The following is a 57,671-nucleotide window of genomic DNA, read 5'->3' as shown; positions in this document are numbered from 1 at the left end:
CGATGATCTTGTCGTACTGGGCCACGGACAGCGCCAGGTCGGCATCGAAGCGGGCGAAGGCATCCAGCGCGTCGCGGACCATGTTGCGCACCTGGTCACCAATGTGGCGCACCTCGACGTAGCCACGCGGAGCCTCGCCTTCTTCGCACAACTGGATGGCCCGGCGGGCAATCTTGGTGGCTTCGTCGCCGATGCGCTCGAGGTCGATCACCGACTTGGAGATGCTGATGATCAAACGCAGGTCGGACGCCGCCGGCTGACGACGGGCCAGGATGCGCAGGCATTCTTCGTCGATGTTGCGTTCCATCTGGTTGATCTGGTCGTCGATCTCGCGCACTTGCTGGGCCAGGCCGGAGTCGGCCTCGATCAGCGCCGTGACCGCGTCGTTGACCTGCTTCTCGACCAACCCGCCCATGGCCAGGAGGTGGCTGCGCACTTCCTCCAGCTCAGCGTTGAACTGCGCGGAAATGTGATGCGTGAGGCCTTCTTTGGAAATCATGCGTTCGCTCCGAAAAAGCGTTTAACCAAGAGCTGCAAGCTACAAGCTGCAAGCTGTTATGTGGTGATCCATGCCGCTTCGCTTCTAACTTGCCGCTTGAAGCTGCTTCAACTAGCCGTACCGTCCGGTGATGTAGTCTTCGGTCTGCTTTTTCGCCGGATTGGTGAACAGGGTGTCGGTGTCGCCGAATTCCACCAGCTTGCCCATGTACATGAACGCGGTGTAGTCGGAAACCCGGGCGGCCTGTTGCATGTTGTGGGTCACGATGACGATGGTGAACTTGGATTTCAACTCGTAGATCAGCTCTTCAACCTTCAGCGTCGAGATCGGGTCGAGTGCCGAGCAGGGTTCGTCGAGCAGCAGCACTTCCGGCTCCACGGCGATGGTCCGCGCAATCACCAGACGCTGCTGTTGACCACCGGACAGGCCCAGTGCCGACTCGTGCAGGCGGTCCTTGACCTCATCCCACAGCGCCGCGCCTTTCAACGCCCACTCAACCGCCTCGTCGAGCACGCGTTTTTTGTTGATGCCCTGGATCCGCAGGCCGTAGACCACGTTTTCATAGATGGTCTTGGGGAACGGGTTGGGCTTCTGGAACACCATGCCGACCCGGCGACGCAGCTCGGCCACGTCTTCACCCTTGCGGTAGATGTTGTTGCCGTACAGGTTGATCGCGCCTTCGACACGGCAACCGTCGACCAGATCGTTCATCCGGTTGAAGGTACGCAGCAGGGTCGACTTGCCACAGCCGGACGGGCCGATGAAGGCGGTCACGCGCTGCTTGGGAATGTTCATGCTGACGTCGAACAGAGCTTGTTTGTCGCCGTAGAACAGGCTCAGGCCCGGCACTTCGATGGCTACGGTTTCCTGCTCGAGGTTCAGGCTCTGTTTGTCGCGACCCAGGGCCGACATGTTGATGCCGTGGGTATGTGCTTCGTGCTGCATGGGAGGCTCCCTGTGCTAACAAATTCGGTTTTATGAGCCACTGGCCTAGCCAATGAAATACTCAAAATCTGTGGCTTGCGTCGATCCTTGTGGGAGCTGGCTTGCCAGCGATGCAGACGACTCGGTCTGGCAGCAACACCGCAGTGCTGCCATCGCTGGCAAGCCAGCTCCCACAGGACTTGTATTAGCTATCCAGTGCTTTGTATTTTTCGCGCAGGTGGTTACGGATCCACACTGCCGACAGGTTGAGCGTGGCGATCACCATTACCAGCAGCAGCGCCGTGGCGTACACCAGTGGGCGTGCGGCCTCGACGTTCGGGCTCTGGAAGCCGACGTCATAAATGTGGAAGCCCAGGTGCATGATCTTCTGGTCCAGGTGCAGGTACGGGTAGTTACCGTCCAGCGGCAACGACGGCGCCAGTTTCACCACGCCCACCAGCATCAACGGTGCTACCTCGCCGGCCGCTCGGGCCACCGCGAGAATCATGCCGGTCATCATCGCCGGACTGGCCATCGGCAGCACGATCTTCCACAGGGTTTCCGCCTTGGTCGCACCGAGGGCCAACGAGCCCTCACGCACGGTGCGGGGAATCCGCGCCAGGCCTTCTTCGGTGGCCACGATCACCACCGGCACCGCCAGCAGTGCCAGGGTCAGCGAGGCCCAGAGCAGTCCTGGCGTACCGAAGGTCGGTGCCGGCAAGGCTTGCGGGAAGAACAGGCGGTCAACCGAGCCACCCAGGACATAGACGAAGAAGCCCAGGCCGAACACCCCGTAGACAATCGCCGGCACACCCGCCAGGTTGTTCACCGCGATGCGGATCAACCGGGTCATGGTGCCCTGGCGTGCATATTCACGCAGGTAAACCGCCGCCAGTACACCAAACGGGGTGACGATCATCGCCATGATCAGGGTCATCATCACGGTGCCGAAGATCGCCGGGAAGATCCCGCCTTCGGTGTTGGCTTCACGTGGGTCGTCGCTGAGGAATTCCCAGACCTTGCTGAAGTAGAAGCCGACCTTGGTCAAGGTGCTCATCGCGTTCGGCTGGAAGGCGTGAACCACCTTGCCCAGTTCGATTTCGACTTCCTTGCCGTTGCCATCGCGGGCCGTCAGGCTGTCGCGATTGACCTGCGCATGCAGATCGCCCAAGCGCTTTTCAATGTCCTGGTAGCGGGCATTGAGCTCGGCGCGATCCGACTCCATGTCGGCCTGGGCCGCGGCGTCCAACTTGCCGTCCAGTTCCAGCTTGCGACCGTGCAGGCGGATACGCTCCAGGCCGGCGTTGATCGCACCAATGTCGGATTTTTCCAGGGTCTTGAGTTCAGCCGCCAGTTTGCTGACTCGCTCGATCCGCGCTTGCAGCTCAGGCCAGGCGGCCTCGCCTTCAGCGATGACCTTGCCGTCTTGCTTGACGTTGACCAGGTAGCCGTAGAAGTTGCCCCATTCACGACGCTCGATTGCCATCAGTTCCGGCGGCGTGGTCTGGTTGGTCAGCCATTCACCGACGATCCAGGTGAAGTCGTTGCCGTTGAGATCACGGTTGCCGACCTTGATCAGCTCCCGGGTCATGAACTCAGGGCCCTGGTCCGGGACCGGCAGGCCCGCGCTTTTCAGGCGCTCACGTGGCACTTGTTCCTTCTGCACCACTTCGCCGATGACCACATGGTTGGCCTGGCCCGGCACATCGTACTGGGCATGCACCAGGTCGGCGGGCCAGAAGTGGCCCAGGCCGCGCACGGCAATCACTGCCAGCAAACCAATGGTCATGATGACGGCGATGGCCACCGCGCCACCGCTGATCCAGACGCCGGGGGCGCCGCTCTTGAACCATCCTTTCAGGGAGTTCTGTTTCACAGACTTCTACCTTTCTTAAAGCGACGAGTATTTCTTGCGCAGACGCTGACGAATCAGTTCCGCGAGGGTATTCATGACGAAGGTGAACAGCAGCAGCACCAAGGCCGAGAGGAACAGCACGCGGTAGTGGCTACCGCCGACTTCCGACTCCGGCATTTCCACCGCAACGTTGGCCGCCAGGGTCCGCAGGCCTTCGAACAGGTTCATCTCCATCACCGGGGTGTTGCCGGTGGCCATCAGCACGATCATGGTTTCGCCGACTGCGCGCCCCATGCCGATCATCAGGGCCGAGAAAATGCCCGGGCTGGCGGTCAGGATCACCACCCGCGTCATGGTCTGCCATGGCGTGGCACCCAGGGCCAGCGAGCCCAGGGTCAGGCCGCGCGGCACACTGAACACGGCGTCTTCGGCGATCGAGTAGATGTTCGGGATCACCGCAAAACCCATGGCCAGGCCGACTACCAGGGCGTTGCGCTGGTCGTAGGTAATGCCCAGGTCGTGGGAAATCCACATGCGCATGTCGCCACCGAAGAACCAGGTCTCCAGGTACGGGCTCATGTACAGCGAGAGCCAGCCGACGAAGATAATCACCGGGATCAGGATCGCGCTTTCCCAGCCGTCCGGCACTTTCAGGCGGATCGACTCAGGCAGGCGGCTGAAGGTGAATCCCGCCACCAGGATGCCGACTGGCATCAACAGCAGCAGGCTGAAGATGCCCGGCAAGTGCCCTTCCACATAGGGAGCGAGGAACAGGCCGGCGAAGAAGCCGAGGATCACCGTCGGCATCGCCTCCATCAGCTCGATCACCGGCTTGACCTTGCGGCGCATGCCAGGCGCCATGAAGTAGGCGGTATAGATCGCCGCTGCAATGGCCAGTGGCGCGGCCAGCAGCATGGCGTAGAACGCCGCTTTCAAGGTACCGAAGGTCAACGGCGACAAGCTCAGCTTGGGCTCGAAGTCGGTGTTGGCCGCGGTCGATTGCCAGACGTATTTAGGCTCGTCGTAGTTTTCGTACCAGACCTTGCTCCACAGTGCGCTCCAGGAAACTTCCGGGTGCGGGTTGTCGAGCAGCAACGGTTGCAGCTTGCCGCCCTGCTCCACGATCACCCGGTTGGCACGCGGCGACAGGCCGAAGATGCCCTGGCCGTCGACCACCTGGTCCACCAGCAAGGTGCGGTGGGCGGTGCTGTGGAACACGCCGAGCTTGCCGGACGCGTCCAGGGCAACAAAGCCTTTGCGACGCTCTTCGGCGGTGATTTCAACGATAGGCGCGATGCCCATCTGGAAGGTCCGGATCTGCTTCAGGCGTTGCTCGCCATCCGGATCACGGGCCATGAACCATTGGGCCAGGCCACCCTTGGAGTCACCGATGATCAGCGAGATACCGCCCACCAGTTGGGTGCTGGCAGTGACTTGGGTTTCGCCATCTTCCAGTAGCTTGTAGCGACCGTTGAGGTTTTTTTCCCGCAGGCTGAACACATCGGCCTGGGCACGGCCGTTAAGCACGTACAGCCACTGCTGGCGCGGGTCGATGAAGATGTTCTTCACCGGCTCGGTCATTTGCGGCAAATCGATGCGCTGCTGATCACTGGTGACTTCACCGGTCATCATGTTTTCTTCTTTAGTCAGCGCCAGGACGTGCAACTGCGCACCGCTGGAACCGGCGACCACCAGGGTCGTGTCGGTGGCATTGAGGCTGACGTGCTCCAGCGCGGCGCCCTGCTCGTTCAGCGCAATCGGCGCCTCACCGTAGGGGTACTCGATGGCCGGCGAGATGGTCTTCTTGCCATCCGGGTAGCTGACTTTATAGGTGTGACGGAACACCAGGGCCTGGCCGTTGGACAGGCCAACGATCACCAGCGGGCTGCCGGGCTGGTCTTCACCGATCGAGGCAACGCTGGTACCGGCCGGGATCGGCAGGTCGACGCGACGCAGTTCGGCGCCACTGTCGAGGTCAAAGAACAGCGCCTGCCCCTTGTCGGAAACCCGCATGGCGACCTGGTTCTGCTCTTCGAGGGAAATCATCAGCGGCTTGCCGGCGTCTTGCATCCAGGCAGGCGTGATCGAGTCTTTGGCGGTCAGCTCGGCACCCTGGAACAGCGGGGCGACGACATAGGCCAGGAAGAAGAAAATCAAGGTGATCGCGCCGAGCACGGCGAGGCCGCCGATCAGCACGTACCAGCGGGTCAGGCGATCCTTGAGCGCACGAATGCGCCGCTTGCGTTGCAGCTCAGGCGTATTGAAATCAATGCGCTTGGGAGGGGAAGTCGTAGTCATTGGGGAATTGGCCAGATCATTCATGCGCACACCCTAGCGATCCTGTATGACAGAAAGATGACAATGCAGTGACGCAACAAATCCGCCGCCTGTGGAAACTGGCAGCGGATAGAAAATTGAGGGCCGGTAAACACCGGCATGTGTAGGAGCGAGGCTTGCCCGCTCCTACATTGATCCGGGGCGAGCCCGGATCAGGGTTTTACTTTTTTGCGACTTCAGCGCCACCTTCGTGCAGACCCAGGTCAGCCAGTGCCTTGGCGGCTACCTTGGCTGGCAGTGGGATGTAACCGTCCTTGACGACCACTTCCTGGCCCTGTTTCGACAGGATCAGTTTCACGAACTCGGCTTCCAGCGGGGCCAGAGGCTTGTTCGGGGCCTTGTTGACGTACACGTAGAGGAAACGCGACAGTGGGTACTTGCCGTTCAGGGCGTTTTCTTCGGTGTCTTCGATGAAGTCAGTGCTGCCTTTCTTGGCCAGGGCCACGGTCTTCACGCTAGCGGTCTTGTAGCCGATACCCGAGTAACCGATGCCGTTCAGCGAGGAGCTGATCGATTGCACCACCGAGGCCGAGCCCGGTTGTTCGTTGACGTTTGGCTTGAAGTCGCCTTTGCACAGGGCTTCTTCCTTGAAGTAGCCATAAGTGCCGGATACCGAGTTGCGACCGAACAGCTGTACCGGCTTGTTGGCCAGGTCGCCGGTCACACCCAGGTCACCCCAGGTTTTCACGTCGGCCTTGGCGCCGCACAGGCGAGTCGAGGAGAACACGGCATCGACCTGTTCCATGGTCAGGTGCTTGATCGGGTTGTCTTTGTGCACGAACACGGCCAGAGCATCCACGGCGACCGGGATGGCGGTCGGCTTGTAGCCGTACTTGGTTTCGAAGGCCTGCAGCTCGTTGTCCTTCATCTTGCGGCTCATCGGGCCCAGGTTAGCGGTGCCTTCAGTCAGCGCAGGTGGTGCGGTCGAGGAACCGGCAGCCTGAATCTGGATATTGACGTTCGGGTATTCTTTTTTGTAGTTCTCAGCCCACAGGGTCATGAGGTTAGCCAGGGTATCGGAGCCGACGCTGGACAGGTTGCCCGACACACCAGTGGTCTTGGTGTAGCTCGGGATAGCAGGGTCAACAGCGGCAACTGCGTTGGCAGTCGCAACGCCAGCAGCGACAAAAGTCATTGCCGCCATCAAACGCTTCAGTTTCATGCCTTACTCCTGGTAATAGGGTGTTTTAGGTCGGGGCCAAGTATCGGCAGGCCGTGTGAACACTCTATGACTTGAATATGACAATTAGATGAAAGGCCAGCATGGGCTGTTACGCGCTGATTCGTGGTGTCTCCAATCGCCAGCAGACGCAGAGCCGGGCGGCGCTCCGTCTGCTTGCAATGATGTCAGTACTAACGATGCAAGAAGTCGGGCCTAGCGCCCCTTCTTCCACAGATACCCACCCACGACGATCCCCACGCCGCAGATGATCGCCACGTAGTAGGCCGGCCCCATCGGGCTTTCCTTGAGCAGCAGAGTGACGACCATCGGTGTCAGGCCACCGAAGATGGCGTAGGCCAGGTTGTAGGAGAACGACAGGCCGCTGAAGCGCACCACGGCCGGGAAGGCCTTGACCATGACGTAGGGCACCGCACCGATGGTGCCGACCAGCAGGCCAGTCAGGGAATACATCGGGAACAGCCAGTCCGGGTGATTGAACAGGCTGTGATAGAAGGTCCACGAACTCACCAGCAGCAAGCCGCTGCCGAACACAAACACCCGGCCTGCACCGAAGCGGTCAGCCAGGGCGCCGGACGCCACGCAGCCCAGGCTCAGGAACACGATCGCCAGGCTGTTGGCCTGCAATGCGGTGGTGGCCGAGAAGTGGTAGACGGTTTGCAGCACGGTCGGGGTCATCAGGATGACCACGATGATCCCGGCCGACAGCAGCCAGGTCAGCAGCATCGAGATGGCGATCGCCCCGCGATGGTCGCGCAGTACCGCACGCAGCGGCACTTCTTCGGCCAGGGCCTTGCGCAGCTGCAACTCGGCGAACACCGGGGTTTCGTGCAGCCAGCGACGCAGGTAGACCGAGAACAGGCCAAACACGCCACCCAGCAGGAACGGGATCCGCCAGGCGTAGTCGGCGACTTGCTCAGGGGTATAGATGCTGTTGATCGCCGTGGCTACCAGCGAGCCCAGGAGGATGCCGGCGGTCAGGCCTGACGTCAGCGTGCCGCAGGCATAGCCAATGTGCCGCCCAGGCACGTGCTCGGAAACGAACACCCAGGCCCCCGGCACTTCCCCGCCAATGGCGGCGCCCTGGATCACCCGCATCAGCAGCAGCAGGATCGGTGCCCACATGCCGATCTGCGCGTAGGTCGGCAGCAGGCCCATGATCAACGTCGGCACCGCCATCATGAAGATGCTCAGGGTGAACATCTTCTTGCGACCCAGCAGGTCACCGAAGTGGGCCATGACGATGCCGCCCAGTGGCCGTGCCAGGTACCCGGCGGCAAAGATCCCGAAGGTCTGCATCAGGCGTAGCCACTCGGGCATGTCCGCCGGGAAGAACAGCTTGCCGACCACCGTGGCGAAAAACACGAAGATGATGAAGTCGTAGAACTCCAGCGCACCGCCCAGGGCGGAAAGCGACAGGGTCTTGTAGTCGTTGCGGGTCAAGGGACGTGCGGGCTGCGCGGGTGACGCTATGCTCGATGGCGCTGTGGTCATGGCAAGGGCTTCTCTTATAGTCAGATCTGCAACCCCAACAACGCTGGCTGGGGCTTGGGCAGGTTCGGCACGATAGCAAATTGTTCGAAAAAGCACAGGGATGCGCGTAATTGACAGTCAAAATGAGAACCGGACGGTCGTCGCGCGGTCTACCGCTCGATATACTCGCAGCCTGCAACACGCTGCAAGGGTTGCTGTGCGAAGACGCTGCTGGTGCGACCAGTCGATTTCGCAGAGTTTCCCTTTAGCACGCCTTATGGAAAACGCGACGAACGTAGTATGTTCGGGCTGAATCGTTTTTCTCAAGACGGCTATTCACCTGAAGTACCAATGAGAGTCACGGGTTAGAGGCACCCCCGGCATGATAGAACTCGAACAAGACGATCCGATCCCGCAAGGCGACCTGGCCCTGCAAATCACCGCACTTCCTCGCGAGACCAACGGCTTTGGCGATATTTTCGGCGGCTGGCTGGTGTCCCAGATGGACTTGGCCGGCACGGCGATGGCCAGCAAGATCGCCGGTGGGCGCGTTGCCACCGTGGCCATCGATCGCATGGCTTTCCTGGTACCGGTCGCCGTCGGCGCACAGCTCTCGTTCTATACCCAGGCCCAGGAAATCGGTCGTACGTCGATCAAGATGCTGGTCGAGGTCTGGAGCGACGATCCGCTGTCCAGCGAGTGGCGTAAGGTCACCGAAGCGGCGTTCGTGTTTGTTGCCATCGACGGCAGCGGTCGTACCCGCTCGGTACCCCCGCGAGCCTGTTGAATCCCCCCTGTTGCCGATCGAGAGCTGTCCCATGAACACGCCCAATGTTGAAGCGGTAAAACTGGATCAACTGAACTGCTGGCGGATTCGCCAGGGTCAGGCCGAATTGTTGGTAGCCCAGCAAGGCGCGCATATCCTCAGCTATCAACTGGCCGGGCAGCCGCCCCTGATCTGGCTCAACGACGAGGCGGTGTTCCAGACCGGCAAAAGCATCCGCGCCGGGGTGCCCGTGTGCTGGCCGTGGTTCGGCAACTTCGAACGCAACCCACCGAGCGTGCAGGCCATGCGCGTCAGCGATCAGCCCGCCAGCGCCCACGGCCTGGTGCGGGCGCTGGACTGGGAACTGGAAGGCATCGAAACCGAGGGCGACAGCCTGAACGTAGTGTTTGCCCTGCCCGTCCCGGAAAACGGCCTGCCCGGCTGGCCCCATCAGGTCGACCTGAAGCTGAACATTCGTCTGGATGAGCAACTGCAGATCGATCTGACCAGCCACAACCGGGGCACTGACAGCGTCACCATCAGCCAGGCGCTGCACAGCTACTTCGCGGTCAGCGACGTGCGCAACGTGCACGTCGAAGGCGTGGACGGGCTGGAGTACATCGAAACCCTGGACAACTGGAACACCGTCACTCAGCACGGCGATCTGCGGTTCAGTGGCGAAACCGACCGGATTTACCTCAATACCCCGGACAAACTGAGCATTGTCGACCCGGCCTGGGAGCGACGTATCGAATTGACCGCCCGCGGTTCACGCTCGGCTGTGATCTGGAATCCCTGGATCGAACGCGCAGCAGCGTTCAGCGACATGGCCGACGATGGCTGGCAGCGCATGCTGTGCATCGAGACGGCCAATGTGCTGGGTGATGTGGTCACGTTGGCGCCCGGGGAGAGTCATACGCTGGGTGTGAGCATCGCGAGTTTGGCGGTTTAGCTCAAGAAGACCGCAGCCTGCGGCAGTTCCTACAGGTCGGATTCTTGTACCACCCGCACCTGGGCGGCATCGAGGGCGTAGGCGGCATCGGCCAGGTCGTTGTTGACCGTCTCGATCTTCAACGTGCCGCTGACCCACAAGGGCGTGTAGATGTCGTCCAGCTTCAAGCCCTTGGGGTAGCGCACCAGCACCAGTTGATTGGGCGGTGGTGGTGGCACATGAATGCAGGCGCCCGGGTATGGCACCAGGAAGAACAGCGTGCTGCGGCCCTTGCCGTCGGTTTCCAGTGGCACCGGGTAACCACCGATGCGCACCTGCTTGTGGTTCATCGCGGCCACAGTCTTGGTCGAATACATCACCGCCGGCAAGCCCTTGCTCTGCTTCAAGCCACCCTTGTCGGTAAAAGTGCCATTGGCTTCCGGAGAGTTGTGGTCGATTTCCGGCATGGCTTCCAACGCCTTCTGATCCGACTTGGGCATCAGTTCGAGCCAGTCGGTTTCCGGCAGGTCGCCAGCATGGGCCAGGCCAGTGCCCAGCAATACAAGAGTCAGCAGAAGACGGCGCATGAAGGTGCTCGGCAAAGAAGGGAAGTCAGGTCGCCGGGCATTCTAGCCCGCTGCGCGTGAACTGCGCAGCGGGCTTGATCGCTTGAATCAGTTCTTTTTGACCAGACCGTAGATCACCAGCAGCACCACCGCGCCCACCAGGGCACCGAGGAAGCCCGCGCCTTGACCGGCCTGGTAGATGCCCAGTGCCTGGCCGCCGTAGGTCGCGGCCAGTGAGCCGGCGATACCGAGCAGGATGGTCATGATCCAGCCCATGCTGTCATCACCCGGTTTCAGGAAACGAGCCAGCAGGCCCACGATCAATCCGATGAAGATGGTTCCGATAATTCCCATGGCGCTTCCCTCTGAGTGAAATAGCTATGCCAAAGCCTAGACAGACTTTGGCATCCTGCCATCAGAGAACACTGGGCACCGAAGGTTCCCAGCGTGCCATGGGTTTATTGCTCGGCGATCAGCGCCTGGACCTTGAGGATCTGCTGCTCGAGCGTGACCTTGTCGGCGCAGCGCAGGTTGGCGTGGCCGACCTTGCGCCCGACCTTGAACGCCTTCCCGTAGTGGTGCAGATGGCAATCGTCGATGGCGATGACCTTATCCACCGGCGGAACCACGCCAATGAAGTTGAGCATGGCGCTTTCGCCGACTTTCGCCGTCGAGCCCAGCGGCAGGCCGGCAACGGCGCGCAGGTGGTTTTCGAACTGACTGCACTCGGCGCCTTCGGTGGTCCAGTGCCCGGAGTTGTGGACCCGCGGAGCGATTTCGTTGGCCTTGAGGCCACCGTCGACTTCAAAGAACTCGAACGCCATCACGCCGACGTAGTCCAGTTGCTTGAGCACACGGCTCGAGTAGTCCTCGGCCAGGGCTTGCAGCGGGTGCTCGGTGCTGGCCACGGACAACTTGAGGATGCCGCTGTCGTGGGTGTTGTGCACCAGTGGGTAGAATTTCGTCTCCCCATCACGGGCACGCACGGCAATCAGCGAGACTTCGCCGGTGAACGGCACGAAGCCTTCCAGCAGGCAGGCCACGCTGCCCAGCTCGGCGAAGGTACCCTCCACGTCTTGCGCGGTGCGCAGGACTTTCTGGCCCTTGCCGTCATAACCCAGGGTGCGGGTTTTCAGCACGGCGGGCAGGCCGATGGCAGCCACAGCGGCGTCCAGGTCAGCTTGCGACTGGATGTCAGCGAACGCCGGGGTAGGAATCCCCAGGTCCTTGAACATGCTTTTTTCGAACCAGCGGTCGCGAGCAATGCGCAGCGCTTCGGCGCTCGGGTAGACCGGGACGAACTGCGACAGGAAGGCCACGGTTTCAGCCGGGACGCTTTCGAACTCGAAGGTCACCAGGTCGACTTCGTCGGCCAGTTGACGCAAGTGATCCTGATCGCCGTAATCGGCCCGCAGATGCTCACCCAGCGCGGCGGCACAAGCATCCGGCGCCGGATCCAGGAAAGCGAAGTTCATGCCCAGCGGAGTTCCCGCCAGGGCCAGCATGCGGCCCAACTGGCCGCCACCGATTACACCGATCTTCATCGTCAACAACCTCAGGCGATGCGTGGGTCTGGATTTTCCAGGACGCTGTCTGTCTGCTCAGCACGGAAGGTTTTGAGCACCGCGTGGAACTGCGGGTGCTTGGCGCCAAGGATACTCGCCGACAGCAGGGCTGCGTTGATCGCGCCCGCTTTGCCGATGGCCAGGGTGGCGACCGGAATGCCCGCAGGCATCTGCACTATAGAGAGCAGCGAATCAACGCCCGAGAGCATCGACGACTGCACCGGCACGCCCAGGACCGGCAGGTGGGTCTTGGCCGCACACATGCCAGGCAAGTGGGCCGCGCCGCCAGCACCGGCGATAATCACCTCGATGCCACGCGACTCAGCCTCCTCGGCGTACTGGAACAGCAGGTCCGGGGTGCGGTGGGCAGAGACCACTTTCACCTCGTAAGGGATGCCGAGCTTTTCCAGCATATCGGCGGTGTGGCTAAGGGTGGACCAATCGGACTTGGAGCCCATGATCACGCCAACCAGTGCACTCATCGTCGCGCCTCTTCTCTCTGGGCGCCCGCAGGCGCATCAAAAAACAACAAGCCACGCAGGATGCGTGGCTTGTTTGTACGAATTATGGCCAGTCGTAACCGGCCGAAGGCCGCGCAGTATACCTCAAAGAAGCGGATAAACAGCCCCTGTGGCGACCATCTGTCACGCGCTCGAAAAATAGGTATTTCTTGACTATCAAGTCAGTCAATTGACTGCCTGAATGTGTTCGGATCTCGAGATCGCTAGTTTATTAAAACGCTTACTCGAAACAATTAAACCCACTAAAAAATTGCGGACACCGCCAGACAACGTAAATATAAAACGGCAAAAAAATCATAATTGAACAGGGAGTACAAATATGAAAAAGCCTATTACCATAATAGTTGTCCTTCACAATGACCTTCAGGAATATCAAAAAAATGATTTATACACTGATTACTTTTCCTGGCTGAAAACAGAACTTGAATCAATCTCGGAACGGGACGTCAGAATTGTAATGCACTCTCATCATGTAGTTCCGCACTTATCAGGATACAACTACATAAACGAAGATGGTGTAGCTGCGCTGCGAGGGTGGAGAAACCTGATACAGGACTGGTATACAAAGATATTAAAATACGAAGAACATGAACCGGGCCTGACGAAAGTCCTCTTGTTGACCCGAAACAATATCTACGCAAAGGCAGGGGGGCTCTTCGGAGGGATAGCCGGATACGGCCTTGTCAAAGGTCATTGCGCAATTGCGGCGATCACCTCCAAACAAATTCCAGCACATGAAATAGGCCACATGTTGGGCGCGACACATGAAGACAGCGAAGTCATCTATAACGGCTGGTGGCACGACACGATCATGCTCTCGGACGAATTCTCCAGCGCACGTGGAAACGCTTATCGATACAGTGATAAGAACAGGGAAAACATTCGCAAACACCTTAGTACTTTTGCGTAAGTTCGATTCGCATCGCGCGACCGGAAATCCGAGCATGGCGTGTTTGCGCTATTAACACGCTGACGCCGAATTAACAGCAATTCATGGCCACAGCAGTGGCCATGAATTCTTGGCACTCAAACAGTAGCACCCGCTACGCCGCTCTCGAGCTTGCGCCACAACAACCGGACATTCGCTTTGCGCACCAGCGCACAGCGATACAAACGGATCTCCAGCGGCACATGCCATTGCGGTCCACCACACACTACCAATTCGCCACGCGTCAGCTCGGCACGCACGCTCAGCTGCGGCACCCAGGCGATGCCCAGCCCCTCCAGGGCCATGCTTTTCAGGCTGTCGGCCATGGCGGTTTCGTAGATCGTGGTGAAACGCAGTGCCCTTTGGCGCAGCAGCATATTCACCGAACGGCCGAGAAACGCACCGGCGCTGTAGGCCAGTAACGGCACACTGCCCTCGCCTTCCAGATCGAACAGCGGTTTTCCATCGGCATCGGCCGCGCACACCGGCAGCATTTCGGTGTGGCCCAAGTGCAGCGAAGGAAAGATCTCCGGGTCCATTTGCATGGCGGCATCCGGGTCGTAGAACGCCAGCATCAGGTCACAACCGCCCTCGCGCAGCGCATGCACCGCATCGCCGACGTTGGTCGCCACCAGGCGCGTGGCGATGTTCAGGCCTTCGTTGCGCAATTGTGCGATCCAGCGCGGGAAGAACCCCAGGGCCAGGGAGTGCGCGGCCGCCACCTGCATGACCTCGCCCTGGCCGCCTTCAAGGTGGTGCAAATGCCGCAGCACTTCGCCCAGTTGTTCGACCACGGTGCGTGCGGTTACCAGGAACAACTGGCCGGCCGCCGTCAGCTCGATCGGCGTGCGCGAGCGATTGACCAGTTGCAGGCCCAGTGCGGCCTCCAGGCTGCGGATTCGCCGGCTGAACGCCGGCTGGGTGACGAAACGTCGCTCAGCCGCCTGGGAGAAGCTGCGGGTGGCAGCCAGGGCACTAAAGTCCTCCAGCCATTTGCTTTCCAGATTCATCAGGTCCTCCCGGACACGCACCATTTTAGGTCGCACGCTCGCCGCTCGGGCGGCGTCACATCGGCATTATGCCGAATACGCATAGGCCAGTGTTTAACAGCATTGGCCCAAAATTCTCTACAAGCCTAGCATTCACAGCGTTCCGGCACAGACCGGGTCCATATCGAGATGATTTCTATCATGTCCTCCGCTGCATCTTTCCGCACCGAAAAAGACCTGCTTGGCGTACTCGAAGTACCGGCTCAAGCGTATTACGGCATCCAGACCCTGCGAGCGGTGAACAACTTCCGTCTCTCCGGCGTTCCGATTTCGCATTACCCGAAGCTGGTTGTGGGTCTGGCAATGGTCAAGCAGGCCGCTGCTGACGCCAACCGCGAGCTGGGTCACCTCAGCGAAGCCAAGCACGCTGCCATCAGCGAAGCCTGTGCTCGCCTGATCCGCGGCGACTTCCACGAAGAGTTCGTGGTGGACATGATTCAAGGCGGCGCTGGCACTTCGACCAACATGAATGCCAACGAAGTGATCGCCAACATCGCGCTGGAGGCCATGGGCCACCAGAAAGGCGAATACCAGTACCTGCACCCTAACAACGACGTGAACATGGCGCAGTCGACCAACGACGCTTACCCAACGGCCATCCGCCTGGGTCTGCTGTTGGGTCATGACGCCCTGCTCGCCAGCCTCGACAGCCTGATCCAGTCGTTCGCCGCCAAAGGTGAAGAATTCGGCCACGTCTTGAAGATGGGTCGTACCCAGCTGCAAGACGCCGTGCCGATGACCCTTGGCCAGGAATTCCGTGCCTTCGCCACCACCCTGGGTGAAGACCTGGCACGCCTGAAGACTCTGGCTCCGGAGCTGCTGACCGAAGTCAACCTGGGCGGCACCGCGATCGGTACCGGCATCAACGCCGACCCGCGTTACCAGCACCTGGCCGTTGAACGCCTGGCCTTGATCAGCGGTCAACCGCTGGTCCCGGCTGCCGACCTGATCGAAGCGACCTCCGACATGGGTGCCTTCGTGTTGTTCTCCGGCATGCTCAAGCGCACCGCGGTCAAGCTGTCGAAGATCTGCAACGACCTGCGCCTGCTGTCCAGCGGCCCACGCACCGGCATCAACGAAATCAACCTGCCAGCGCGTCAGCCAGGCAGCTCGATCATGCCAGGCAAGGTCAACCCGGTTATTCCGGAAGCCGTCAACCAGGTAGCGTTCCAGATCATCGGCAACGACCTGGCCCTGACCATCGCGGCCGAAGGCGGCCAGCTGCAACTGAACGTGATGGAGCCGCTGATCGCCTTCAAGATCTTCGACTCGATCCGCCTGCTGCAACGCGCCATGGACATGCTGCGCGAGCACTGCATCGTCGGCATCACCGCCAACGAAGCCCGCTGCCGCGAACTGGTCGAGCACTCGATCGGCCTGGTCACCGCGCTGAACCCGTACATCGGCTATGAAAACGCCACCCGTATCGCCCGCATCGCTCTGGAAAGCGGCCGCGGCGTACTGGAACTGGTGCGCGAAGAAGGCTTGCTCGACGAAGAAATGCTCGCCGACATCCTGCGCCCGGAAAACATGATTGCCCCGCGTCTGGTGCCTCTGAAGGCCTGATGCTGTAGCACCGCTCACCAGGTCGAGGGACTAGACACCTCTCACCTTTTGAGGGCTTGGAGATCATTCTCCAAGCCCTTTTTTTTACCTGCAAAACCCTCGGTACGGGGGCTATAGCTGAATCCTTTAATCAGCTGTTGCAGACGTGTGCTCCATGGATAGGTATAGTGCCGCCCCTCTTCGCAGGAGCGGTCGTCGGTAGCGAGATCCAACCCGTGCGAAACCCGAACTAATAACAAACCCGCGATATGAAGCCGGGACAAATACCGCTTGGCCTGTAGTGCTGTGCACAAACGGGTGTAACGGAATGTGTCTGCCTGGTCAGCATTTGCCAACACAAAAAACAGCGAGGAATACTCCATGCTCGAAGTCATTAACGACTTCCTCTCAGGGAAAGTACTGATCGTGCTCATTGTCGGGCTCGGTGGTTACTTCACGATCCGCTCGCGTTTCGTTCAATTGCGGCACTTTTTCCACATGTTCGCGGTGTTCCGCGACAGCCTCAAAAGCAGCGCTGGCCAGCTCAGTTCATTCCAGGCCCTGATGCTCAGCCTCGCCGGCCGTGTCGGTGCGGGCAACATTGCTGGCGTCGGCATTGCCGTGACCCTCGGCGGCCCAGGCGCGGTGTTCTGGATGTGGGTGACCGCGCTGGTCGGCATGTCCAGCAGCTTCTTCGAATGCTCCCTCGGCCAACTCTACAAGCGCTGCGACTCTGAAGGGCAGTACCGTGGCGGTCCGTCCTATTACATCCAGCACGGCCTGCAGAAACGCTGGCTGGGGATGATCATGGCGTTCCTGCTGCTGATCACCTTCGGCTTCGCCTTCAACGGCCTGCAAGCCCACGCCGTGACCCACTCGCTGAACAACGCCTTCGGCCTCGACACCACCTACACCGGCCTCGGCCTGGCGGTGCTGCTGGGCCTGGTGTTCGTCGGCGGGATCAAGCGCATCGCGGCCATCGCCGACCTGCTGGTGCCGGTCAAGACCCTAGTCTACATCGCGGTGACCATCTACGTGATCGTGCTGCAGTTCGACCAGGTGCCGGGCATGCTGATGACCATCGTCAAGAGCGCCTTCGGCCTGGACCAGGCCTTCGGTGGCCTGGTGGGCAGCGCCATCATCATGGGGGTGAAACGCGGAGTGTTTGCCAACGAAGCCGGCCTGGGCAGTGCGCCCAACGTCGCCGCCGTGGCGTCGGTCGAGCACCCGGTCGCGCAAGGCGTGGTCCAGGCGTTCAGCGTATTCCTCGACACCTTCATCATCTGCACCTGCACTGCGTTGCTGATCCTGCTGTCGGGTTTCTACACCCCGGGCTTCGAAGGTGACGGCATCGCCCTGACCCAGAACTCCCTGGCCGCAGTCGTCGGCGAGTGGGGCCGAATGTTCATCTCCGTGGCACTGGCGTTGTTCGTGTTCACCTCGATCCTCTACAACTACTACCTGGGCGAGAGCAACCTGCGCTACTTGATCGGCGAGAACCGCAAGGCGCTGATCGGCTATCGCGCCCTGGTGCTGGTGCTGATCTTCTGGGGTGCCATCGAGAACCTCAGCACGGTGTTCGCGTTCGCCGACATCACCATGACCATGCTCGCGTTCGTCAACCTGATCGCGCTGTTCCTGCTGTTCAAGGTCGGTATGCGCATCCTGCGCGACTACGATGACCAGCGTGCCGCCGGCATCAAAACCCCGGTGTTCGACTCCAGCAAGTTCCCCGACCTGGACCTGGACCTCAAGGCCTGGCCAGCCAACCCTCCCGCCGCGCCCCAGGCTCAGGAGCAACTGCAAGGCGTGACCGCAGCGCAACGCTGATCGGTAAAAAACCGGGCGCATCCCCTGCGCCCGACGTGACACAAGGTACGACCGGGGTCATGCTCGGTCGTACGCCGTCATCGTTCTCGGAGAATGACCATGAACTCATCTACCTATCCCGCCGCCCAACACGTCATGGTGCTCTACACCGGTGGCACCATTGGCATGCAAGCCAGTGCCCATGGCCTGGCGCCGGCGTCCGGCTTTGAAACACGGATGCGCGACTACCTGCACAGCCAGCCCGAGCTGGTGCTGGCGCAGTGGCGGTTTCGCGAAATGGCGCCGCTGATCGACAGCGCCAACATGACCCCGGCCTACTGGCAGCGCCTGCGCGAGGCCGTAGTCGAGGCGGTCGAGATCGACGGCTGTGACAGCGTGCTGGTCCTGCACGGTACCGACACCCTGGCCTACAGCGCAGCGGCCATGAGTTTCCAACTGCTGGGCCTGCACGCCCGCGTGGTGTTCACCGGTTCCATGCTGCCGGCCGGCGTGACCGACAGCGATGCCTGGGAAAACCTCAGCGGTGCCCTGGTCGCCCTCGGCCAGGGGCTGGCACCGGGCGTGCACCTGTACTTCCACGGCGAACTACTGGACCCGACCCGCTGCGCGAAAGTGCGCAGCTTCGGCCGGCACCCGTTCAAGCGACTGGAGCGCCAGGGTGGCGGCGAAAAGGCTGCTGGCATACCGACGGCGCTTGGCTATAAACAGCCCAGACAACTGGCTAACGTCGCGGTACTCCCACTGTTTCCCGGCATCGGTGCCGAGATCCTCGATGGCTTGCTCAACAGCGGCATCCAGGGCCTGGTGCTCGAATGCTATGGCAGCGGCACGGGGCCCAGCGATAACCCAGGGTTTCTTGCCAGCCTGGAACGGGCGCGCGATAAAGGCGTAGTGGTCGTTGCGGTCACGCAGTGCCATGAAGGGGGTGTCGAGCTGGATGTGTACGAAGCCGGCAGCCGCTTGCGCGACGCCGGCGTACTCTCGGGTGGTGGCATGACCCGCGAGGCGGCATTCGGCAAGCTGCATGCGCTGCTGGGAGCCGGGCTACAAACCGCTGAAGTCCGGCGGCTGGTCGAATTCGACCTGTGTGGCGAACTCAGCTGACACACCGCCCACCCCAGAACTGTCCTGCCAGCGATAGCGTTGTTGCCTGACACCGCGCTTTCACTGGCAAGACCGCGTCTACTACGTTCATCGCCAGGCACATAACTTGCTGCCTATTCCAGTACCCCATCGCTGGAATTGCCCATGCTGCACTCCCACCTCACCACGCTCAACGCCGTCTCGCTGGTGCTCAACACCTTCAAGGCCGAGGGACTTTCCAGCGATGCCTTGTTGGCCGGCAGCGGTATCAGTGCCGCGGACCTGAACCGGGCCGACACGCGCATCACCACCAACCAGGAGATGCAGGTCTGCGCCAATGCCGTCGCGCTCAAGCGTGACATCGGCCTGGAACTGGGCCGGCGAATGCACGTTTCCTGCTACGGCATCCTCGGTTACGCCCTGCTCACCAGTGCCACCTTAGGTGACGCATTGCGCCTGGCGATACGCTACCCGGCGCTTCTGGGAACACTCTTCGAGCTGAGCCTGGAGGACGATGGCGAGCGCGTCTGGTTCGTCGCGGCCGATTACCGCGAAAGCCCGACGATGGCGGTGTTCAATGCCGAGTTCTGCCTGGTCTCGCTGAAAGTCATCTGTGATGATCTGCTGGGCCATTCGCTGCCGTTGCGCGGGGTCCGCTTCGAGCATGCAGCACCGGACTATGAGGCGAGCTATGCCGAACACTTCAACTGCCCTCTGCATTTTGGCGCACGCGACACTGCGTTTGCCTTCGACAGGCACTGGTTGCAGCAAGTGCTGCCGCTGGCCGATGTCATCACCCACCAGGCCATGGCCGAACGCTGCCGCAAGCAGAACCTGGAATTCACGGGGCGCCAGGCATGGCTGGGGCGTATCCGGCAATTGCTCAGCTCGCAATTGAACGCCGCGCCAGGGCTCGAAGGCCTGGCCGGGCAGATGAATTGCTCGGCGCGCACCCTGCGCCGCCACCTCAAGGACCTGGGCTGCAGTTATCAGGAATTGCTCGACGAATTGCGCTTCGAGCAGGCCAAGCAAATGCTCTGCGAAGACCAGCTACCGATCTACCGGATCGCCGAGGCATTGGGCTTCAGCGAAACCGCCAGCTTTCGCCATGCGTTCGTGCGCTGGAGCGGTGTCGCGCCGAGCCAGTTCAGGCCCTGAGGGATCAAGGGGCGAATTTCGGTCATCTTTTTTGGCCGTATCGATCCCCTTTTGGCCTTTCCTGCCGTTCTCTGAAACCCTGCGTGCCGCAAGACTGTGTTCAACCGAATCAGCCCTGCGGAGAACAACAACATGCTGACCATCTACTCGGACGATCACCACCTGCACCACGGCCGTTGCGAACTGATCGACGGGCAACTCAAGCCATGCTTTGAGATGCCGTCACGCGCCGACCATGTGCTGGCACGGGTGCAACAGCAGAACCTGGGGCCGGTCGAGACGCCCAAGGACTTCGGCCTTGAGCCGATCGCGCGCATCCACAGCCGCGACTACCTGGACTTCTTCAAAGGCGCCTGGGCGCGCTGGACCGAGTTCAACACCGACGGCGATCTGCTGCCCTACACCTGGCCCGCCCGCACCCTGCGCGCGATCAGGCCCACCAGCCTGCACGGCCAACTCGGCTACTACAGCTTCGACGGCGGCGCACCGATCACCGCCGGCACCTGGCAAGCGGCCTACAGCGCTGCACAGGTTGCCCTGACCGCGCAGGCGGCGATCCAGGCCGGGGCTCATAGTGCCTTCGCCTTGTGCCGGCCACCGGGACACCACGCCGCTGGCGACTTGATGGGCGGTTACTGCTACCTCAACAACGCCGCCATCGCCGCCCAGGCATTCCTCGACCAGGGTCACCAAAAGGTCGCGATCCTTGACGTCGACTACCACCACGGCAACGGCACCCAAGCGATTTTCTACCCGCGCAGCGACGTGCTGTTCACCTCGATCCACGGCCATCCAGAAGCCGAGTTTCCATTCTTTCTTGGCTACGAAGATGAACTGGGCGAAGGTGCGGGCGAAGGTTTCAACTTCAACTATCCATTAGCGGCCGGCAGCGGCTGGGACACCTGGAGCGCAGCGCTGGAACAGGCCTGTAAAGAGATCCAAAGCTACGGCGCCGACATCGTCGTCGTATCCCTGGGTGTCGACACCTTCAAGGACGACCCGATCTCGCAATTCAAGCTCGACAGCCCGGACTACCTGGCCATGGGCAAACGCATCGCCAGGCTCGGCGTACCGACCCTGTTCGTCATGGAGGGCGGTTATGCGGTCGAAGAAATCGGCATCAACGCGGTGAACGTTCTAGAAGGTTTTGAAAGCGCTTGAAGAGTCGGGCATCTGATAGCCGCCTCGCTCCACCGTTACCAGACCTGCGCTAGCGCAGGTTTTTTTTGCCCACAATATTTTTTTACCGCCAATGCCTCCCTACCCATCACTACTTTGCAACGGATTGCGCACCCAACATCCCACGGTGCCTTCTGCCCCCCGCAAGGACGTGACCATGACTGAGTCTTCCAGCCCCTCTGCTGTACCAGGCCTACCACCCGATCAAGATGCCCTGCTCACCCAATTGGTGGCCGGCCCCTCGATCAGGGAAGTCGCCACCCATGCCCTGCAACCCGCCTTGAAAACCCTGTACCCGCTACTGTCTATCGACCCACGGCTGGCGATGGTGGTAACGCCGACCTGGACCTTGCACAACCAAGCCGTCGTTCCTGGGCCGCGACATGTCGAATCGCTGACCGATGCCCTGGTGCGCCATGGCGTCGCCGGTTCGCCGGTGGTCTACCTCGATGGCGAGCACTACCTCACCTTGCAACCCCAGGAGCGGACACCGGCTCAGTTGCCCGTCAGTATTGACGCCATCGGGCAGTTGCTAAACGAGCTGGTGCCGTTGCTGTTTGTCGCGTTTCAAGAACAGCAGGTCGATTACTGGAACCAGTTCACCCGCGCCTCGGCCCCGCGTTGGCAAGAATTATCCAAATCCCTGCGCGAGCTCTGGAACATCGATACCAACCCGAACTGGAGCAATGACCTCTGTGCGATGGCCCGCAACCTGTTCACCTACCCGCAAAAAAGCGCTCGCACGCTTCACGACCGCTATCGGTCGCGTGCATGCCTGGTCGACCTGGATTACCTGAACAAGGGTCTCTCGAACCACCTCAACATCCTCGACATGGCTGTACTCATTGGGACGGTGGGCACGCGCACGTTAATCCTCAGTCACTCCATCACCAGTGGTTTCAAGACCTATGATTCCTTGCAGGCGCTAGGCGAGTCCTTGCAGGCATACGCCGATGAGTCGACAGCGGACAATACCTTGCAGTGGCGACTGATTGAGCCCGAGGGCAATTACTTCGACCATCTGGCGTGCAACCTGATTGCCCTGCAAGCCGACTCGATTGGCGAGTTGGCGAACGATACCGCAACCCACAACCCTGACCTGGCGCCCCACATCAGCCGTACGCAAAACGAACTCGACCCGACGGACAAACAGGCACCTTCGCGATTCAACCGAGTCGAGCAAGCACTGCCGGACTGGATGGCCAACGCTTCCTCCAGCGATCTCACCGCTTACAGCCGTCACCTGATGGACCTGGCAACCATTCAGGAACAAAACCTCGGGCAGTCCTTTGAGGATGGGATCAAGCCGATTCGTCAGTACGCCCTGGATCAGTTGCGCGAGGCCATGCTCAAAGAGCATGCCGATGCCGAGCGACTGAACCTGGCTGATATCGAAATCGTGGTCGACAGCGTGGTGGTCTGGGGCAGCTTTACGCCCCTGGTGGAGCCTGAGCGCACCATCCTGAGCCTGGTCGACCTGGCGCTGCAAAACCTGATTGCCCTGCCGCTGGGCAACAAATCCGTGCGTAGCACCAGCGCCACAGCACTACCCACCTGGATGACGGTGAGTTACCTGGAGGCACTGATCGTCAGCGTCGACATCGGCAAGACCTACCCGGCACTGATCAAAAGCAAGTTGCTTGACGATCCGCTGGACAGCTTGCGGCGACAGAACCTGTTCACCAGTCACCTTCGCGTCGAACTGCCACTGCTGGCCTTGCAGCAAAAGATTCGCGCGCAGGCTGGTATCGACGAACTGGGTTACCGCTACGTCGCCGCCGTGGTCCAGGTACTAGACGCCAATCGCTGGGTCGATGGTCAGGAGATCGTCATTCGCCCACTGGCTTTCAAACCCGGTTGGCGCATTGGCAACTCGACCGACAAAGTGACCAACATGTTCGTGATCGGCCCTCGGCAGATGGATAAGGGGCCATGCCTGCTTTACCGCCCCATGCTCGATCGGCCCCTGAGCCAACACCCGACGCCAGCCAACCTGATTTATGCCATCAAGCGTTCCCCGACATTGCGCCAATCGGTGCTCGCCTGGCTGCCGGACGCGGCGCGCGCCAATTACAGCAACTACGTATTCACCGGTGACCGGCCTTCGGTCTGGACCCTTTCACAACTCCTGGCCGATCCTCTGACCCCCTTGCAGATGGGCGGCACGCTTGCCCTGGGTTCTGAGGTCCTCGCCAGCGATTCCCTGGCCACGCTGTACAAGGCCAACGTCAATGCGCTGGTCGAATTGGCGCAGCGACAATCGGTATCCAATGCGCAAAACCGCTGGGGCACCTTCAAACATGCAGCCTGGTTGATTCTTAACGCGGCACTGCCCTTTCTTGGCCGCACTGTCGGGACGGCCGCCTGGATCTGGCAAGTATTGGATGACGTCGAACAAACCCTGGACGCCGCTGATACAGGCGACCGCGCACAACAAAAAACCGCCATGACCGACCTGTTGCTGACCCTGGCCATGGTCCTCGCCCACCACGCCAGCACACGCAAACCGACGGCCCGCAGAGTCGAGGAAAAGGTGCCGATAACCGAAGTAACCGAGAGCCCGGAAAAACCCGCAGTCACCCCTAAGACCATTGTTCAACAGCCTGATGTGATCGGCGAACATCCTGCACAACACCGCACATCGGTTACGACCGACGCCACCCTGAATCTGGCCAGCACCCTGGATCGCTTCGCAATCACCCGCCCCGAGAAAATCACCCTGACCACCGGTGAAAACGCTGTTCTGCGCGGCCTCTACCATCACGAGAACAGGTACTACGTATCCGTGAGTGAACGCTGGTTCGAGGTGGCCGTGGACGACGTGGGTGAGGTATCGCTTATCGACAGTCGACAGAACCCGGTGCGCAGCGGTCCTGCGTTGATCCGCAATGCGCGTGGCGAGTGGTTCATCGACACCCGCTTGCGCCTGCGTGGCGGCGGTTTGTCGAGTCGGCGCAAGGCACTGAAACAGCAAAACCGAGCGCGCGTCAGCGAGCTCAAAAAACAACTCGGTGAATTTGATAACGAACGCGAACTGGCACGTGCCGAGCTGACGGATGCGCGCAAAGCGATGAAATCGCTCAGTGGTGACGCCCTGCTTGCAGCCCAAACGCAGTTTCTCGAGAAGCTCGAGAGCCGCACCCTGGAGTACGCCACCCCTATCGAACAGCTGAAATCGCTGAACCTGCTCGACTCGGCCCCCAATTACCGAACTGCCATGGTCGAGATGCTCGATACCCAGCTGTTTTTTAACCAGACATGGCTTGATGAGCGCAATCCCACCTTCGCTCAGACCCTGACGCAAACCCTGGGGTTGCTTGAGGCCGAAGAAACCACAGGGGGGGCTGCCGACCGCGCAACCTACCGGAGAATGATCGACCTGACCGAGGAGGTGATCGGCAAAATCGAGTTTGCTCAATCGCGTTTCCAGGAGTTGAGCCGACTGGGTCGAAGCGCTGCCGAGGTCACCAGCACCTATCAGGCAAGACTGCCCGCGTTCAGCCTTAATGACCTCAAGGCGCTTCAGGTCTCGCTGGCCCGCGAGGTCTGCCTGAAAGAGGCAACCAGCGCTGCGCTGATCGAAGTTCAAAACTCATTCGAACGCCTGCTCGACACCACCAACCTGGTGATCCAGACCTCGCAGGAATTGATGCTGGAAGGAGCTACCTGGGTTGCGGGCGACCGTATCGAGGGCCTCAACGGGACGCTGGAGCAGTTTGCCGCCGTCGACCAGGCGTTCGAAGACTTCGCCCTCAACCACAAGGACGCGGTGCTGGAGCAACCGTTCAAACATCTACGGATGCGCATCAGCGGGTTCCAGCAGACCGCCGAGGGTTACCTGGCGCAGTTGCTACGCGAGCAACTCCCACTGGAGCCCCAGCCCGGCCCTTCAAGGCCGGCGCCAGTGTCGCGCAAACGGGTAATCAAGACCCGCTTTCGGGGCACGGTCGTTGGCGAGGTCCGCCCCTCGGCGCCGGGACAACCGATATTGCTGGACGTAAAAGCGCCCATGACCGGCGACGTGATTGCCACCTTTCACGAAAAAACCCCCGGGGTCTGGGTTGAGCGGTTACAACCCAGGCGTCCTCGCCCGGCCGTACCACTAGCCGATCTCCAGGCGCAGATCACTCAAGGCCGGACGCTGCTTGATGGCGTGGAAAGCTTCATTCGACAAACCGAAGCGAGCGCGAAAAAACCAGGACGTATCCCGGTGGAAATCGAAGAACTGTTCCAGCACAAAGCCGACCTGCTCGACGAAGCTGCCAGGAGTCTGGAGCAGGCCCGGATCAGCGCCAATACCAGCAACGCGCCTGTGCCAGAGATCGAGCAACTCAACCAGGCACGCGATCGACTGAACGCCGAGGGCTACCGGATACGGGTCGAGATGATCAAACAACAACCGCCCACAGCCGCCCGTGTCGAATGGCTACTCGCCAAGAATGAAATCGACATAGTTTCGGGTGGTGATCGACGCCGGCTCAAAGGCCCGCGCCGGGATTACTTGCAGGAGTATGAAATTCGCCAGCGCCGCGGTGGGCAAACGCTGTGGTACGCACACTTCCACTACTCCAGCCAGGACGCGCCGCTCAAAGCGTTTACCGCCGCCCACCTGAAACTGCGCGATCAGCGATTCCTGACCGCAGCATTGGACGTACACGCGGCCACCAGCGCCCAGATGATCGCCATCTATCGCAGTGAAATCAGCCCGCAACTGGCGCACTCGCTGTTCTTTTCGTAAGCCGCGGACGTCAAAAAGGAAAATGACGATGACTGAACATACTGAGAACACCGATACCCACGCCCTGCTGGAAAAAAGCCAGGTCGTTCATCAGACCAGCCGGGGTCCCACTGTCGATGAGGTTGCCGCCCGACTGCTGCGCCGGGCGCTGGAAGAGCTGTATCCGGAGCGGAATATCGACCCCGACCAAACGCTGATCGGCACGCCTCAATGGCAGTCCGTCGACGGTACGCTCGTGGCCATGCCTACCCGGTTCGAATCACTGACCCAGGCACTGGTCCGGCAATTTTTCAGTTCGGCCACTGCCAACTATCTCGAAGGCGAGCACTTCCTGACATTAAATCCGCCAACCTCGCCCGTGGTGCACCTGGACCTCGGCATCGAAGCCATTGCCAGGTTGCTCAACGACTACGCCCCCTTGCTCTTCGTGGCCTTCGGCGAACACCAGCTTGCGTATTGGAACGAAGCCGGGCAACGGGCGCCGCACTGGCTGCAACTGTCCGATGCCTTGCGCAAGACCCTCGAGGTGCAACACCTCAAGGATTGGGATGACGAGCAGTGCCTGGTGGCCCGGGCCATATCGCTCCATCCGGACAAAAAGCAGCGTCAAGCCCACGACTCCGCGCTTTCGACTATCCGGGTATGCCTGATCGATATTGACTCGGTCGACGCCCAAGGCAATATCCGACATTTGATACTGGCCGGTGCCTGCGTGATCACTGGCCGTTATAAACAACGTGACCTGCTGATGATGTACACCGTTGAAAATGGTTATGAAACGTTCGACTCCCTGGAACAGTTGGGGGCTTCGTTACCGGAACGCGTGGAGACGCAACCGACCGGGCGCAACCTGAAGTGGCAGCTGTTCGAGCCCGAGGGTAATTTTTTCGATCATATGGCTTGGGCGCTGATCACCACCCAGCTCGATGCCATCGCCGCAATCAGCCACGAAAGCCTCACGGCCGAAACGCAGCAGAAATTCGATTCAATCGCTCTGGCGGAACACGCCAGCGCCCAGGAAAAAACGGCACTCATTGGCCTCGATAACTCAATACCCGATTGGCTGTTTGGTGCTTCGGCTGCCGATCTGGATCAGTACAGCCAATCCGTCAATGCGCTGGGAAAACTGTACAAACAGACTGACAAAAAACTGGTGCGGATTCTGCCCCTCACGACCTACGCCCAGAACCGCCTGCGCGACGCAATCATTGCCGATAAGAAACCCGCCGCCGGGTTGCCGCTGGACAGCCTCGAGATCACCGTCACCAACAGTTTCGAATCCGGCGGACTGACACTGCCCAATCCGCTCGACGTGCACACCGAAACACTCGGCGAGTACGCCTTGCAAAACAGCGCACCGTATCAGGCCACCCTGCGGTTCAAGCCGACACAACGGCTCCCTGACTGGCTGAACGTTGCGTACCTGACGAAAATGGCGAGCAAGGTCGACGTCGGTGAGGCATACCCCCAACTGATCAAGGACAAACTGATCGACGATCCGCTGCAGGCGCCCTTGCAGCAGCATTTTTACATCGACCAGATGCGTGCCCTGCTGCCGCTGATAGCGCTGGAGAGCAAGATCCGTGGTATCGGTGGCATTGATCAACTGGGTTGCCTTTACGTGCGCGAATGGCTCAAGCCAACCCTCGGTCACTCGCAGCCGGTGGTCACTCGCCCACTGACGTTCATCCAGTCAGGGCAAACCACTGGCGACACCGTCGCCAACATGTTCATCATCGCCCCGCGCGAGCCGGCAGTCGGGCCTTGCCTGCTCTACCGCCCGTTGTTCGAACAGCCATTGCTGCAGTTCCCTTCAGCGCAGAACCTGCTGTATGCCCTGCATCAACCGGGAGAGTTGAGGGATTCGGTGCTGGCGTGGCTGCCAGACTCGGATATCGCTTTCAAATACGCCCAGTACACATTCCCCGTCGGCCTGCCCAGTCCATGGCTGGCGGCGCAGTTGCTCTCCGAGCCCTGGACAACCGTGGACTGGACCGGGCCGGTCGAACTCGGGTCAGTGGAATTGAGCGGCGACATCTTCAAGGTCCTGTTCAAGACCCATGCCCTGGCCATGGCCGAACTCTCCGACCGCCAGTCGTTATCCAATGCACAACGACGATGGGCCTTGCTGCGTGACAGCGGCTGGGCGTTGTTCAATGTTGCCGCGAATTTTCTCAGCGGCCCGGCGGGGGCTGCGGTCTGGATCTGGCAAAGCATCAGTGAAATCGAGCAGGTGCTGGACGCCCATCAGCGTGGTGATGCCTATGCGCAATGGAGCGCGGTTGCCGATATGCTGCTGAACCTGGGCATGATCCTGGCACATCACGCCGCCACACGTCGCAAGACCGACCCCCGAACGGCATCGGCACCGCAGGTTGACCACGACAGGTTACCCGAGACCAACGTCACGCCGACGGTCAAACCGGCGGCCCCCACTGTGACCTTGGTTCCCACTCCCATCACCGGTGAACTTGCGTCCAGCCATTACTCCTCACTTGAAGCCAGCGGCTCAGTGCCCCATCGCTCGCCCTCGGCTCTGGTGGTTTTTCTGAGCGCCTTGAGCGTACCGCCTCCCGATCTCACCGCCCCAACCGTGGAAACCCTTCTGCGCGATACCGCGCGCCTGTATCGCCTGGATGCAAAGACCTATGCAAAGGTCGGCGAGCGCTGGTACCGCGTTATCGAAAATGACGACGAGCAGATACAAATCGTTGATCCACAAACACCCTCGAAAACCGGACCTCTGTTGAGCCATACCCAACAAGGCCAGTGGTTCGTCGACACACGTTTGCGGTTGCGCGCAGGTGCTGGTGGTACCAGCCTGCGCAGCCAGCTCAAGGCACAACGCAAGGCCAAGGAACAACAGAAAAAACAACTGGGTGTCGAGCTGGAGAATTTCAAACGCCTGGAAGCGTCGAACAATGCCATTTTGATAAAGGCCCAGGCAGAGATGATGGACGCCACCGGGCAAGCGCACGAACAGGCGACAGCGCGCTACCTCAGTCACTTGGAAAAACTGATTGGTGACTACGATCAGGCTCTGAAAAACCTCGAGCAATGGCGCATCAACGGCGGAAGTGAAGGCTATTTCCAAGATTTACAGCACATGACCATCGAGCTGCAAAAGAACCTCGCCCTATGGCTCGTACTCAAGCGCAACGCCTATGCAACACTCACCCACATGTTGGCTCAGGACACTGCCATCGACTCAGACGCCTCATTGCAGCTACACGTTGAGAGTGTCAGGCAAGCGTTGGCATTGAGTCAGGAAATAATCGCCCGTCTGCACATTTCCCAAGTGGCGCTGGAGAAAATCGCCGCGGTAAGCAGCGCCGGCATGACCACTGCACAAAGCCTGCGAAAACTGATGCCGGTGTTCACCGCGTGGGATTTAAAGTCCAACGAAGTCGGCATGTCGCATGAGTTGTGCATGCGCAACACTGCCACCCAGAACGCTGAACCGGCTCGTGAAGCGGTGGGCTTGGTGATTATCGAGGCCGCAACCGCCACCCACCGGCATACGGCCTTGATCAGAACGCCGGATAGCGGTGCGACCAGCGCGCAGCGCATCGACACCCTGAGCAGGCTGATCGATATTTACGTCGATGCCGATCAGCGTCTTAAAGACTTCCCCGAAGAATACCCCGACAAGGTCGAGCCGACTGGGCTTGAACGGGTCAGCACATTGATCGGCGAGTTCAGGCAACTGGCGCAGGAACAACTCAATGCGCTGCTGCCCGTGAGCGGGACGAGCGCCGTGCCGGCCGCACCGGCACCCGCAGTTGCGGGCCCGTCCCGGCCTGCTGGCAAAGTCACCAAGAGCCGACCACGGGATCCCGTGCCCGCCAGACCCTCGCCATCCGGCGAGCCACTGCTCGAGGAAATGGTTCCCACCAGCAAAAGTCCTGCACCGATGTCAGAACTGGACGATATCGACATCATTGCCAATGCCCTGACCTTGACTGAAGAAGTACAGGGTTTTATTGATCGAACCCGCAAGGATGCCTTCAGACCTAACCGTATTCCCGCAGACATGCAGGATCTGTTCGATATCCAGGCCCAGCGACTGGAACAAGCCGCGATCAATGTCGACCTTGCCCTGGCGCGCATCAACAAGGCAGGAAGAACCCGACTTCCTGTGGCTAACCTGAGCTCAGATCTCAATGAGTACGCCGCTCGTTTACGCACACAAGGCATCAGTATCCGCGCCAGCCTGCTCAAGGAGCGCCCGCCCCGGCAGGCCTATTTGCAGTGGCTGCTGGACAACAACCAGGTAAGGGTCGTGCGCAACCAACAAGGCCGAATCAGGACCAAAAAACGCCAGGACTACTTTCAGGAGTACCAGGTGCTCGACATTACTGACAACGACCAGCCGTTATGGCTTGTGCATTTTCACTACAACTCGCCTGACGCTCCTTTGGCGCAGTACACCGCGGCGCACCTGAAGATCGCCGACGAGAAGTTGAAGCAGTTCACTGCCGAACGTCGCAAAGTACTCACGACCCTGGCGCCGATCGACTACGTACTGCGGCGCATCAGTGATCCGTCGCTGTTCTTCAGTCTGCAAGACCAACCCTGATGCACGACCGCGGGCGGGCGGGTAATCCGCCCGCTTCAGCGAACACGCCAAACCGGCCGCAATCGTTCCAGCGCCGCCTTGATCGAGGTCTCCGGTACTGCCGCAAACCCCAGCACCAACCCCGCACGTTGATCTATCGGGGTTACGCAGGTCGGTAGCCAATAACTGCTCAAGCCGTTGATCTCGACGTCGACGCTGCTCGCCAACTCGATCAGTTCACGCTCACGCGCCACGCTCTCGACAGGCACGGTCATGTGCAGTCCGGCGGCAATCGCAGGTAACTCGCCCACGCCCGGGATATCCGCCGGCCAACCGCTAAGCAGAGTATTGCGCCGGCTCAGCGCCGCACGGCGCATGCGCCGGATATGCCGCTGGAAATGCCCGGCTGCCATGAACTCGGCCATCACTGCCTGGGTACTGACCTCAGAATGGCGAACGTCCACGGCACGCCGCCGGGAAAAGGCTTCAACCAGCCCCAATGGCAATACCAGGTATCCCAGGCGCAGTGCCGGGAATGCCACTTTGCCGAAAGTCCCGACGTACAACACCCGGCCACCGCGATCGAGTGCTGCCAATGGCGCCAGCGGTGCTCCGCTATACCGGTACTCGCCATCGTAATCATCCTCGACAATCCAGCCTTGCGTACGCTCAGCCCAGGCCAGCAGTTCCAGGCGCCGCGCGAGGCTCATCACCACACCGGTGGGGTACTGGTGTGATGGGGTGACGTAGGCCAGACGGCAATCGGTAACCCTGGCCAGCTCGGCGCAGTCGATGCCCTCGCTATCTACCGCCACCCCATGCAAACGCGCACCTGCCACCGCGAACGCATGACCAGCGGCGCGGTAACCCGGATTCTCGACCGCGACCCCATCGCCCGGCTCCACCAGCAACTGTGCACAAAGGCTAATCCCCTGTTGCGCGCCACTGGTGATCACAATTTGCTCAGCGCTGCACTGCATACCTCGCGAACTGCGCAGATAGGCGGCGATCAAGCCGCGCAAGCGCGCGTCACCCTCGGGGGCGCCGTAACACAGTTGCTGCAAGTCCGGCTTGCGCCAGAAAGCCGCATTCAGCTTGGCCCATACCTCGAACGGGAACAGGTCGAACGCTGGCACGCCGACCCGAAAAGCCCTCGGCGGGCCACTCGGTGGCGGGGGCAAATGATGCTTTTGCATCCGTTCCAAGGCAGCATTGTGGATAACTTTACTGGATAAAATTCCAGGTGTTTCTGCCTGTTTTGTGGATAAACCTGTGGGTAAGCCTGTTGATAACCCTGTGGATGGATTTGTGGATAGTTTTTTTGCCGGCAACCCGTTTTGCGGCAATTGTGCGACGTAAGTGCCATCGCCGACCCGCCCCTCGATGAAACCTTCGGCGTACAACTGGTCGTAGGCGCGCACCACGCTGTTGCGCGAAATCGCCAACGCTGCCGCCAGGTCGCGACTCGCCGGCAAACGTGTACCGCTGGCCAGGCGACCGTCGAGTACGCGCATGCGCAAGGCCTGGTAGAGCTGGCGGCTCAAGCCCTGGCGTCGATCCAACTCGATGCCTGCGGGGTTGAACGACAAGGAAGGCGGCACGCTTGTCATGGGTAATGGACCTATGAAATTAGCCGTTAATGGCTCTTACAACAGACCAATAGCCTGCCTAGGATGCTGGCATTCGCCAAGGAATTTTTCCATGTACACGCCCAGTGCCTTTGCCCTCGAAGATTTGCCCGAACTGCAGCAACAAATGCTCGGCAGCCGCCTCGCACTGCTGGTCACCCATGGCGAGCAGGGCCTGCAAGCCAGCCATTTACCGTTGCTGCTGCAGGTCGACGAAGGTCCCCATGGCACCCTCTACGGCCACTTTGCCCGGGCCAATCGGCAGTGGCAGGAGCTCCAGGGCGGCGCCGAAGCGTTGGTGATCTTTGCTGGCGCCGACGCTTACGTGAGCCCCGGGTTTTATCCCAGCAAAGCCGAGCACGGCAAGGTCGTGCCGACCTGGAACTACATTGCCGTGCACGCCTACGGAACGGCCGAGGTGTTCACCGATACCGAGCGCCTGCGCCACCTGGTGGGCGCCCTGACCGAGCGCCATGAAAGCGCCCGTGCCCAGCCGTGGAAACTCGCCGACGCGCCCACCGATTACATCGACGGCATGCTCAAGGCCATCGTCGGCTTCGCCCTGCCCATCCAGCGCCTGGAAGGCAAGCGCAAGCTCAGCCAGAACCGCAGTACCACAGATATCGCCGGCGTACGTGAAGGGCTGGCTGCCAGCCCCGACCCGCATGACCAGGCACTCGCCCACTTGATGCCAAAGGAATGAACATGAGTCAGATCGAAATTCGCCGCGTCAGCGCCGACGACCACGCCGCCTGGCTGCCGTTGTGGCAGGCCTACCTGGGCTTCTACAACACCGAGCTGCCGGACACCGTCAGCCACAGCACCTGGCAGCGCATGCTCGACCCGAGCGAGCCGACCCATGCAGCGCTGGCCTGGGCTGACGGCAAGGCGATAGGCATGGTGAATTTCATCTACCACCGCTCGAACTGGAGCATCGAAAGCTCCTGTTACCTGCAAGACCTGTTTGTGGCAGCGCAAACCCGCGGCACTGGAGTCGGCCGTCAACTGATCGAATTCGTCTACAGTACCGCCAAGGCCGAGGGCTGCTGCAAGGTGCACTGGCTGACCCACGAAACCAATGCCACCGCGATCCAACTCTACGAGCGCATCGCCGAACGCCCTGGCTTCATCCAGTTTCGTAAAGCCCTTTAAGGTTCAAGGAGAACAACATGTCGACTTCACTTGCAGACTGGCAAGGCGCCCCGCCGCCCTCTGCGCAACGGCTCGAAGGGCGCTTCATCTGCCTGGAGAAACTTGACCCGGCGCGCCATGGCGAGGGTCTGTTCAAGGCCCTGCAAGGCCCCGGCGCCGACCCGAAACTCTGGGACTACCTGCCTTACGGCCCGTTCCCGGAGCGCAGCGTCTTCGATGCCTGGCTGAACAACCACGCCGCCCACAGCGACCCGTATTTTTTCACCGTCATCGATCGCGCCAGCGGCGACGTACAGGGAATGCTCAGCCTGATGTCGATCGTCCCGGCCCAGGGCCGCGTCGAAATCGGCCACGTCACTTTTGGCGCACCGATGCAACGCTCACCGAAAAGCACCGAGGCCGTGTACCTGCTGGCCAAGGAGGCATTTGCCCTGGGCTACCGTCGCCTGGAGTGGAAGTGCAACAACGCCAACGCCCGCTCCAAGTACGCCGCCGAACGCCTGGGCTTCAGCTTTGAAGGGGTGTTTCGCCAGCACATGGTGGTCAAGGGCCAGAACCGTGACACCGCGTGGTATTCGATCCTGGACTCGGAATGGCCGACGATTGGCGCAGGGTTCCAGAAGTGGTTGGCCGATGACAACCAGACGGACTCGGGGCAGGTGAAGACCCTGGTGGAGTGCCGCGCCTAAGTGCTTTGAGGGCAAAAGATCGCAGGCTGCGATCTTTTGCCCTAACTGCTTAAACCAGTTTCTGCGCCAGCACCGCGATGTGCTCCGGGCCGATGCCGCAGCAGCCGCCCAGGTGACTGGCGCCACGCTGCTGCCAGTCGGCCGCCCAGTGCAGATAGCCCGGCGGATCCAGGTCATCGCGCAGCGGGTCCAGGCCATCGTTGGCCGTGGCCTCTTTGGGTTGCGGCGGAAAAGCGTTGGCATATGCCCCGATATCAATGTCCACAGCCAACCGGGCGAAGGTTTGCCGTGCAGCGTCGATTGCCGCCCCGATCACTTCCGGTTGGCTGCAGTTGAACAGCAAGGTCTGGACCCCCAACTCGGCCGCCACCGCAGCAGCCTCGGCGACGGGCTCGCCGGAGCGCAGGCGCGGCACGTCATCGGTGTCTTCGTCCTTGAGGGTAAAGGACAGCCAGAACGGTTTGCCATCCTTGGGCAACCCGGCGTGAATCGCCCGCGCTTCGGCGATCGAGCTCTGGGTTTCAGCCAGCCACAGGTCGACATGGGGCGCCAGGCCCTTGACCAAAGGCGTGAGCAATTCGCTGACTCGCGCAGCATCGAACAGGTCCGGACGATAGGAACCGAACAGCGGCGGCAAGGAGCCCGCGACACGCACTGGTTTACCCGAAGCGTCCACTGCCCGGCGCGCCAACTCACCGGCCAAGGCGGCAAGCGCTTCACCTTCAACCGCAAAACGCGCTTCGCCGATATGAAACGGCACCACTGCGTAACTGTTGCTGGTGATCACATTGGCACCGCTTTCGATATAAGCCGCATGCACCGCCTCGACCGCCTGCGGCGCTTCGCTCAGCGCCAGCGCCGACCACTCGGGCTGCCTGAATGGCGCTCCTCGGCGTTGCAGCTCACGGCCCATGCCGCCATCCAGAATCACTGTCCTTGCTACGCCCATATGCTTTTCACTCATATGCTTATGAAAATAACTCACTATCAGAGTCAGCCTTATAACTATTTAATACGCACCATTCAGTTAATCACAACCTCTTTTTTGTTCAGGGATCGACCGTGAAATTTCAACCACTGCTGGCCCTGGGCCTAACGATTCTGGCTGCCTCCACCCAAGCGTTTGGCGGCGCAACCCTGGACCGGGTCGAGCAGAAGAAGGAGTTGGTAGGGGTGCTGATGGAGAGCTACCCGCCCTTCTCGTTCCTCAACGAACAGAACCAGCTCGATGGTTTCGACGTGGATGTGGCCAAGGCCGTTGCCGACAAGCTTGGGGTCAAGCTGCGCCTGGAAACTCCGTCCTGGGACGTGATCGCCGCCGGGCGCTGGAGCGGTCGATACGACATCTGCATCTGCTCCATGACCCCGAGCAAGGCCCGCGCCGAAGTGTTCGACTTCCCGGTGCAGTACTACGCCTCGCCAGCGGTGATCGTGGTCAACGCCAAGGATGAGCGCATTCACGGGGCCAAGGATCTGAGCGACAAGAAGGTCGGCCTCACCAGCGCCTCCAGCTACGAAAGCTACCTGAACAAGAACCTGGTGATCGAAGGCGCCGAAGACACCCAGTTGCAGTACCCGTTCGAGAACGTGCAGATCGCCCCCTACGACACCGACAACGTGGCCTTCCAGGACCTCGGCCTGGGGGCCGGTGTGCGCCTGGATGCAATCCTCACCAACCTGGTCACCGCCCAGCCGCGCCTGACCCAGGACCAACGCTTCAAGCTCGCCGGCGAGCCGCTGTATTCAGAGCCCAACTCGGTGGCCATCGAGAAAGGCGATGCCCAGTGGGACGCCAAGGTGCGTGAGGTGTTCGCCCAACTGAAACAGGACGGCACCTTGAGCCAGCTGTCGCAGAAATGGATCGGCGCCGACATCAGCCAATGACTTCCTTCCCTCCTCCCCAGCCACCGCAACCGGTGGCTGAGTCGTTGCTCAAGCGCCTCTGCGGTTTTCGCACCCGCCTGTACCTGACCTGGGCGGCGATGTTCGGGTTGTTCGCCAGCTTCTTCCTGAGCTTCGACCTGAAGTTCTCGATCATCCTCGACAAGCTACCGAACCTGGTAGGCCTGCACCTGGCCCCCAATGGTTTCCTGCAAGGGGCCGCGCTGACCCTGTTCCTGTGCCTGTGCTCGATTGTTGCTTCATCGTTGCTGGGCTTCGTCACCGCGCTCGGGCGCCTGTCGAACAGCGCCGTGGCCTTCGGCATCGCCAGCTTTTACGCGTCGTTCTTTCGCGGCACACCGCTGCTGATCCAGATCCTGCTGATCTACCTCGGCCTGCCGCAACTGGGCATCGTCCCGGGCGCCATCGCCGCCGGCATCATTGCCCTGTCGCTGAACTACGGCGCGTACCTGAGCGAGATCTTCCGCGCCGGCATCCTGGGAGTCCCCTACGGCCAACGTGAAGCCTCGCTCGCCCTGGGCATGCGCGAGAGCGTCATCTTCTGGCGCGTGACCCTGCCACAAGCCATGCGCACCATCATCCCGCCCACCACTAACCAGTTCATCTCGATGCTCAAGGATTCGTCGCTGATTTCGGTGATGGGGGTCTGGGAAGTGATGTTCCTGGCACAGTCCTACGGCCGCTCCAGCTACCGCTACATCGAAATGCTCACCACCGCGGCGATCATCTACTGGCTGATGTCGATCGGCCTGGAGCTGATTCAGGCGCGCATGGAAAAGCATTACGGCAAGGCCTACGCCAAGCGCGGCTAGGCTTTCTTGCTCGGCGCCAGCGAGCCCATCCTCCAGGCTTTCCGACCCCTGCAGTCGGCCGTAGAGCAGGCAAAAAAAGGGGAGCATGTGCTCCCCCGAGGTAAAACGTTGCAGATGAAGGCGTTAAATCAGCCTTCGATCTCGATCAGGATTTCGCCCGGGTTGACCCGGTCGCCCTTGGCCACGTGAATGGCGGTGACCTTGCCGGCGATGGCCGATTGCACTTCGGTTTCCATCTTCATCGCTTCGGTGATCAGCACGGCCTGGCCGGCTTTCACAGTGTCGCCTTCCTTGACTAGCACATCGACGATGTTGCCCGGCATGGTGGTGCTGACGTGGCCCGGGGCCGTGGCTTGCTTGCGCTTGCTGCTGCCACCGCCGACAAATTCGTTGAGCGGTTCGAACACCACTTCTTCCGGCATGCCGTCGATGGACAGGTAGAAGTGACGCTTGCCTTCGGCCTTGACGCCCACCCCGGTGATATCGACGCGGTAGGTTTCGCCGTGCACATCGATGACGAATTCGGTCGGCACGCCTTCGCCACCCGCCGAGGTCACGCCGCCAGCTTCAGGAATCGGCAGCAACACTTCCGGAGTCAAGGTGCCGGCTTCGCGCTCTTCGAGGAACTTGCGCCCGATGTCCGGGAACATGGCGTAGGTCAGCACGTCTTCTTCGGACTTGGCCAGCGCGCCGATTTCGCCACGCAGCTTGGTCATTTCCGGCTTCAACAGGTCGGCCGGACGAACGTCGATCACTTCCTCGCTGCCGATTGCCTGGCGACGCAGGTTCTCGTCGACGGCACCCGGCGCCTTGCCGTAACCGCCTTGCAGGTACAGCTTCACCTCGTTGGTGATGGTCTTGTAGCGCTCGCCGGCCAGCACGTTGAAGAACGCCTGGGTGCCAACGATCTGCGAAGTCGGGGTCACCAGCGGTGGGTAGCCGAGGTCATGGCGCACCCGCGGGATTTCCGCCAGCACTTCGCTCATGCGGTTCAGGGCGCCCTGCTCTTTCAACTGGTTGGCCAGGTTGGAAATCATCCCGCCCGGTACCTGGTTGACTTGCACGCGGGTATCGACCGCGGTGAACTCGCTTTCGAACTGGTGGTACTTCTTGCGCACGGCGTAGAAGTACAGGCCGATCTCTTGCAGCAGTTCCAGGTTCAGGCCGGTGTCGAACTCGCTGCCTTTAAGGGCGGCAACCATCGACTCGGTACCCGGGTGGCTGGTGCCCCAGGCGAAGCTGGAGATGGCGGTATCAATGTGTTCGGCACCGTTTTCGATGGCCTTGAGTTGGCACATCGCGGCCAGGCCGGCAGTGTCGTGGCTGTGAATGAACACGGGCAGCGACTGTTCGGCCTTGAGTGCCTTGACCAGTTCGCCGGTGGCGTACGGGGTCAACAGGCCGGCCATGTCCTTGATTGCCACCGAGTCGCAACCCATGGCTTCCATCTGCTTGGCCTGGGCCACGAACGCCTCGATGGTATGCACCGGGCTGGTGGTGTAGGCGATAGTACCCTGGGCGTGCTTGCCGGCAGCTTTCACCGCTTCGATGGCCACCCGCAGGTTACGCACGTCGTTCATCGCGTCGAAGATGCGGAACACGTCGATGCCGTTGACCGCGGCCTTGGCGACGAAGGCCTTGACCACGTCGTCGCTGTAATGGCGATAGCCCAGCAGGTTCTGGCCGCGCAGGAGCATCTGCAGGCGGGTGTTGGGCAAGGCGGCGCGCAGTTTACGCAGGCGCTCCCACGGGTCTTCCTTGAGGAAACGTACGCAGGCATCGAAGGTGGCGCCGCCCCAGCATTCCAGCGACCAGTAGCCGACTTTGTCGAGCTTGTCGCAGATCGGCAGCATGTCTTCGGTGCGCATGCGGGTGGCGAGCAGCGACTGGTGGGCGTCGCGCAGGATGGTGTCGGTAACGTGGATCTTGGACATTGTTATATTCCTCACAGGCCTGCGTGGGCGGCGATGGCGGCGGCGATGGCCAGGGCCAGCTCTTCGGGTTTGCGCTTGATCGAGTAGTTGGTCAGTTCCGGGTGGCTTTCAACGAAGCTGGTATTGAACTGGCCGCTACGGAATTCCGGGTTGCGCAGGATTTCCTGATAGTACGCAGCGGTGGTCTTGACCCCCTGCAGGCGCATGTCGTCGAGGGCGCGCAAGCCACGGTCCATGGCCTCTTCCCAGGTCAAAGCCCAAACCACCAGTTTCAGGCACATCGAATCGTAGAACGGTGGAATGGTGTAGCCGGTGTAGATCGCCGTGTCGGTACGCACGCCAGGGCCGCCGGGGGCGTAGTAGCGAGTGATCTTGCCGAAGCTGGGCAGGAAGTTGTTCTTCGGGTCTTCGGCGTTGATGCGGAACTGCAACGCGAAACCACGGTGATGAATGTCTTCCTGTTTCACCGACAGTGGCAGGCCGGAAGCAATGCGGATCTGCTCACGGACAATGTCGATACCGGTGATTTCCTCGGTGATGGTGTGTTCCACCTGCACCCGGGTGTTCATTTCCATGAAGTACACCTCGCCCTCGGCGAGCAGGAACTCCACGGTGCCGGCGTTCTCGTAGCCCACGGCCTTGGCTGCGCGCACCGACAGGTCGCCGATGTAGGCGCGCTGTTCCGGGGTCAGTTGTGGGCTGGGGGCGATTTCGATCAGCTTCTGGTTACGGCGCTGGATCGAGCAGTCGCGCTCGAACAGGTGCACCACGTTGCCAAAGCTGTCGCCGAGGATCTGCGCTTCGATGTGCTTGGGATTGACGATGCATTTTTCCAGGAACACTTCCGCCGAACCGAAGGCCTTGGTGGCCTCGGAAATGACGCGAGGGAAGTTCTGTTCGAGTTCTTCGCGGCTGTTGCAGCGACGAATACCACGGCCGCCACCACCGGAAGTGGCCTTGAGCATCACCGGGTAGCCGATGCGGTCGCCTTCGGTGAGGGCTTCTTCGATGCCCGCGACGTTGCCTTCGGTGCCTGGAGTTACTGGTACGCCCGCCTTGATCATGCTGCGGCGCGCTTCAGTCTTGTCGCCCATGCGGCGAATGACTTCTGCCGACGGGCCGATGAACTTGATCCCTCGTTCTGCGCAGATATCTGCCAGTTCGGCGTTTTCCGAGAGGAACCCATAACCTGGGTGCAACGCGTCGCAACCGGTTTCCACGGCCAGGTTCACCAGCTTGCGCGGGTTCAGGTAACCGGCCAATGGCTCGGCACCGATGCTGTGGGCCTCATCGGCGCGCTTCACATGCAAGGCATGACGGTCGGCGTCGGAATAAATGGCAACCGAGCGAATGCCCATCTCGGCGCAGGCACGTACGATTCGTACGGCAATTTCACCACGGTTGGCGATCAGGATCTTTGTTATCACTTGGAGTTTCCCTTGAGCCGGTTGCTACCCACGACCCGCTAGACCGGGTCGGCGAGTGACTAAATGTTTCAAGCCAGTCGCAGAGCCACACTATCCCGCGCAAGGGATTAACAAAAATCAATAATTATTGGGTTAGCTATAAGTAAAGACTTATAGTTGAGCGACAGGCCCGCCACCAGAGCACCTATATAATGCGTAAGTCATTGATGCGTATGACATTACGGCAATTGCAGATCTTCAATGAAGTCTGCGATTTACGCTCCTACAGCCGCGCAGCTGAGGAAATGTCACTCACACAACCGGCCGTCAGCCTACAAATTCGTCAGCTTGAAGAGCTGGTTGGGCAGCCATTGTTCGATTATGTCGGTAAAAAGCTCTACATGACCGAAGCAGCTGAAGCGTTACAGCGCGCCAGTCGGGACATCTTTGGCCGCCTGGAAAACCTCGATATGCAGCTGTCCGACATGCAGGGTTCGCTGCAAGGACAGCTGAAACTGGCGGTGGAATCCAGCGCCAAGTACTTCGTCCCCCATCTGTTCGCCGCCTTCAAGCGCCAGCACCCGGAAGTCAATTTGCAACTGACGGTAGTCAACCGTGGGCAAGTGATCCGGCGCCTGTCGGATAACCGCGACGACCTGGTGATCATGTCCATGGTGCCGCAGGACATGGGCCTGGAATTCCTGCCCTTCCTCAATAACCCGATTGTCGCCGTCGCCCCGCCTGACCATCCGCTGTGCCACATGGGCCCCCTGCGCTTGCAGGACCTTGAGCCTTACACCTTGCTGTTGCGCGAGCCTGGTTCCGGGACGCGCCTGGCCTGTGAAGAGTATTTCAAGGAGAAGCGCGTGCACTTCAACCAGACCCAGGAGGTCTCGTCGGCCGAGGCCCAGCGCGAATGTGTGGTGGCGGGTCTGGGCGTGGCGCTGTTGACGCGACACGCCCTGAACCTGGAGTTGGCGACCGGCGGGCTCAAGGAGCTGCCGGTCGAAGAGCTGCCGTTGTATCGCAGCTGGTGCGTGGTGCAGGCCAAAGCCAAGCGCCTGTCACCGGTCGCGCATGCGTTCCTGGGATTTATCCGCAATGAACGGGTGCAGATCAGCGCGCTGGTTGAGCGCTTCGACGCGAAGCTGCCGGGCTCGCTTGCCAGTAATTGAGCTCAAGGCTGTCGGAAAAATCGCCAATCTCGGCGAGAAGTTGCCGGCGCTCACAACGATCTTCAATCGCGCGGCGGAACGCCATGCGGCGCTGGTCTTCCTGCTGACGGCGGGTTTTGATAGCGCTGTTGCGTTCTTCGTAGGGCTGGGCCATTTCGAGTCTCCCAAGGCGAGTACGGGAGTTTCAAGATAGACCGCCGGGATGACGGTTTGGCTGCGCGTGGGTTACAGGGATGTGAACATTGGCAGACGTCTTGGCGAGCAGGCTCGCGATAAGATCGCCAAGACCTGCCACCATCGCGATCGAAATCAGTCGTCCAGCGCCTTCACCGACTTGGGCGACAAGCGCAAGCTGCGCAGGCTGCGCTTGACGCTCTTGAGGTGGTTAACCAGGCTCGGGCCACGCGCCATGGCCACGCCCATGGCCAACACGTCGATCACCACCAGGTGGGCGATACGCGAGGTCAGCGGGGTGTAGATTTCGGTGTCCTCATGCACATCGATTGCCAGGTTGACGGTCGACAGCTCGGCCAGCGGCGTCTGGCTCGGGCACAAGGTGATCAACGACGCACCGCTCTCACGCACCAGATTGGCGGTGATCAGCAGGTCCTTGGAACGCCCGGACTGGGAAATGCAGATCGCCACATCAGAGGGTTTCAACGTGACCGCCGACATCGCCTGCATGTGCGGGTCGGAATACGCTGCAGCCGTCAGCAGCAAGCGAAAGAATTTATGCTGGGCATCCGCCGCCACCGCGCCAGATGCACCAAAACCGTAGAACTCGACACGCTGGGCCTGGGACATGAGCGTCACGGCCCGCTGCAGTTCGATCGGATCGAGCTTCTCGCGAACCTCCATCAGGGTGTGCAGGGTGGTGTCGAAAATTTTCAGGCTGTAGTCGGCGACCGAATCGTCTTCGTGGATCGCGAACTGGCCGAAACTCGCACCCGCCGCCAGGCTCTGGGCCAGCTTCAATTTCAGGTCCTGGAAGCCGGAACAGCCGATGGCCCGACAGAAGCGCACGATGGTCGGTTCGCTGATGCCAACGCTGTGGGCAAGATCGGCCATGGAGCTGTGCATCACTGCCGCAGGGTCAAGCAGCACGTGGTCGGCAACCTTGAGTTCCGATTTGCGTAACAGGTGGCGAGACTGGGCGATATGTTGCAACAGGTTCAAAGGGCAGGACTCATTGTTATGGGCAGGCGCCGGGGATGTAGCAAGCTTGTAGTTATACTACAAGAATTCACTTTTTGCCTGCTCAATGCATAACTCCATGTCCCCAGCCTGCGCCATGCGCGCTGCATGTAGCCCTCAGAGCGCAGACCGGCCTGGCACCCGGTGCTGCACGCCGACGAAAAACACATCTACATACTAGGACACTACATATGTAGCGCATTCATCCTCCCCTGTAGAAGGATAGTGACAGTGCAGGACACACACACTATTCATTACAGGAGTTAATAACCATGAGTCTTACTACATGTGGCTGGGTAGCCCAGCAGGACCTTATGCCAGTCAGCCCGACCTTTCGCACCTATGGCACGGTCACCGTCGCCCATTCGGGCATTACCCCCAGGCTGACCAAAAGCAGCCAGCAACCTAACCCAAGCGCCTTGAGACTGGACCTTACGCTGGAGCATACCGAGCAAAACGCTCTACTCGTTGAGGTGGATAAAACTGTCGAGTTCAGGCAATCCGGCGACTTGAAACTGACGGCCGTCAGCATTTTCTACGAAGGCACCTTGCTGGTGCACCTGGGTGACATCCAGGTTACTCACTGAATTCAGGAAGTCATTCCTGGAGCTTGACCATGCCAGCCAACGACCCATAGGAGCCGGTGGCTGGCATGCCTAAGACCGCCCCTCATCTGCCATCCTGGGCACGCAACTGCTCGGCAAGCGCAACGGCCTCCACAGGCCGACTGATCAGATAGCCTTGCACCTCATCGCAGCGCGATGCCTTGAGAAACTCAAGCTGCTCCTGCCGCTCTACGCCTTCCGCGACGACCTTCAGCGACAAGCCATGGGCCATGGCAATGATTGCCCGGGTGATTGCCGCATCGGCACAGCCCTCGCCCAGGCCGCGGATAAACGCCTGGTCAATCTTCACGTAGTCCACGGGAATGCGCTTGAGGTAACTCAACGACGAGTAGCCGGTGCCAAAATCATCGATCGCCAGTTTCACCCCGAGATCACGCAGCTGCTGAAAGGTAGCAATGATGTGTTCGACGCTGTCGAGCAACTGGCTTTCGGTCAGTTCCAGCTCCAGGTAGCGTGGCTCCAGGCCGGTTTCCTCGAGGACCTGGCGCACCAGGCTGACCAGCTTGCCCTGGCGCAATTGATGCACCGACAAATTCACCGAAACCCGGATCGGCGCCAACCCCTGGCGCTGCCACTCGCATGCCTGCCAGCAGGCCTGACGCAACACGAATTCGCCAATCGGGCCGATCAACCCGGTTTCCTCTGCCAAACCGATGAACTCAGCCGGCGGCACCTGCCCCATGGTCGGATGGTCCCAGCGCACCAGCGCTTCGGCAGCGTTCAGGCGACCGCTGGCCAGACACTGCTTGGGCTGGTAATAGACTTTCAGCTGTCGCTCCTCGACGGCCTTGCGCAACTGGTTTTCCAGTTGCAGGCGCTCAAGGGTGCTGGCCTGCAAGCTGTCGGTGTAGAACTGGAAATTGTTGCCGCCCAGGTGCTTGGCGTGCTGCATGGCCATGTTCGACTGGCTGACCAGCGCGGAAATTTCCCGCGCGTTATCCGGCAGCATGCTGATACCCATCGAGGCACTGACTACCAGCTCATGCCCATCGATGCTCAACGGCACCCGCAGCTTGGTCGCCAACCGAGTGGCGACCCGCGCCAGACTCGACAGGCTGCCATAGGCATCAAACAGCACGGCAAACTCATCCCCGGACAAACGGGCGATGGTGTCCGCTTCCGGCAGCGCGTTCACCAGGCGCCGGGCCATTTTCTGCAACAACTGGTCGGCCACATCATGGCCCAGGCTGTCGTTGAGCAATTTGAAGCGATCCAGGTTGATGTGCAGCAGCGCCAAGCTGCGACCGCCCTGGCGCACCCGCTGATGAGCGTCCTGCAGACGCTCACGGAACAGCGCACGGTTGGCCAGCCCGGTGAGCTCGTCGTAGTGGGTCAGGTAGCGCATGCGCTCTTCGGATTCGCGCCGAGCGGAGAGATCGGCGAAGAAGCCCACAATATGGCTCACAGTTCCCCGGGAATCGCGCACTACGTTCAGCTGCAACCATTGCGGGTAGAGCTCGCCGTTCTTGCGCGCCTCCACCAACTCGCCCTGCCAACTGCCGTTTTGTTCCAGCGCCTGATGAATCGTTGGGTAGTGGCGGCGGGCGTCACGACTGCAGGGAAGCTCGATCACATTGCGCCCCAGCAGGTCCTCGGCCTGATAACCAGTTACCCGGCTGAACGCCTGATTGACCGCAATCAACGCGTAATTCGGATCGAAAATCACAATGCCTTCGCTGGCGGCCTCAAACACCGTCGCCGCCAACTGGCGCTGTTCTTCCAGGCCTTTGCTGGCGCTGATGTCGCGCCGCGTGCCAACCATGCGCAGCACACGACCATCAGGGTCGCGCTCCACCGCGCGCCCCCGGTCCTCAATCCAGACCCAGTGCCCGTCACCGTGACGCACGCGGTACTCGATCTGGTAATCCTCGCTGCGCCCCTTCAAATGCGCGACCAGTGCCCGCCGCAGCGGCGGCAAGTCCGAGGGATGCAGGCGCGGCTTGAGGTGGCTGAGCATCTCGGTGATGAACTCGGGCTCGATCCCGAACAACTCCTTGAGCTGGGTGTGATGCACTTCGTCGGTTTGCAGATTCCAGTCCCACAAGCCCAGTTCGCTGGCCTTCAACGCCAGCGCCAGGCGCGCTTCGCTTTTGCTCAGCGCCTGGTTGGCGGCGTCCAGTTCGAGGCTGCGTTGCGCCACCCGAGTCTCCAGGCCGACTTGCGCGGTGCGCAGCTCGGCTTCGGCCTGGCGGCGCTGGTCGATTTCCCGCGCCAGTTCCTGGTTGAGTTGGTCACTACCGCTTTGCGCCTGCCGCAAATGCTCGATCAGCGCCTGATTCTGAAAGCGGCGCAACAACCCTCGTCCGATCAGCCGGTTGACCTGCCACGCCACCACACTCAAGGAGCCCAGCAGAATCAGGCCGAGCCAGCCCCAGCCCTGCTGCTGTTGATCGCCGCCCCAGAACAGATAGCCGATGGCCGGCAGCAGGCAGGGCAACGTAAAGGACAGGAAGGCCGACAGGCTGACCGCGTAGGCGACACTTGCGCACAGGGTGGCCGCGCCGATCAGGCCAAACACCCAGGCTTGCTGCAGGAAACTGTCGGTGGGCACCAGGGCGATACCAGCTGCGGCCAAGGTCAGGCCACTGAGGGCCGACCCCAGCAGGAACATGCGCCGCCAGATCGGCTGCGCCTGGCGGCTGGGCATGGCCGAATCGAAGGCTGCCACCTGGATCACCCGCAATGCCACCAGCAACAGCAACCAGACCAGCCAGGCACTGACCAGCACATAACGCTGCGGGTCCCAGAGCAAAGCGGCGCAGACCAGGCCATTGAGCAACATCAGCAAGGTCGGCAGCAGCGAGCCCTGGTACAGCATACGCGTGCGCTCGACCGCCATCTCCATGGCGTACTGCTTGCGGATAACCTGCGGCTCCACGAAGGATCCTGCCAGGCTGGAGCTGAAGGTCATAGGCGATATTCTTGTTCTTATAGAGGGGGCATGCGTGCCCGAAACGTCGACGGAGCATACACAAGCAAGCACCCTGACCAAACTGGCGCGAGGGATAAAATCGACGAAAGCGAGTGCCTGGCAAAACCGCGCAAAACCGCAGAGCCGCGGCCTGTAAGGGCCGCTGCCGCGTGACTGGGTGGTCGCCCTCGGCAACTCTTTCATCGGTTAATGCAAAGCTCGGTTTGCCCGGTTTGACGCGGCACCCTAGAATGCCCCGATGCGCGATGACCTCTCCCTTTTGCTGAACTCACTCAACGATGCCCAACGCCAGGCCGTAGCTGCCTCCGTGGGTCGTCAGTTGGTCCTGGCCGGTGCTGGCTCCGGTAAAACCCGTGTGCTGGTGCACCGTATCGCCTGGTTGATCCAGGTCGAAAACGCCTCGCCTCACTCAATCCTGTCGGTGACCTTCACCAACAAGGCTGCTGCCGAGATGCGCCATCGCATCGAGCAACTGATGGGTATCAACCCGGCCGGCATGTGGGTCGGCACCTTCCACGGCCTGGCGCACCGCCTGTTGCGGGCGCACTGGCAGGAGGCCGGCCTGAGCCAGACGTTCCAGATCCTCGACAGCGACGACCAGCAGCGGCTGGTCAAGCGGGTGATCCGTGAGCTGGGCCTCGACGAGCAGCGCTGGCCGGCCCGCCAGGCCCAGTGGTTCATCAACGGCCAGAAAGACGAAGGCCTGCGTCCACAACACATCCAGGCCAGTGGCGACCTGTTCCTGGGCACCATGCGCAGCATCTATGAGGCCTACGAGGCCGCGTGCCTGCGCGCCGGTGTCATCGACTTCTCCGAGTTGCTGCTGCGCGCCCTCGACCTGTGGCGCGACCATCCGGGCTTGCTGGCGCACTACCAGAAACGCTTCCGCCATATCCTGGTAGACGAGTTCCAGGACACCAACGCCGTGCAGTACGCCTGGTTGCGCCTGCTGGCCAAGGGCGGCGACAGCCTGATGGTGGTGGGTGACGACGACCAGTCGATCTACGGCTGGCGCGGGGCGAAAATCGAGAACATCTATCAGTACTCCGACGACTTCCCGGATGCCGAGACCATTCGCCTGGAACAGAACTATCGCTCCACCGCCGGTATCCTCAAGGCGGCGAACGCCCTGATCGCCAACAATACCGGGCGCATGGGCAAAGAACTGTGGACCGATGGCGGTGAAGGCGAAGCGATCAACCTCTACGCCGCCTTTAATGAACACGACGAAGCCCGCTACGTTGTCGAAACCATCGAAAGCGCGCTGAAAACCGGCTTGGCGCGCAGCGATATTGCGATTTTGTACCGCTCCAACGCCCAATCTCGGGTGTTGGAAGAAGCCCTGCTGCGCGAACGCATCCCGTACCGCATCTATGGCGGCCAGCGCTTCTTCGAACGTGCTGAAATCAAGAACGCCATGGCTTACCTGCGCTTGCTTGAAGGGCGCGGCAACGACGCGGCCCTGGAGCGGGTGATCAACGTTCCGGCGCGTGGCATTGGCGAGAAAACCGTCGAAGCCATCCGCGACCACGCTCGCCACAGCGATGTGTCGATGTGGGAAGCCATGCGCTTGCTGATCGCCAATAAAGGCCTGACTGGCCGCGCTGCCGGCGCCCTGGGCGCCTTCATCGAGCTGATCGACAACCTGGCGGCGAAAACCGCCGAGATGCCGCTGCACTTGATGACCCAGACCGTCATCGAGCAGTCGGGGCTGATTGCCTACCACGAAGCGGAAAAAGGCGAGAAAGGCCAGGCCCGGGTAGAAAACCTTGAGGAATTGGTCAGCGCCGCGCGCAACTTCGAGAACAGCGAAGAAGACGAAGAGCTGACGCCACTGGCTGCTTTCCTCGGCCATGCCTCCCTGGAGGCCGGCGATACCCAGGCCGACGAGCACGAAGACAGCATCCAGTTGATGACCCTGCACAGCGCCAAGGGCCTGGAATTCCCCTACGTGTTCCTGGTCGGTATGGAAGAGGGTCTGTTCCCGCACAAGATGAGCCTGGAAGAGCCCGGCCGTCTTGAAGAGGAGCGTCGCCTGGCGTACGTCGGCATTACCCGCGCCATGCAGAACCTGGTGATGACCTACGCTGAAACCCGGCGCCTGTATGGCAGCGAGACCTACAACAAGGTCTCGCGTTTCGTACGCGAAGTACCCAAGGGCCTGATTCAGGAAGTGCGGCTGTCCAATAGCGTCAGCCGGCCGTTCGGCGGTGGCCAGAAGCAGAGTTCGAGCAGCATGTTCGCCGGCACGGAAATCCCCGAAACCGCGTTCAGCCTCGGCCAGCAAGTGCAGCACGCGGTGTTCGGCGAAGGGGTGATTCTCAACTTCGAAGGCGCCGGGGCCCAGGCCCGGGTGCAAGTGAACTTCAGCGAAGGCAGCAAGTGGCTGATGCTCGGCTACGCCAAGCTGGAAGCGATCTAAAGGCTCGCGCGCGTCCTTGTGGGAGAGCGCCGGACGGCGCTCCGTCTGCTTGCGAATAGCTACACCGCCGTTTATCAGATGCATCGAGGCGTGTGCATTCGCGAGCAGGCTCGCTCCTACAGGATGCGGCGTTGATCTTTGCTCCTAGTCCTTCTGAACTTGTCGGCCCATCCCACAGACAAAAGTACATAGCCCTACGCAGGCCGGCTGAGCTGAACCCAGCCTGTCAGGCAAAAGCCCGAAACACTCTGCCGCTAGCCAGCAACACTTCACCTGTGCAACATGGCGCGCGTGCCATCCACAAATGGGAACTCCCTTTATGAAACGTTTTCTTAGCATCGCCATGGCGTTGTGCATCGGCCTGACGATGAGCCTGGACGCCAACGCCAAGCGCTTTGGTGGCGGCAAGAGCTCCGGCGCTGCGCCGACTCACCAGACCAGCCAAATGGCTCCTTCTTCTCCTGGCATGGGCGGCGCTGCGGCGACCGCTGGTGCTGCCGGTGCCGCGGGCGCTGCGGCCAAGGCCGGCGGTGCTTCGCGCTGGCTCGGCCCGCTGGCCGGTATCGCCGCTGGCGGCCTGCTGGCGTCCATGTTCATGGGCGGTGGCTTCCAGGGCATGCAGATCTTCGACATCCTGATCATGGCGGTCATCGCCTTCGTGATCTTCCGCTTCATCGCCGCTCGTCGTCGCAAGCAGCAAGAGCACCTGGCCCCAGCCGGTCACGCGCCAATGCAGCGTGAAGTGTTCGAGAACAAGCCTGCCATGGGTTCGATCTTCGGTGGTTCTGCCGCTCCGGCTGCCGCTCGTCCGGTGATCAACGCTCCGGCCTGGTTCAACGAAGAGCGCTTCATTGAAGCCGCGCGCAACCACTTCCAGTCCCTGCAGCAGCACTGGGACGCCAACGAAATGGACAAGATCGCCGAGTTCGTGACCCCACAACTGCTGGAGTTCCTCAAGCGCGAACGTGCCGACCTGGGCGACGGCTTCCAGTCGACCTACATCGACAACCTCACCGTGCAACTGGACGGCGTAGATGATCGCGCCGACAAGACCATCGCCACCCTGACCTTCAGCGGCGTGTCGAAAACCTCGCGTTTCGACCAGGGCGAAGTGTTCAGCGAAAGCTGGAACATGGAACGTCCGCAAGGCGACAACCAGCCTTGGCTGGTCGCCGGTATTCGCCAGAACGGCTAATACCTCGCGCGGTTCGCATGCAGTAATAAAAACCCCAGCCTCGGCTGGGGTTTTCTATTTCGCGGTTGCATCTATAGCAAGCTACTGTATAAACCGCCCCAACCAAACCGCGCCATTGAGCAAGAGGATCCCGGACGTGGAAGAAATCATCGAACAACTGCGAGAAGCCAACGAACCGGTACCGGTGCCCTTGGAGCTGCCTGACGAAGACCAACTGGTGGAAATCGAGGAACAACTGTTCATCGACATCCCGTTTGTCTTCAGGGAATTCCTGCTGACCGTCAGCGACGTGGTCTACGGCAGCCTGGAACCTGTGACTGTCACAGACCCGCAATCCCACACCTACCTGCCGGACGTTGCCGCCAACGCCTGGGACGCAGGCGTGGACCGTAGCCTGATCCCTATCTGCCAGGATGGTGACGACTACTACTGCGTCGAAGAAGACGGCACCGTGGTGCTGTGGCAAGCCGAAGACGAACTGGTTGCCGAAGAAACCTGGGAATCGGTATGGCACTGGGCGCGGGACGTCTGGCTGGAAAGCTGAGTCTGGCCCCCTGCCTGCGGTTGCTGTAGCCGCTGGCGAAGCTTGCGTTCGGTTGCGCAGCAACCGCCAGGGCCCTCGAACAGGCGACGGCTACGCCGCCGAACGCAGGTTCGCAGGCTCGGCAGCTGCTACGGGTCTACGGATCTGCGCTTCAATGGCCGGACGACTCCTTGTGGTTGTCCAGGGTTTCCAGCAGGGCCACCTGCATCCGCGTATGCACACGGATGAACCAGCGCCAGAGGAGCGCCGCCACCGCGGCGGTGACCACGGCAATCAGCAACAGCAACTTGTTGGTCGGTAAAATACTGGCCGACAAGGCTGCCAGCAGCAGGAAAATCACCAGCAGCGAGAGAATCGGGATCACTTCGGCGATCACCCGGCGCACCCGTTGTGTGTGGCGGCCAGCCATCTCCGGCTTCACCCCCATTTCCGCCAGCAGCATCGAGAGCGCCTTGATCTTGCGATAGGCGGCAATCAGGAACGGCAGCGACACCAGCAGCGCCCCACCCCAGATCAGGGCCTTCTGCCAGCTCGGATCGCTGATCCAGTCCTGCAGATAAGCCGACATGCGTTCGGCGAAAAAACCGCCCGAGAGGAAGATCGCCACCACCAGCGCCAGGTTCACCCCCACCTGCAGCAGAATCCGCCGGATCATCGACGCCAGCAGCGCGCCCTCACCCTGCGGCTGGATACTGCGCAACCATTCGCCATACATTCCCAGCACCCGGCCAAGGCGCGTCGGTATAACCGCGGCGAGCTTGATCGAGAGTGGGTCAGCCGCGCGAATCAGGTACGGCGTCAGCAGCGTGGTGATCACCGAGACGGCGACCGCCACCGGGTAGAGGAAGTTGCTGGTGACCTGCAAGGTCATGCCCAGCGCCGCGATGATGAAGGAGAACTCACCGATCTGTGACAGGCCCATGCCAACCCGCAGCGAGGTGCGTCCATCGTTGCCGGCAATAAAGGCCCCCAGGCCGCAGGACAGCATCTTGCCCAGTACCACGGCGACGGTGATCACCGCAATCGGCCAGGCGTACTGCAACAGAATCAGCGGATCGAGCATCAGGCCAATGGCGACAAAAAAGATTGCGCTGAACAGGTCGCGTACGGGTTCGATCAGGCGCTCGATTTTCAGCAATTGCCGCGACTCAGCCATGATCGCGCCAATCAGGAACGCCCCCAGTACCATGCTGTACTCCAGCTTGACCACCAGCAGGCAAAAGCCGAAACACAGGCCCAGCACGGTGATCAGCAGCATTTCATTGCTTTCGAATTTCGCCACGTAGGCCAGCAGCCGCGGCACCAGCAGGATGCCGATGACCAGCGCGACGATCATGAACAGCGAGAGTTTGCCGACGGTGGAAAACACCTCGCCCGAACTCACGGTACCGCTCACCGCGATGCTCGACAGCAAGGCAATGATACCGATCCCCAGGATGTCCTCGACGATCAGCACGCCAAAAATCAGCTGGGCAAAACGCTCGTTCTTCATCTTCAGGTCGTTGAGCGCCTTGACGATGATGGTGGTCGAGGAGATCGCCAGGATCGCCCCGAGAAACAGCGAATCCATGGTGTTCCAGTCGAACCAGCGGCCAATTTCGTAGCCGATCCAGATCATCAGCACGATTTCCAGGAACGCCGCGATAAACGCCGTAGCGCCGACCTTGAACAACTTGCGCAAGCTGAACTCGAGGCCGAGGCAGAACATCAGGAAAATCACCCCCAGCTCGGCCAGGGTCTTGATGGTCTGCTCGTCATGGATCAGGCCGAATGGCGGGGTGTGCGGGCCAATGATGAAGCCGGCAACAATGTACCCCAGGACCACGGGCTGCTTGAAGCGATGAAACAGTACGGTCACCACCCCCGCCACCAGCATGATCACTGCCAAATCCTGAATGAAACTGATGGCATGCATGGCGAAGGCTCCTTGATGGGGGTGCTGTAGGCGTGACGCGAGAAAAAGCCTGTCGAACGGGCTTTTGAAGGGTAACACCGCGACTTCCGGCAGAAACGCGGTGCAATATATGGAAACAGATGGATACAAGCGTGACGACCGCGAGCGGCGCGGCGTCCCGTTAAGGATGCTTTGAAAAACAGCTCAAGTGCCCGCAGAGGTACGCCCCTGAATCCCTGCCTAGAACCGTGAGTGTGCTATGGAACCCGGAAATGCCCAGCTGTCGATGACAGTACTGATGACCCCCGACATGGCCAACTTTTCTGGCAATGTCCACGGCGGTACCCTGCTCAAGTACCTCGACGAAGTAGCCTACGCGTGCGCCAGCCGTTATGCCGGCCGGTACGTGGTGACCCTGTCGGTGGACCAGGTGATTTTCCGCGAACCGATTCACGTCGGTGAGCTGGTGACATTCCTGGCGTCGGTCAACTACACCGGCAACACCTCGATGGAGGTGGGCATCAAGGTGGTGACCGAAAACATCCGCGAGCGCTCGGTGCGCCACACCAACAGTTGCTTCTTCACCATGGTGGCGGTCGACGACCAGCGCAAGCCCGCGGCGGTGCCACCGCTGCAACCGCAGAACAGCGAAGACCGCCGCCGCTACATCCAGGGCAAACAGCGGCGCCAGGTCCGCCAGGAGCTGGAAAAGCGCTACCAGGAAATCAAGGCCGACGTCTGAGCAATCAGAGGCTGATCGCAGTGGCTTCGAACTTCACCCGCGGATGGGCGATGCGGTCCTGGGCCCGGACCAGCTCCAGCTCGTAGCTGGCGCAGGCCTGGGTTTCCAGCAGCACTTCATGCACCGCCGCTGCGGCAAACTCGAACGCGGCCACCAGGCTGTCGCCCATTAGCACCCGCGCCAGGAACAACCCCGACGTCAGGTCGCCCACGCCCACCGGCTGGCGCGGGAACGCCAACAGCGGACGACGCAGGTGCCAGCTGCCTTCGGCGGTCACCAGCAGCATTTCGAAGCCGTCCGCCAGCTTGCCGGGATAATCCAGGTGCTTGACCAGTACCGCCTTGGGGCCACGCGCCAACAAAGCGCGGGCCATGCCCAGGCAATCGAACAGCGACTGCGGCTTGCGCCCGGAGAAGCTGTCGAGCTCCAGTTGGTTCGGGCACATGAAATCAGCCACGGCCGCCGCTTCGTTGAGCAGGAAGTCGCTGACTTCGGCGGGCACGATGCAACCCTTCTCGGCATGGCCCATGACCGGATCGCAGAGGTACAGCGCCTGTGGGTTGGTCGCCTTGATCCGCGCCACGCCACTGAGGATCGCCCGCCCCTGCGCCGCGCTGCCCAGGTAACCCGACAGCACTGCGTCGCAATTGCCCAGCTCGCCGATGGCGGCAATCCCTTCCACCAGCGCAGGAATCTGCTGGGGCGCCAACACCTCGCCGGCCCACTGGCCGTATTGCGTGTGGTTGGAGAACTGCACCGTGTTCAGCGGCCAGACGTTCACCCCAACCCGCTGCATCGGGAAAACCGCGGCGCTGTTGCCAGCATGACCAAAAACCACGTGGGACTGGATGGCGAGCAGATGCGGTGTACGTTTCATGCGGGATTTCCGTAAAACGATTGAAATTCGAGCCGCGCAGTATGCGACTAAACGCAGCCTGTACGACAGGCCAATGTCGCAGTTAAGCTGGTGCCAATTAGTTGGAGTGCGTTTGATGCTGACCCTGGGAAATATCTTCGTGCTGATGCTGCTGGCGACCGGTGCAGCATGGCTGTGGCACAACCACGGCTTGCGCGAGCGAGCGCTGGAACGGGTCAAGCGCCACTGCGCCAAACTCGACATCGAACTGCTCGACGGCAACGTGGCGCTGAAGAAAATCGCGTTCGTCAAAGATGCCAACGGCCGGCGCCGCCTGGCGCGGATCTACAATTTTGAGTTCACCGTCACCGGCGAAACCCGGCATGCCGGTACCATCACCCAGTTCGGCCAGCACAGCGCACAGATCGAGCTCGCGCCCTACCCGATGCCCTATGATGAAAAACCGGCGATGCCAAGCGCCGAAGTGATCGAGCTGAGCCAGTGGCGCCAGGATCACAGCAAGCAGCGTCCCTAAGGCCTCAAGCCAGCGTCACCCGGCAAGCGGCCAGGGCCTGTTGCAGTTCATCCACCGCTTGCGGCGCCTCGAAGATCAATTCCAGGCGTGAATCCTGGCGCCACTCACTGGCCCGCCAATCCAGCGCCGCGTTCTCCAGGGCATTGGCGGATATCCAGCCTTCGGCGCTGTGGATAACCAGTTTGGCCCGACGCCAGGTGAGGCCCTGCAGCCAAGCGGCAAGGCGCTGGCGATCGAATACCTGGCTCGAGTGCCAGCGCCAACCGATGCTCCACCCCCCTTCCTGCTGCTGACTCAAACAGATTGGCGAGGCCGGGTCGGTCCAGATCAATGGAGCGGGCGCCACGCCCCTGGCGGCAGTAAAGTTATCCACAAGCGCTTGGGCCTGGCTTTGCCCGCCTGGCAGCTCGCGCAATGGCAACCGACCGTGCTCGGTCCAGATCAGCGGGCACTGGGGCAACAACCCGCTAATTCGTTGCCGTTGGTCCGCAGCCAGGTGCTCGGCCTTGTTCAGCAGCAACAGCCCGGCGCTGGGCAGCGCTTGTTGTTGCGCGGCGGGCAATGGCTTGCCGGCCGCCAGCGCCTGGGCGTCGAGCACCATCACGCTCGGCTGGAGCGCCAGCACCCCTTGCCAGGGAGCCTCGCTCAATTGCCGGAGCAACTGTGCCGGATGGCCGAGACCCGAAGGTTCGATGAACAGGCGATCGGGACGTGAGCGGCGCAGCAACCGACCCAGGCCGATCTGGAAAGGTGCGCCATTCACGCAGCACAGGCAGCCGCCGGCCACTTCTCCCAGCGCAATGCCATCTGCGCCGGTGGTCAACAGTGCGGCGTCGAGGCCGATCTGACCGAACTCGTTGATCAGTACCGCCCAACGTTCGTGCGCCGGCCGCTGCGCCAGCAAGTGACGAATCAGACTGGTCTTGCCGGCGCCCAGGGGGCCGGCAATCACGTGGGTAGGGATGTTCTGCAACAGGCTTGGCGATTTCACGGCGGAGAGCGGCATCACAGGAAGATCATCGCAATATGCCTGAGCGCCGGCCGATTCACTATCGCCACCTGACTCACGCCAGCCAGTCCAGCGTCAGGATCAGGCGGCGCTCTCCCGCCGCCAGGGCCGGCGAACGGTGGATCAGGCCCGCGCCTTCGTTGCCCTGCCACTTCTCCCCCTTGAGCAACGCCACTTCACCACCGAGCATCTGTTGGCACTGCCCAGGCTCGGCTTGCGGATTGCCCAGGAGCTGACGCTCGATCATGCCCTCTTCCAGCCACTGGCTACCGACCCCCGCGTAGGTGGTGATCAGCCGCACTGGCACATGGTCGACGTGAAAACGAGGACACATGGCTTTATCCAGGGTGCGCACCCGCACCCCGATCCGCCGTGCCCCGAGCAGGCAGGCAAAAGCACTGATCAGCCAGGCAACATCGGCGATAAATCCCTCATAGCCCTGCAGATCACTGCAACAAGCCGCCAGGCTGCGCAGGTCGGGTTGCGCCTCGTCATTGGCCAACTCGACCACCAGCGATTCGGCCAACGGCTGGTTCAGCGATAACAACAGCGTGGCGAAATCGACGATATGCAATGGCAACCGACGCTGCCACAGCGCCAGGTTGGTGCCGTCCTCAAGGATCCGGGTGAACACTTCGGGGGTCTGGCCAATGGCCTGGCGGACCAACGGCCGGGCCTGGAGCGCAGGCGCCCGGCTCATGCCGCCTCCTCGTCGAACCAGGGACCGAAGGGATCGACCAGCGAGCGCCACCTCTCCACGCCCATGGCCATTTCGTCAGCGCTGAGCAGGCAGTCATCCAGCTCTGCAGTGAGCTGGGCAAAGTCGATGTTCTGCCCGATGAACACCAGCTCCTGGCGACAATCGCCGGTGCCAGGCAGCCAATTTTGCATGATCGCCGCGGTGCTTTCCTGATCGTCCGGCCACTGCTCTTTCGGTACAAAACGCCACCAACGCCCAGCAAAACCGTGGCGCATCAAGCCGCCGGCCTGGGACCAGCTGCCGGCATCCTGGTGCTTGCTGGCCAGCCAGAAAAAGCCCTTGGAGCGCAGCAGTTTGCCGTTCACCCAGGGCCGGTCGATAAAGCTGAAAAAACGCTGGGGATGAAACGGCCGGCGAGCCCGGTAAGCCGTTGAGGCGATGCCGTACTCGGTGGTTTCCGGCACATGCTCGCCGCGCAACTCCTGGAGCCAGCCCGGCGCCTGGGCCGCCTTGGCAAAATCGAAACGCCCGGTATTGAGGATCTGCCGCAACGGCACCTCGCCCATGACCATGGGGATGATCTGCGCCTGGGCGTTCAGGCGCTTGAGGATGGCGATCAACTCCTCCCGTTCGGCACTGCTGATTAGGTCAATCTTGCTGATCAGCAGCACATCGGCGAACTCAATCTGCTCGATCAGCAGATCGGTGATCGAACGCTCATCGTCCTCGCCCAGGGTCTGCCCGCGGGAGGCGAGGCTTTCGGCGGCCTGGTAATCAAGCAGGAAGTTCATCCCGTCGACCACCGTGACCATGGTGTCGAGCCGCGCGATGTCGGCCAGGCTCTGCCCCTGCTCATCACGGAAGGTGAAAGTCTCCGCCACCGGCAACGGTTCGGAAATCCCGGTGGACTCGATCAGCAGGTAATCGAAGCGACCGTCCCGGGCCAGTTTGCTGACTTCTTCCAGCAAGTCCTCACGCAGGGTGCAGCAAATGCAGCCGTTGCTCATCTCCACCAGTTTTTCTTCGGCGCGGTTCAGGCTGACATCGCGCTGCACCTCGCTGCCGTCGATGTTGATTTCGCTCATGTCGTTGACGATCACCGCGACCCGCAGATGCTCGCGGTTGCGCAGGACATAATTGAGCAGGGTGCTTTTTCCGGCGCCGAGAAAGCCGGAGAGCACGGTAACGGGAAGGCGATTGGGCATCAGGTAGTCCTCTGGGCAGCAGGCGTCACGGGAGATCACAGATCAGGCAAGACGCAAATGTTATAGTATAACAATGCAAATAAGCCAATCCGTGCTTGTCGCCCGCGACGAAGGGCGCAATCCTTGGCCCTGCCACCTGCACGAGAAACCCCTATGCCCTACGTCCTGAAATGCACCTTGTTCGGCCTTTTGCTGCTGTTCGCGGCCGATGCCTGGGCGCAACTACCGGGGCTGGCTACCTGTACCCGCAGCGCCACCCTGCTGGCCTGCGTCGACCCGCAAGGCAACGCCTACAGCGTCGCCACGGCGGGCAATACCACCTACATGCGCGGCTTTGAACAAAACGGCAAACGGTACTGGGCGCAAACCACCAGCCGTTACGGCCAGCTTACGTTCTTCACTGGCCTGGCATCCGATGGCGAGGCCTGGGTCGG

General features: G+C 61.0%; 47 protein-coding genes (2 of these 47 cut by a window edge). 23 read left to right on the top strand and 24 right to left on the bottom strand.

The window, feature by feature from the left end; translation table 11 throughout:
• The 6 genes from phoU to ACM6IP_RS07025 all read right to left on the bottom strand — a co-directional run.
• On the bottom strand, positions 1-499 hold the 5' portion of the coding sequence (gene phoU / locus ACM6IP_RS07050) for a phosphate signaling complex protein PhoU (RefSeq protein WP_008064514.1). The gene continues 263 nt to the left of window position 1, outside the view; 499 of the gene's 762 nt are visible here — the first part of the coding sequence; the start codon lies at positions 497-499; its stop codon lies beyond the left edge, outside the window.
• Between the two features lie 111 nt (positions 500-610).
• Positions 611-1,444: a phosphate ABC transporter ATP-binding protein PstB gene (gene pstB, locus ACM6IP_RS07045; protein ID WP_033042681.1), complete on the bottom strand. Its 834-nt coding sequence runs from the start codon at positions 1,442-1,444 to the stop codon at positions 611-613.
• 184 nt (positions 1,445-1,628) lie between these two features.
• On the bottom strand, positions 1,629-3,299 hold the full coding sequence (pstA, locus tag ACM6IP_RS07040) for a phosphate ABC transporter permease PstA (RefSeq protein ID WP_414861206.1): 1,671 nt from the start codon (positions 3,297-3,299) through the stop codon (positions 1,629-1,631).
• A gap of 15 nt (positions 3,300-3,314) precedes the next feature.
• Complete coding sequence (locus ACM6IP_RS07035; protein WP_414861324.1) at positions 3,315-5,348, bottom strand: ABC transporter permease subunit; 2,034 nt, start codon at positions 5,346-5,348, stop codon at positions 3,315-3,317.
• Between the two features lie 427 nt (positions 5,349-5,775).
• On the bottom strand, positions 5,776-6,777 hold the full coding sequence (locus tag ACM6IP_RS07030) for a phosphate ABC transporter substrate-binding protein PstS (protein WP_095164933.1): 1,002 nt from the start codon (positions 6,775-6,777) through the stop codon (positions 5,776-5,778).
• Between the two features lie 213 nt (positions 6,778-6,990).
• Positions 6,991-8,289 carry an MFS transporter gene (locus tag ACM6IP_RS07025; RefSeq protein WP_414861205.1) on the bottom strand — a complete coding sequence of 433 codons (1,299 nt, stop codon included), beginning with the start codon at positions 8,287-8,289 and terminating at the stop codon, positions 6,991-6,993.
• A 361-nt stretch (positions 8,290-8,650) separates the two neighbouring features.
• Between ACM6IP_RS07025 and ACM6IP_RS07020 the strand changes: the two genes are divergently transcribed.
• Positions 8,651-9,055 carry an acyl-CoA thioesterase gene (locus ACM6IP_RS07020; protein WP_095164936.1) on the top strand — a complete coding sequence of 135 codons (405 nt, stop codon included), beginning with the start codon at positions 8,651-8,653 and terminating at the stop codon, positions 9,053-9,055.
• A 31-nt stretch (positions 9,056-9,086) separates the two neighbouring features.
• Positions 9,087-9,986, top strand: coding sequence for a D-hexose-6-phosphate mutarotase (locus ACM6IP_RS07015; RefSeq protein ID WP_414861204.1), 900 nt, complete (start codon positions 9,087-9,089; stop codon positions 9,984-9,986).
• Between the two features lie 29 nt (positions 9,987-10,015).
• Here ACM6IP_RS07015 and ACM6IP_RS07010 read toward each other — a convergent pair whose 3' ends face one another.
• From ACM6IP_RS07010 to purE, 4 genes are all read right to left on the bottom strand, one after another.
• A complete protein-coding gene (locus ACM6IP_RS07010; RefSeq protein WP_095165198.1) occupies positions 10,016-10,552 on the bottom strand; it encodes a DUF3299 domain-containing protein in 537 nt (178 codons plus the stop codon).
• An 87-nt stretch (positions 10,553-10,639) separates the two neighbouring features.
• Positions 10,640-10,885, bottom strand: a complete 246-nt coding sequence (locus ACM6IP_RS07005) for a GlsB/YeaQ/YmgE family stress response membrane protein (RefSeq protein ID WP_095164940.1) — start codon at positions 10,883-10,885, stop codon at positions 10,640-10,642.
• Between the two features lie 104 nt (positions 10,886-10,989).
• Complete coding sequence (locus ACM6IP_RS07000; RefSeq protein ID WP_095164942.1) at positions 10,990-12,075, bottom strand: 5-(carboxyamino)imidazole ribonucleotide synthase; 1,086 nt, start codon at positions 12,073-12,075, stop codon at positions 10,990-10,992.
• An 11-nt stretch (positions 12,076-12,086) separates the two neighbouring features.
• The gene (gene purE / locus ACM6IP_RS06995; protein WP_095164944.1) at positions 12,087-12,578 is read right to left on the bottom strand and encodes a 5-(carboxyamino)imidazole ribonucleotide mutase; all 492 of its coding nucleotides are present in this window, start codon (positions 12,576-12,578) and stop codon (positions 12,087-12,089) included.
• Positions 12,579-12,936: 358 nt separating this feature from the next.
• Between purE and ACM6IP_RS06990 the strand changes: the two genes are divergently transcribed.
• The gene (locus tag ACM6IP_RS06990) at positions 12,937-13,527 is read left to right on the top strand and encodes a reprolysin-like metallopeptidase (RefSeq protein ID WP_414861203.1); all 591 of its coding nucleotides are present in this window, start codon (positions 12,937-12,939) and stop codon (positions 13,525-13,527) included.
• 116 nt (positions 13,528-13,643) lie between these two features.
• On the opposite strand, the gene ACM6IP_RS06985 is transcribed toward ACM6IP_RS06990, so the two are convergent.
• Positions 13,644-14,555 (bottom strand): LysR substrate-binding domain-containing protein, encoded by a 912-nt coding sequence (locus ACM6IP_RS06985; protein ID WP_095164948.1) that lies wholly within the window; start codon positions 14,553-14,555, stop codon positions 13,644-13,646.
• Positions 14,556-14,735: 180 nt separating this feature from the next.
• On the opposite strand from ACM6IP_RS06985, the gene aspA reads away from it, so the two are divergent.
• On the top strand, positions 14,736-16,160 hold the full coding sequence (aspA, locus tag ACM6IP_RS06980; protein ID WP_095164950.1) for an aspartate ammonia-lyase: 1,425 nt from the start codon (positions 14,736-14,738) through the stop codon (positions 16,158-16,160).
• Between the two features lie 41 nt (positions 16,161-16,201).
• Here aspA and ACM6IP_RS06975 read toward each other — a convergent pair whose 3' ends face one another.
• Complete coding sequence (locus tag ACM6IP_RS06975; protein ID WP_143501097.1) at positions 16,202-16,534, bottom strand: hypothetical protein; 333 nt, start codon at positions 16,532-16,534, stop codon at positions 16,202-16,204.
• On the opposite strand from ACM6IP_RS06975, the gene ACM6IP_RS06970 reads away from it, so the two are divergent.
• The 6 genes from ACM6IP_RS06970 (at position 16,521) to ACM6IP_RS06945 (ending at position 30,706) form a co-directional block, all read left to right on the top strand.
• Positions 16,521-17,969, top strand: coding sequence for an alanine/glycine:cation symporter family protein (locus ACM6IP_RS06970; protein WP_401127087.1), 1,449 nt, complete (start codon positions 16,521-16,523; stop codon positions 17,967-17,969). The two genes, ACM6IP_RS06975 and ACM6IP_RS06970, sit on opposite strands and share 14 nt — an antisense overlap.
• A gap of 99 nt (positions 17,970-18,068) precedes the next feature.
• Complete coding sequence (locus tag ACM6IP_RS06965; RefSeq protein ID WP_401127089.1) at positions 18,069-19,073, top strand: asparaginase; 1,005 nt, start codon at positions 18,069-18,071, stop codon at positions 19,071-19,073.
• A gap of 144 nt (positions 19,074-19,217) precedes the next feature.
• A complete protein-coding gene (locus ACM6IP_RS06960; RefSeq protein ID WP_095164958.1) occupies positions 19,218-20,210 on the top strand; it encodes an AraC family transcriptional regulator in 993 nt (330 codons plus the stop codon).
• Positions 20,211-20,342: 132 nt separating this feature from the next.
• Positions 20,343-21,371 carry a histone deacetylase family protein gene (locus tag ACM6IP_RS06955; RefSeq protein WP_095164960.1) on the top strand — a complete coding sequence of 343 codons (1,029 nt, stop codon included), beginning with the start codon at positions 20,343-20,345 and terminating at the stop codon, positions 21,369-21,371.
• A gap of 175 nt (positions 21,372-21,546) precedes the next feature.
• Complete coding sequence (locus ACM6IP_RS06950; protein WP_414861202.1) at positions 21,547-26,127, top strand: hypothetical protein; 4,581 nt, start codon at positions 21,547-21,549, stop codon at positions 26,125-26,127.
• A gap of 28 nt (positions 26,128-26,155) precedes the next feature.
• Complete coding sequence (locus ACM6IP_RS06945) at positions 26,156-30,706, top strand: hypothetical protein (protein WP_414861201.1); 4,551 nt, start codon at positions 26,156-26,158, stop codon at positions 30,704-30,706.
• Between the two features lie 35 nt (positions 30,707-30,741).
• On the opposite strand, the gene ACM6IP_RS06940 is transcribed toward ACM6IP_RS06945, so the two are convergent.
• Positions 30,742-32,295 (bottom strand): PLP-dependent aminotransferase family protein, encoded by a 1,554-nt coding sequence (locus ACM6IP_RS06940; RefSeq protein ID WP_414861200.1) that lies wholly within the window; start codon positions 32,293-32,295, stop codon positions 30,742-30,744.
• A 91-nt stretch (positions 32,296-32,386) separates the two neighbouring features.
• Between ACM6IP_RS06940 and ACM6IP_RS06935 the strand changes: the two genes are divergently transcribed.
• From ACM6IP_RS06935 to ACM6IP_RS06925, 3 genes are read left to right on the top strand one after another with little or no spacing between them, the layout of a single operon-like run.
• Positions 32,387-33,016, top strand: coding sequence for an FMN-binding negative transcriptional regulator (locus tag ACM6IP_RS06935; RefSeq protein ID WP_320333293.1), 630 nt, complete (start codon positions 32,387-32,389; stop codon positions 33,014-33,016).
• Between the two features lie 2 nt (positions 33,017-33,018).
• Positions 33,019-33,465, top strand: coding sequence for a GNAT family N-acetyltransferase (locus tag ACM6IP_RS06930; RefSeq protein WP_159998623.1), 447 nt, complete (start codon positions 33,019-33,021; stop codon positions 33,463-33,465).
• Positions 33,466-33,482: 17 nt separating this feature from the next.
• Entirely contained in the window at positions 33,483-34,154 is a 672-nt protein-coding gene (locus ACM6IP_RS06925; RefSeq protein ID WP_320333294.1) for a GNAT family protein, read from the top strand.
• A gap of 49 nt (positions 34,155-34,203) precedes the next feature.
• Here ACM6IP_RS06925 and ACM6IP_RS06920 read toward each other — a convergent pair whose 3' ends face one another.
• Positions 34,204-35,103 carry a homocysteine S-methyltransferase family protein gene (locus ACM6IP_RS06920; protein ID WP_414861199.1) on the bottom strand — a complete coding sequence of 300 codons (900 nt, stop codon included), beginning with the start codon at positions 35,101-35,103 and terminating at the stop codon, positions 34,204-34,206.
• Between the two features lie 113 nt (positions 35,104-35,216).
• Between ACM6IP_RS06920 and ACM6IP_RS06915 the strand changes: the two genes are divergently transcribed.
• Positions 35,217-36,038, top strand: a complete 822-nt coding sequence (locus ACM6IP_RS06915) for an ABC transporter substrate-binding protein (protein ID WP_095164976.1) — start codon at positions 35,217-35,219, stop codon at positions 36,036-36,038.
• Positions 36,035-36,868 carry an amino acid ABC transporter permease gene (locus ACM6IP_RS06910; protein ID WP_095164978.1) on the top strand — a complete coding sequence of 278 codons (834 nt, stop codon included), beginning with the start codon at positions 36,035-36,037 and terminating at the stop codon, positions 36,866-36,868. Before ACM6IP_RS06915 ends, ACM6IP_RS06910 begins: the two co-directional genes overlap by 4 nt.
• Before the next feature lie 128 nt (positions 36,869-36,996).
• Here ACM6IP_RS06910 and oadA read toward each other — a convergent pair whose 3' ends face one another.
• A complete protein-coding gene (gene oadA, locus ACM6IP_RS06905; RefSeq protein WP_095164980.1) occupies positions 36,997-38,802 on the bottom strand; it encodes a sodium-extruding oxaloacetate decarboxylase subunit alpha in 1,806 nt (601 codons plus the stop codon).
• Between the two features lie 11 nt (positions 38,803-38,813).
• Positions 38,814-40,229: an acetyl-CoA carboxylase biotin carboxylase subunit gene (locus ACM6IP_RS06900; RefSeq protein WP_095164982.1), complete on the bottom strand. Its 1,416-nt coding sequence runs from the start codon at positions 40,227-40,229 to the stop codon at positions 38,814-38,816.
• A 191-nt stretch (positions 40,230-40,420) separates the two neighbouring features.
• Here ACM6IP_RS06900 and ACM6IP_RS06895 point away from each other — a divergent pair, with 191 nt between their 5' ends.
• Positions 40,421-41,383: a LysR family transcriptional regulator gene (locus ACM6IP_RS06895; RefSeq protein WP_095164983.1), complete on the top strand. Its 963-nt coding sequence runs from the start codon at positions 40,421-40,423 to the stop codon at positions 41,381-41,383.
• Here ACM6IP_RS06895 and ACM6IP_RS06890 read toward each other — a convergent pair.
• Positions 41,325-41,537 (bottom strand): PA3496 family putative envelope integrity protein, encoded by a 213-nt coding sequence (locus ACM6IP_RS06890; protein WP_095164985.1) that lies wholly within the window; start codon positions 41,535-41,537, stop codon positions 41,325-41,327. The genes ACM6IP_RS06895 and ACM6IP_RS06890 overlap by 59 nt on opposite strands.
• 155 nt (positions 41,538-41,692) lie before the next feature.
• The gene (gene hexR, locus ACM6IP_RS06885; protein WP_095164987.1) at positions 41,693-42,559 is read right to left on the bottom strand and encodes a transcriptional regulator HexR; all 867 of its coding nucleotides are present in this window, start codon (positions 42,557-42,559) and stop codon (positions 41,693-41,695) included.
• A gap of 290 nt (positions 42,560-42,849) precedes the next feature.
• Between hexR and ACM6IP_RS06880 the strand changes: the two genes are divergently transcribed.
• A complete protein-coding gene (locus ACM6IP_RS06880) occupies positions 42,850-43,164 on the top strand; it encodes a hypothetical protein (RefSeq protein WP_401127106.1) in 315 nt (104 codons plus the stop codon).
• An 82-nt stretch (positions 43,165-43,246) separates the two neighbouring features.
• Here the strand turns inward: ACM6IP_RS06880 and ACM6IP_RS06875 are convergent, their stop codons facing one another.
• A complete protein-coding gene (locus tag ACM6IP_RS06875; RefSeq protein WP_414861198.1) occupies positions 43,247-46,114 on the bottom strand; it encodes an EAL domain-containing protein in 2,868 nt (955 codons plus the stop codon).
• 259 nt (positions 46,115-46,373) lie between these two features.
• On the opposite strand from ACM6IP_RS06875, the gene uvrD reads away from it, so the two are divergent.
• From uvrD to ACM6IP_RS06860, 3 genes are all read left to right on the top strand, one after another.
• The gene (gene uvrD / locus ACM6IP_RS06870; protein ID WP_159998637.1) at positions 46,374-48,557 is read left to right on the top strand and encodes a DNA helicase II; all 2,184 of its coding nucleotides are present in this window, start codon (positions 46,374-46,376) and stop codon (positions 48,555-48,557) included.
• Positions 48,558-48,876: 319 nt separating this feature from the next.
• The gene (locus ACM6IP_RS06865; RefSeq protein WP_095164995.1) at positions 48,877-49,752 is read left to right on the top strand and encodes a Tim44 domain-containing protein; all 876 of its coding nucleotides are present in this window, start codon (positions 48,877-48,879) and stop codon (positions 49,750-49,752) included.
• 136 nt (positions 49,753-49,888) lie between these two features.
• Entirely contained in the window at positions 49,889-50,296 is a 408-nt protein-coding gene (locus tag ACM6IP_RS06860) for an SMI1/KNR4 family protein (RefSeq protein WP_095164997.1), read from the top strand.
• Positions 50,297-50,447: 151 nt separating this feature from the next.
• Here ACM6IP_RS06860 and ACM6IP_RS06855 read toward each other — a convergent pair whose 3' ends face one another.
• On the bottom strand, positions 50,448-52,211 hold the full coding sequence (locus ACM6IP_RS06855; RefSeq protein WP_095164999.1) for a cation:proton antiporter: 1,764 nt from the start codon (positions 52,209-52,211) through the stop codon (positions 50,448-50,450).
• Positions 52,212-52,449: 238 nt separating this feature from the next.
• On the opposite strand from ACM6IP_RS06855, the gene ACM6IP_RS06850 reads away from it, so the two are divergent.
• On the top strand, positions 52,450-52,932 hold the full coding sequence (locus tag ACM6IP_RS06850) for an acyl-CoA thioesterase (protein WP_095165001.1): 483 nt from the start codon (positions 52,450-52,452) through the stop codon (positions 52,930-52,932).
• 4 nt (positions 52,933-52,936) lie between these two features.
• Here ACM6IP_RS06850 and pdxY read toward each other — a convergent pair whose 3' ends face one another.
• A complete protein-coding gene (pdxY, locus tag ACM6IP_RS06845; protein WP_095165003.1) occupies positions 52,937-53,809 on the bottom strand; it encodes a pyridoxal kinase PdxY in 873 nt (290 codons plus the stop codon).
• A 115-nt stretch (positions 53,810-53,924) separates the two neighbouring features.
• Between pdxY and ACM6IP_RS06840 the strand changes: the two genes are divergently transcribed.
• Positions 53,925-54,323: a DUF3301 domain-containing protein gene (locus ACM6IP_RS06840; protein WP_095165005.1), complete on the top strand. Its 399-nt coding sequence runs from the start codon at positions 53,925-53,927 to the stop codon at positions 54,321-54,323.
• A gap of 4 nt (positions 54,324-54,327) precedes the next feature.
• On the opposite strand, the gene ACM6IP_RS06835 is transcribed toward ACM6IP_RS06840, so the two are convergent.
• The 3 genes from ACM6IP_RS06835 to zigA all read right to left on the bottom strand — a co-directional run bounded on the left by ACM6IP_RS06835 (position 54,328) and on the right by zigA (position 57,237).
• Entirely contained in the window at positions 54,328-55,299 is a 972-nt protein-coding gene (locus tag ACM6IP_RS06835; RefSeq protein ID WP_159998938.1) for a CobW family GTP-binding protein, read from the bottom strand.
• A gap of 88 nt (positions 55,300-55,387) precedes the next feature.
• On the bottom strand, positions 55,388-56,032 hold the full coding sequence (locus ACM6IP_RS06830) for a DUF1826 domain-containing protein (protein ID WP_414861197.1): 645 nt from the start codon (positions 56,030-56,032) through the stop codon (positions 55,388-55,390).
• Positions 56,029-57,237, bottom strand: a complete 1,209-nt coding sequence (gene zigA / locus ACM6IP_RS06825) for a zinc metallochaperone GTPase ZigA (protein WP_414861196.1) — start codon at positions 57,235-57,237, stop codon at positions 56,029-56,031. Before zigA ends, ACM6IP_RS06830 begins: the two co-directional genes overlap by 4 nt.
• A gap of 153 nt (positions 57,238-57,390) precedes the next feature.
• On the opposite strand from zigA, the gene ACM6IP_RS06820 reads away from it, so the two are divergent.
• Positions 57,391-57,671: the 5' portion of a glutamine synthetase gene (locus tag ACM6IP_RS06820; protein WP_414861195.1), read on the top strand. Its footprint extends 97 nt past the window's final position; only the first 281 of its 378 coding nucleotides appear in the window; the start codon lies at positions 57,391-57,393; the stop codon falls past the right edge of the window.

Origin of the sequence: Pseudomonas sp. IT-P176 (assembly GCF_949767245.1) — a bacterium.
In the GTDB taxonomy this organism is placed as follows: Bacteria; Pseudomonadota; Gammaproteobacteria; order Pseudomonadales; family Pseudomonadaceae; genus Aquipseudomonas.
This window is presented reverse-complemented; position numbering and strand designations above follow the sequence as displayed.

Excerpts from the sequence above, each read along its gene's own strand:
- ACM6IP_RS07030 (WP_095164933.1), bottom strand. The coding sequence starts at position 6,777 with ATGAAACTGAAGCGTTTGATGGCGGCAATGACTTTTGTCGCTGCTGGC.
- ACM6IP_RS06855 (WP_095164999.1), bottom strand. The coding sequence starts at position 52,211 with ATGCATGCCATCAGTTTCATTCAGGATTTGGCAGTGATCATGCTGGTG.
- ACM6IP_RS06990 (WP_414861203.1), top strand. The coding sequence starts at position 12,937 with ATGAAAAAGCCTATTACCATAATAGTTGTCCTTCACAATGACCTTCAG.
- ACM6IP_RS07015 (WP_414861204.1), top strand. The coding sequence starts at position 9,087 with ATGAACACGCCCAATGTTGAAGCGGTAAAACTGGATCAACTGAACTGC.
- ACM6IP_RS06895 (WP_095164983.1), top strand. The coding sequence starts at position 40,421 with ATGCGTAAGTCATTGATGCGTATGACATTACGGCAATTGCAGATCTTC.
- ACM6IP_RS06920 (WP_414861199.1), bottom strand. The coding sequence starts at position 35,103 with ATGGGCGTAGCAAGGACAGTGATTCTGGATGGCGGCATGGGCCGTGAG.
- ACM6IP_RS06910 (WP_095164978.1), top strand. The coding sequence starts at position 36,035 with ATGACTTCCTTCCCTCCTCCCCAGCCACCGCAACCGGTGGCTGAGTCG.
- ACM6IP_RS06935 (WP_320333293.1), top strand. The coding sequence starts at position 32,387 with ATGTACACGCCCAGTGCCTTTGCCCTCGAAGATTTGCCCGAACTGCAG.
- purE (WP_095164944.1), bottom strand. The coding sequence starts at position 12,578 with ATGAGTGCACTGGTTGGCGTGATCATGGGCTCCAAGTCCGATTGGTCC.
- ACM6IP_RS06960 (WP_095164958.1), top strand. The coding sequence starts at position 19,218 with ATGCTGCACTCCCACCTCACCACGCTCAACGCCGTCTCGCTGGTGCTC.
- pstB (WP_033042681.1), bottom strand. The coding sequence starts at position 1,444 with ATGCAGCACGAAGCACATACCCACGGCATCAACATGTCGGCCCTGGGT.
- ACM6IP_RS06975 (WP_143501097.1), bottom strand. The coding sequence starts at position 16,534 with ATGACTTCGAGCATGGAGTATTCCTCGCTGTTTTTTGTGTTGGCAAAT.
- ACM6IP_RS06945 (WP_414861201.1), top strand. The coding sequence starts at position 26,156 with ATGACTGAACATACTGAGAACACCGATACCCACGCCCTGCTGGAAAAA.
- ACM6IP_RS06940 (WP_414861200.1), bottom strand. The coding sequence starts at position 32,295 with ATGACAAGCGTGCCGCCTTCCTTGTCGTTCAACCCCGCAGGCATCGAG.
- ACM6IP_RS07020 (WP_095164936.1), top strand. The coding sequence starts at position 8,651 with ATGATAGAACTCGAACAAGACGATCCGATCCCGCAAGGCGACCTGGCC.
- ACM6IP_RS06880 (WP_401127106.1), top strand. The coding sequence starts at position 42,850 with ATGAGTCTTACTACATGTGGCTGGGTAGCCCAGCAGGACCTTATGCCA.
- ACM6IP_RS07010 (WP_095165198.1), bottom strand. The coding sequence starts at position 10,552 with ATGCGCCGTCTTCTGCTGACTCTTGTATTGCTGGGCACTGGCCTGGCC.
- oadA (WP_095164980.1), bottom strand. The coding sequence starts at position 38,802 with ATGTCCAAGATCCACGTTACCGACACCATCCTGCGCGACGCCCACCAG.
- ACM6IP_RS06955 (WP_095164960.1), top strand. The coding sequence starts at position 20,343 with ATGCTGACCATCTACTCGGACGATCACCACCTGCACCACGGCCGTTGC.
- uvrD (WP_159998637.1), top strand. The coding sequence starts at position 46,374 with ATGCGCGATGACCTCTCCCTTTTGCTGAACTCACTCAACGATGCCCAA.
- ACM6IP_RS06965 (WP_401127089.1), top strand. The coding sequence starts at position 18,069 with ATGAACTCATCTACCTATCCCGCCGCCCAACACGTCATGGTGCTCTAC.
- ACM6IP_RS07000 (WP_095164942.1), bottom strand. The coding sequence starts at position 12,075 with ATGAAGATCGGTGTAATCGGTGGCGGCCAGTTGGGCCGCATGCTGGCC.
- ACM6IP_RS06930 (WP_159998623.1), top strand. The coding sequence starts at position 33,019 with ATGAGTCAGATCGAAATTCGCCGCGTCAGCGCCGACGACCACGCCGCC.
- ACM6IP_RS06950 (WP_414861202.1), top strand. The coding sequence starts at position 21,547 with ATGACTGAGTCTTCCAGCCCCTCTGCTGTACCAGGCCTACCACCCGAT.
- ACM6IP_RS06830 (WP_414861197.1), bottom strand. The coding sequence starts at position 56,032 with ATGAGCCGGGCGCCTGCGCTCCAGGCCCGGCCGTTGGTCCGCCAGGCC.
- ACM6IP_RS06970 (WP_401127087.1), top strand. The coding sequence starts at position 16,521 with ATGCTCGAAGTCATTAACGACTTCCTCTCAGGGAAAGTACTGATCGTG.
- ACM6IP_RS07025 (WP_414861205.1), bottom strand. The coding sequence starts at position 8,289 with ATGACCACAGCGCCATCGAGCATAGCGTCACCCGCGCAGCCCGCACGT.
- ACM6IP_RS06875 (WP_414861198.1), bottom strand. The coding sequence starts at position 46,114 with ATGACCTTCAGCTCCAGCCTGGCAGGATCCTTCGTGGAGCCGCAGGTT.
- ACM6IP_RS06925 (WP_320333294.1), top strand. The coding sequence starts at position 33,483 with ATGTCGACTTCACTTGCAGACTGGCAAGGCGCCCCGCCGCCCTCTGCG.
- aspA (WP_095164950.1), top strand. The coding sequence starts at position 14,736 with ATGTCCTCCGCTGCATCTTTCCGCACCGAAAAAGACCTGCTTGGCGTA.
- ACM6IP_RS06865 (WP_095164995.1), top strand. The coding sequence starts at position 48,877 with ATGAAACGTTTTCTTAGCATCGCCATGGCGTTGTGCATCGGCCTGACG.
- ACM6IP_RS07035 (WP_414861324.1), bottom strand. The coding sequence starts at position 5,348 with ATGCAAGACGCCGGCAAGCCGCTGATGATTTCCCTCGAAGAGCAGAAC.
- ACM6IP_RS06985 (WP_095164948.1), bottom strand. The coding sequence starts at position 14,555 with ATGAATCTGGAAAGCAAATGGCTGGAGGACTTTAGTGCCCTGGCTGCC.
- ACM6IP_RS06850 (WP_095165001.1), top strand. The coding sequence starts at position 52,450 with ATGGAACCCGGAAATGCCCAGCTGTCGATGACAGTACTGATGACCCCC.
- pdxY (WP_095165003.1), bottom strand. The coding sequence starts at position 53,809 with ATGAAACGTACACCGCATCTGCTCGCCATCCAGTCCCACGTGGTTTTT.
- zigA (WP_414861196.1), bottom strand. The coding sequence starts at position 57,237 with ATGCCCAATCGCCTTCCCGTTACCGTGCTCTCCGGCTTTCTCGGCGCC.
- ACM6IP_RS06840 (WP_095165005.1), top strand. The coding sequence starts at position 53,925 with ATGCTGACCCTGGGAAATATCTTCGTGCTGATGCTGCTGGCGACCGGT.
- ACM6IP_RS06890 (WP_095164985.1), bottom strand. The coding sequence starts at position 41,537 with ATGGCCCAGCCCTACGAAGAACGCAACAGCGCTATCAAAACCCGCCGT.
- ACM6IP_RS07005 (WP_095164940.1), bottom strand. The coding sequence starts at position 10,885 with ATGGGAATTATCGGAACCATCTTCATCGGATTGATCGTGGGCCTGCTG.